Genomic DNA, 56247 nt, shown 5'->3' with positions numbered 1-56247 from the left:
TCCGGAGATGCGCTCTGCGGAAGCGTTGTATTCGGTCACGATGCCTTCTGCGTCGGTCACGATGACAGCATTCTGGGTCCGTTCCATCATGATCTGATTCAATACATCGAGCTTTTCGTTCTGCCGGCGCAGGAGAAGTTCCCGTTCAATCGAGCCGACGACGTTTGTCAGCATGTGCAGAAACAAGTAATTCTCATGGTCGATTGTCGTCATCACCGAAATGGTGCCTAACAGCGTATTGTCGTCGGTATAGCGGAAGGGCGAACTGTAGCAGGCGGTGGCGTGCAGGAACTGAAAGTAGTGATCGTCCCCGATCAGAGCAACCGGGAGCTGTTCAGTCAGCGCAAGAGAAATGACATTCGGGCCGAGATCCTCCAGCGTGAAGCGGACACCGCTTTCGATGCCGAGCTGCTGGATCATTCCGCGGATCGTGGCATCACCACGGATGTCAAGAATATAGCCGTCCTCGTCGGAAATCACAATCAGCAGCGGCGTTCCTTCAAGCGACTGAAGGACCTGCCGTGAAAAGACATGTACTACGTCCAGGATGTCCGTATAGTCACGACGCATTCTCGTTAATTCGCTGGTCGTTAATACTTCCACCGGGCGCCTGATTTCCGCAGGATCCATACCGCGGAGGCGGCAGTCTTCGTGTGCGGCTTCGAGCGTCTTTTTCAGCATGGAGCGATTCCCTCCTTTTGTCTTAGTATACGACCTGGAGAAAACGGTTGTCACGGGAAAACATGTAAAAAGACGGAAGCATCGACAAGTGCAGGTATTTCATTTGAAACAGCTGAGACTATCGGCATGGAAAAGCATATGACGGCTGAGTCGAATATTGTGAACAAAAAGTGACGAATGAATAATTCAGCAGTGCCGGTATATTTTCGAAACCTTCCGGATAGCGGCGCGTAAAAACGGGTATACGTATACGAGAGTCATTCGAAGGAGGGGAACGATCATGTTCTGGTTTTTTCTTATCATGGTGGTCAGTCTCGGTTTTGTCATTGCGATGACCGGTATGCTTCTTACAATCGGCAAGAAACCGCAGCCGGATGCACGCGGCAGGGAAGTGGCGTCCGATAAAACGGTGGAAGCGCGTTCCGGGACGTATAAAGCGTCTCTCGTGCAGATGCCGAGCCCGTATGAAAACGAGCGCTGCTTCCGCGTGGAGCTGAAGAAAAACGGTCACCTGGCGCATAAAAACATTGCGTTTTTCGATGCGGCGGAAAGCTACACCGATGTGTTGAAAGCATTCGTCAAAGAGTTCGACCGGCAGCAGGAAATCGATTCCGGCAGACGAAGCCGGGAAGAAGAGCAGCGCATCGATCTGGAAACGTGGGACGGCGATGTGTACGAAGACAATGTCACCGAACTGCCGAAGCGGAAATCAACGACATAAAGGAGCTTTTTCATGTATTCAGCGATTATTTACGATGCGTACGGGACACTCTATGATGTGACATCCACGAACAAAACGCTTCGGGAGATTTCTCCGGAAAATGCAGCGGATATCGGTGCGCTCTGGCGGAAGAAGCAGCTGGAATATGCGTTTCTCCGGCAGAAAACAGGAACGTATGAGCCGTTCTCCCGGGTGACGAGGGATGCGCTTCTTTATGCCTCCACGGTTTACGGAGAGCCGTTTTCCGAGGAGGAGCTCGCCCGGTGTATGGCAGCGTATGAAAAGCTGGATCTGTTCCCGGAGTCGGTGGACGTACTGAAGAAACAGACGCACACGAAAAATGTCATTCTCTCCAACGGATCGCCGGATATGCTGCATCCGCTTATCGACGGCTCGGACGCCGCTCCGTATCTGAACGACGTGTGGAGTATCGATGCGGTCAAGCAGTACAAGCCGGCGCCGGCCGCATACCATCTGGCGCTCAGCAGACTGCAGCTGCCACGGACGGACATTCTGTTTATTTCGTCCAATCCGTGGGATATCATCGGTTCGAAGTCGTTCGGTTTTGATACGCTCTGGATCAACCGTGGCGGCATTCCGTTTGAATCCGGCCATGTGCTGCCGGACTATACGGCAGGTTCGCTTACGGGCCTTCTCGACGTGCAGCCGCCTCAGTAAGGCGTGATAACCTAAAGAAAAGCCCTGCATCCGGCTGTTGATGCAGGGCTTCCTTTTTATTCCCGCTGCCGGTACAGGGGGAGGACCGGCACGGGAGGCGGCACATTACTGTGCATTCAGAGCGTGGGGAAGTGGAGCGGCAGTATCGGCTTCCTCATAGTCTGCGTGAAAGCGGGGGAGCTTCCACGAAGCAGCCCATGCGGTAAGCGCAAAGAAAGCAGTAACACCCCAGAAGGTGATCAGCACCGGCGCCATGTAGAACATTCCGGCGAGAAGCGCACTTCCGAAAAACACCGCGGCGATAATGCGGATGCGTGTAAAGGGGAGAAACAGCGCAAGCCGCAGCAGATCCTGCCACAAAGCGTCAGGGTAGCGCGCGAACACGGGAAAGAAAAACAGGAATACCTGTGCGCCGATCAGAAATGTCAGTGCCATGCCGCTCATCATGAAGACAAGTACCATCCCCTGCATCTGCGTCAGCAGAAGCAGATTGAAGCTGAATACACCAAGTGCCGACCAGAAAAGAAGTGCAAACGGGATCATCCGTTTGAAGGACGTTTTCCAGACGCCGGCAAACTGGGGGAGCATCCCGCGTCCGGTGCCGCCTGCGATCATCCGGCCGAGCTGGTGGAACACCGCAGCGGTGGATGGAAACAAACCGAAAACAATTCCGCCGGCGAGTGTAAAGAGAACCCACAGAAACTGAAGGTAGGCAAGTTTTACGAGCCAGTCGCAGACAGTATAAATATGGTTGTTCATCCACCGTACCTGCATGTAAATCAGCTCTCCTTTATGTCGTAATCAAAGTAATCAAAGTCGGCGGCCATACGGCGTCCGCTGTAGTCCTGGCACGCCATGCCGACGAACGTCCCGGTAAAACGGACATCCGGCGCGGAGTCATCGGACATGTGCGTCGTATCGAGCCGTTTTCCGAGCGGCTGCCAGTCGGCTGTCTCCGCGTCGCGGTAGAAAAACTGCATCGTGTCGTAGTGGATGTCGCAGGCGAGCTCGACGGGGCCGTTCTGCGCGACGCGCTGCGGCGGGAGAAGCACCTCTTCGTAGCTGCCGCCGACAGTGCGCAGAATCTGCAGCACGCGGCCCTTCTCCTCGTGGTGCGTCACGTGCAGGTAGGCGTGGTCCTCGGTGTCGTAGTAGACGACGAGGCCGGCCTTCTGCTGGAAGTCCTCCGGCGCGGAGTCGACGCTCGTCTGCACGCGGCAGGCGAAGTGCGTCTGGCGCCTCGCGACAAGCGACTGGTGGTGCACCGACGAGAGTGACTCCCGGCCGTACAGGCGCAGGTGGCCCGGACGGTCGTCGAGGCTGCACCACGACGGATCCGCCGGAATGCGGAGCGAATTCCACGCGCCTCCCAGCACATCCGTGTTGAAGTCGTCGCGGACCGGCTCTTTGTCCACCTTCACTTCCGGCAGATCCGGCGCTTCGGTTTCCGCCTGCGGGAAGTGCCCGCCGTGGGCGAGGCGGAGCCAGCCGTCGTCGGTCCAGACGACTTTCTGAATCGACGTCTCGCGCCCGAGCGTGCAGTATTTGCCGTTCAACGGACGGCCGCCGAGGTGCGCGAGGTACCATTCGCCGTTCGGCGTGTCGACGAGGCTTGCGTGCCCCGCCTTTTGAATCGTGAGATCCGGGTTGCCGCGCGACGTAAGGAGCGGGTAGTGCGGATCGGTTTCATACGGGCCGTCGATCGTTTTCGCGCGGGCGACGGTTTCCGCGTGCTCGTACTCGGTGCCGCCTTCGGCGACGAGCAGGTAGTACCAGCCGTCTTTTTTGTACAGGTGCGGCCCTTCGGTCATCTGAATATCCGAGCCTTCATAGATCATTTTGATCGGGCCGGTGAGCGTGCCGGCCTCCTCGTCGAACTCCTGGAGGACGATGCCGGCAAACGGATGATTGCCGCTGCGGTAGTCCCAGACCATGTTGACGAGGTACTTGCGGCCGTCGTCATCGTGGAAGAGCGACGGATCAAAGCCGCTGCTGTTTAAGTAGACCGGCTCGGACCACGGGCCGGTGACGGCCGGCGCGGTAACAAGGTAGTTGTGGGCGTCCTTGTAGGCGCCGTGCCACTGCTTGACGTCGGTGTAGATGAGGTAGAACGTGCCGTCATGCCAGCTCAGGTCCGGCGCCCAGACGCCGCCGGAGTTCATGTTGCCTTTCATGTCGAGCTGGGACGTGCGGGTGAGCGGACTGCCCGCAAACGACCAGTTTTTCAGGTCGCGGGAGTGGTGGATCCGCACGCCCGGAAACCATTCAAACGTGGACGTCGCGATATAGAAATCCTCGCCCACGCGGAGAATGGACGGATCGGCGTGGAAGCCGGGCAGGATCGGGTTCGTAATCATGGACATAGCTGCATACGCTCCTTCGAAAAAATCAGCCTTTCACAGAACCGGATGTCATTCCTTCGACAATCTTGTTGCTTAACAGGAAGAAGGCGATGAGGATCGGAAGCATACTGATCACAAGCGTTGCTCCGATGGCACCCCAGTCTGTAGAGTACTGACCGATGAAATTTTGAATACCGACAGTTAGTGTTTTTAAGCTGTCTGAACTGATAAATGTGTTTACAAATACGAATTCGTTCCAATTGTAAATCATGTTAATAATCGCGGTCGTTGCGACAACAGGCGCTGTAATCGGAAGAATAATCCGGAAAAACAGCCGGTGGATCGAACAGCCGTCCACGATCGCCGCCTCTTCCAGTTCTCTTGGAATCGTATAGTAGAAACCGAGCAGGATCATGATCGTAAGCGGCAGGTTGAACGCCGTATACGTCAAAATGATCGACAGGTGGTTATCCATAATTCCAATCGTCGTAAAGAAGCTGAAGAGCGGGATAAGCGCAGAGTGGACCGGGATCATAAGGCCGACCATAAAGAGGCCGAGTGCCAGTTTGCTGAGCTTCCACTGCATACGGGTCAGAGCGAATGTGACAAAGCTTGCAAGCAGAATCGTCAAAATGACAGAAATTCCGGTAACAAGAACGCTGTTAAAAAAGTACAGGCCGATGTTTCCATCCACCCATACACGGGCGTAGTTGCTCCACTGCGGATCCTGCGGCAGCGCAAACGGTGCCAGGTTGAATACTTCCTGATTGTCCTTCAAGGAAAACAGAAGCAGCCAGATCAGCGGCAGAATCTGCAGCAGTGCAACAAGTCCCAGAATCAGATAGAGAATCATCGAGGACAGCTTCAGTCGGAGGGATCCAATTTTGATTCCCTGACCGGATTTTTCCATAGCTGCGGTGTTGGACACGGTGGATTCCTCCTTCATTAATACTGCACCTCGTCATCTTTGGACGTGGTTGCTTTACGGATAAGGTACGTTACGATCAGTATCAGAATCAGCAGGAAGAAACCGACGGCACTTCCATAGCCGAATTCATTGGTTCGGAACGCAAGTTTATACATATAGGATGCCATTACTTCACTGGCACCGTTCGGTCCGCCGTCGGTCATGACGTAAATTAAGTCAAAGTACTTCAGGGAACCGATCACAGCGAGAACGATCGTTACTTTAATAATACCGGCGATCAGCGGAAGCTTGATTTTGTAGGCAATCTGAAGCGGACTTGCTCCATCGATCCGGGCAGCCTCCACGATTTCGTTCGGTACGTTTTTCAGCGCTGCGTAGTAGATAATGATGTAGAAACCGGCGTACTGCCAGATGATCGGAATGAAAATCGCAAACAAAACGATACTCGTGTCTGCCAGCCAGAGCGGCGGATTCTCAATACCGATAGATGTTAAAAAGCGGTTCATGACCCCGTTCGTTGGGTGATACACACGCAGCCACAGTTGTGCGATGGCTACGGAAGACAACAGCATCGGGATCAGGTAGATTTTCCGGAACAGGTTGGCGCCTTTTACATCACTTGCCAGGACAAGCGATACACCAAGGTACAGGACGAGGCTGCCGACAGAAAACACTGCAAGAAGCAGGGAGTGCCAGGCGCTCGACCAGAATGCCCCATCGACGATCAGCGCGGCATAATTGTCGAGCCCGATGAATGTCATTTCACCGATCCCGTCCCAGTCCATCAGTCCATAGTAGCCTGTCAGCGCGAGCGGCACGTAAATAAGTACCATAATAAGCAGCAGCGCCGGCAGCGTGTACAAAGCAATGACGCGTTTATTGGACATTATCTGATTCATGAGACAAACTCCTTTGTATCACATTGGGGAAAACACATGTCAGGGGGGAGAAGGGAGGAAACCGCATGACGCGGATATGCGTTCATGCGGTCCTCTACGCTTCCGTTGTCAATAGATCACCCCTGCAGAAAGGCGGTGAAGCCGCCCTGCTGCATGCCTGTTTTCCGTTCTGTGATTAATCTTCAGCCTGAAGGGCTTCTTCGTGTGCTTCTGTAAACTCTTCCGGCGTTACTTCACCGCCGAAGAGAGACTGGATCATGTTGAGGTGCTCTTCAGCTACGCTGGAGCTCATCTGTACGTCTGCGAAAAGTGTGATGTCCGACGCGTTGTTCAGCTCATCGAGAACATCGATGAAGAGATCCGGAAGATCCACTTCGTCTGTGTTCACCTGCGTACCAGGGATAACACCGGCATCTTCTACAGAGCGCTTGCCCCACTCTTCTGTGAAGTGCTTGACGAATGCTTTCGCTTCTTCTTTAACATCGGAATCTTCAGCTACGAACAGTCCGACACCCGGTCCGCCGACCCAGTTGTTGATTTCACCTTCGCCGCCGTCTACTTCAGGGAACTTGAAGAAATCAATGTTGTCGCGGAATTCCTGATCTACTTCTTCGTTCGTCGTGTAGTTCGGCAGATCCCAGGAACCGATCAGGTACATTGCAGCCGAGCTGTTCATAAATTCTGCTTTTGCTTCCTGGTCGGAAAGGCCGTTGAAGCCTGGGATGAATGCGTCGTGATCCACCATTTCCTGAATACGTGCTGCTGCATCAACGAGACGCTCATCTTCAAAGCTTCCGCTGCGGTCGATTGCCGAGTTCAGGGCATCCGAGCCGCCGATGCGGTCTGCAAGGTACATGTACCACATAGAGCCTGTCCAGCGGTCGCGGTTACCGAGTGCGATCGGTGTCACACCGTTGCTTGCAAGTGTATCGATGACGCTGAGAAGATCTTCATATGTTTCTGGTACTTCCACGCCGTTTTCTTCAAAGATCGCCTGGTTGTAGAACACAGGAGCGATGTTCAGCTCGAGCGGGAGAGCGTACGCCTGATCATCTACCGAGTACGCTTCAACGGTACCGGCAACGAAATCGTCGCGCATGCCGTCTTCATCCAGAATGTCGTCAAGCGGTGCGAACATTTCGCCCTCTGCATATGGCTCCAGGAATCCGGCAGGCCATGTCATACCGACGTCCGGAAGCTGGTTGGAGGAAGAGACGACCTGCAGTTTATTTTTGTACTGCTCATTTTCCAGAACTTCCATTTCCACTGTTACGTGGGAGTACTCTTCTTCAAATTCGCTGATGATGTCTTCGACAATGCGGTAGTGGTCCGGAGAACTTCCCTGCGGCCACAGGTGCATGAAATCAAGCGTTACTTCTTCCTGATCTTCGGAAGCGCCTTCATTATTGCCTTCTGCTTCATTTCCTTCTGCAGCGTTGTTTCCGCTGTCGTCATTGCCGCCGGCTGCGCCGGAAGCTTCTTCATTGTCTCCGCTGCCGCACGCGGCGAGAGACAGAACAGCTGCTGCAGAAAACATGGACAGGTACATCTTCTTTTTCATAAATGATTTCCCCCTTGAATATGTTGTACGCTTAGTATAGCAACATTGAAAGCGCTTCATAAGGTAACGGTGATTAGTGGAAATACCACTTTGTTTTGGTGATTGAACTAAGAAAAGAGGCCGGCTGCATCCGAAACCTTAGCCGGACAGTAAGCAGAGAAGCAATTGGTTTTGGAGCATCTGTGCGGACGCCGATTCCGGCAGCTCGAGTGGATCCGGCACCTGCTGCTGTGTATGTTCTTATGTAATAGTGACCGCAGTCAGAGCTGATCCGCCGTTTCCTCGTTTCTGCACTTCCTGCCTTTTAATAGAAGTATATATATAAATACTGGCAGAGTTCAGGGGGAATCAGCGAATTTTTGATGGCTGGTCTGGCAGGCAGGGTCCGGCTGCGGGATACTGAAAAGATCGCAACAGCAGCAGCTTAGACCGCCACGCCGGTGTTTCAGACCGCCATGGGAGCGGGGAAGACCGCCACACCGGAAGCAGACCGCCACAAAAGCAATGAACACCGCCACACCGGCTCTGAAGATCGCAATGATATACCGTCAGGACGCCACACGCCGAGCGGAGACCGCCATGCAGATGGACGTAAGACAGTCCGGAGCACCGCCGGATACGAAGTAGAGTCACGGATGCCGGTAGATGAATAGATTTGCACGACGCATCCTGCTTTTCCGCCGAAAAAAGGCCGCGGCCGGTACGCATTCTGTACCGCCGCAGCCTCCTTTTCCTCTGCCTGTAAACATACTATGCCCGCCCTGTATAATGCCCGGCTACTCGTCTCCACGTGCAGCTTTCCGGTATTTACTCGGCGTCGTACCTTCATACTCGCGGAAGATACGGATAAAATACTTTGCCGTCTGGTAGCCGGTTTTTTCGGCAATATCGCCGACGGGAAAATCCGTGGTCAATAGCAGCCGCTTTGCCTGCTGCAGCCGCCGGCGTGTAATGTATTCACTGAACGTCATTCCCATTTGTTCTTTAAAGAGAACACTCAAATAGCTCGGATTCAAATGAACGTCTCCGGCAATTTCCCGGAGGCTGAATTTTTCACTCAGCCGCTCTTCAATGATCGACAGCGCCTCTTCCAGCGGAGGAGGGAGGTCGGACTGAGGGGAGAGGGCCGGGTCTTCCATCGCCCGCTCCACCTGGGACAGCTTCTGCTGCTGCTCCCGGCGCGACAGCGCTTCTTCCACCGTATCGAGAAATTCCTGTTTCCGGACCGGCTTCAGAAGATAATTCACCACTCCCATATGGATCGCTTTCTGTGCGTAGTCAAATTCCGAATAAGCCGAAATAACGATACAGGCAGGGACCTCCTGAAACGTGCGTATTTTTTCGATCAGCTCCAGGCCGGTCATTTCCGGCATGCGGATATCGGTAATCAGCACATCCAGACTGATGGATGAAGCTGTCTCCAGCGCTTCCTTGGCATCGACGGCTGTATATACTTCCAGAAGCCGGCTGTCCCAGGCTTCAAGCCGCCGCTTCAGCCCTTCACGGGAGCGGGGCTCATCATCCACGATCAGTATTTTCGGCGTTTTCATCGGTATCCCTCCTCTCCAGCGGCAGCGTCAGCCGGACAATTGTCCCAATACCTGATTCACTGTCGATCGTCATGTCGGCACCGGCTTCCGGATAGGCAAGCTCCAGACGCTGATACAAATTCCGCATTGCCAGGCCGGTTCCTTTCGTCTGGTTCGGCGAGCGGCTCGTGTGAAGAGAGCGCCGCAGCTTCGCCAGAACATCCGGTGTCATGCCGCGGCCTTCATCCGCCACTTCAATGTGAAACCAGTCCGGCGACTCGGAGGCAAACGCACGGATCCGCACTGTCCCGCCGCCGCGCTGTTCGCCAATCCCGTGCAGGAGCGCATTTTCCGCAAGCGGTTGAATCATCAGCTTCGGCAGCAGGCAGTCACTTAAGCCGTCCTCCACCGTCATCTCCCAGTGCAGCCGTTCATCAAAACGGAGCTGCATAATATGAAGGTAGCGCTCAACCTGCTCGAGCTCTTCACACACTGTCACCATGTCGTCTGCCTCCGTATCACTGATCGTGTAGCGGAACAGCTGGGACAGTGAAATGATCATATCTGCCATTTCCTCATCCCGTTCATCAAGCGTCCAGTGGACGGCTTCGAGCGTATTGAATAAAAAGTGCGGATTGATCTGCGCCTGCAGCGCCTTTAACTCCGCCTTCGTTTTCACCAGCTCCTTCTCATAGACCGCAGTGATCAGATGATTCGTCGTCTCCACCATTTCATTGTATGTCTCGTTCAATTCCGTAATCTCCCTGGCCGATGTCGTGCTCTGGCTTTTTCGCAGCGCGCCGAGTGTACCAAACCGCATCGCGTGCGTCAGCTGCTGGATCGGCTTCGATAAATACGTCGAGACAATCCACGACACAATGAGGAAAATGACGAGGCCGACTACGCCGGCGGCAGCGATGGCGGCACTGATTCCGGAGATGCCCTGAAGCAGTCCGCTCACCGGAGAATAAATGACGAGCGTCCAGCCTGTCATATCGGAGGAGGCAGGAGCGCGCACGTATTCCGATCCGTTTACCGCGACGGTTTCCTGCTCGGTTTCAAGAAGCGACTCGTCTGCCCCTTCCGGCAGCTCGCCGGCAATCACATTGCCTAGAGAGTCCAAAAGAACGGCGGTTTCCTCTTCCGGTGTTCCGGTGTCGGGTCTCTCCAGTGAAAAGTACGTTTCGGCCACTTTCGTAATCAAATACCCGCCGGGCTGGAAGCTGTTTTCGATCAGGTTGATCTGTTTAATAACGATGAACGACTGCTCATCGAGCGGGTCTCTTCCTGCCCAGACGAGCCGTCCGTTTTCTCCGCGTGCGAGTGCCGGCCAGAACGGATCCAGGCGGGAGGAGAGGGGCAGTTCATTAAGGGGAAACAGCCGCCGCTCGTCCGTAAAGTACAGTTCAAAGGATGTCAGCCCGGTCGTATACGCCTGGTAGCTGTTGATGATCTCATTCATTGCCTGCCGTTCGGCAAACGACGAGGACCGCATGGACTGCTCCTGAATGAGAAGCTGCTGCACCGCCGGGTCAGTCGCGATCTGGCTTGTGATCAGGTTGATCGTTTCAAACTGCGAATCGACGCGGCCGAGTGCCTGATCAGCCGTCTGCTGCATCTGTGTTCTCGCATTCTCTTTTAAAATGTCGGTCACCAGGCTGTACGTGAGGGTGCCGACGATCGCAAGGACGAGCAGCATGACGAAGGCGAAAGCGCCGAGAATCTGATTCCGCAGCGTGTTGAACCGTCTCATCGTTATCCGCTCGTCGACAGGGCGGATTCGAACTGTTTGTCGAGAAAGGACTCAATGGTAAAAGCAGTCAGACCGAGCACCGTTGCATACTGGTCGTTCATGCTGAACGTAATCTCGCAGCCTTCTGCAAGCTGCGGCATCGTCCGTTCGTTTACGACCTGCTGCATCGGTTCTTCCAGGTACTGACGCACTCTGGCCAGGCGGCTGCCGATAATAATTTTCTGCGGATTGAATGTGTGAATCAGGTTCACGAGGCCGACGCCGAGGTAGTAGCCGACGTCATGCAGCGCTTTTTCCACGTCATTCGATTCCGCAGCGCGTGAAAGAAGGGTATCCATATCCGTATCTTTATCCATCTGGGCCCCTGCGCGGAGCGCCATTTCCGACGCGTACATTTCCCAGCAGCCATGGCTGCCGCAGCGGCACGGCAGACCATTGTCGATGATCGTCGTGTGTCCGACTTCCCCGAAAAAGCCCGACGTGCCGCGGAGCAGGGAACCATTAATGACCGCACCGGCGCCGATGCCGATGCCGGCACTGATATAGAGGAATTCCTCCTTATACTGCGCAGCGCCGAAGATTTTTTCGCCGTAAGCTCCGGCGTTGGCTTCGTTTTCCACAAGAACGGGCACCTGGAACTGGTCTTCGAAAATGGCTTTAATATTCGACTGCGTCCAGTCGAGGTTCGGCGTCGTCAGAATCTCGCCTTCCCGGCTCACAAGCCCCGGCACCCCAAAAGCAAGCCCGGTCAGGCCGAATGGACTTTCTTTCATCTGCTTCATGCATGTATCGATCATGCTGCGGATTTCCATGACGGTCCGGGTGAAATCGTTCGTATCGAACGGCTTCATCTCCTCATGAAGAATGCCGCCGCCGAGGTCGGTCATGACCGTTAAGATATAGTTCACACCGATATCGCAGCTGATCGTGTAGCCAGCCTGCTCATTGAACTGCAGCATGAGCGGGCGTCTGCCGCCGCTCGAACGGCCGGGACCGGTCTGGCAGCAGTACTGCTCCTGAATGAGTTCCTCCACGAGAGAGGAAACCGTCGCTTTCGTTAAATGAAGAATCTGGGCGAGCGTTGCGCGGGAAATCGGCTCCTGCTCCCGGATCGTTTTTAAAATAATGGATTTATTCGTTCGTTTCACTTCCTGCTGGTAGTTGGCCATGCGTGCAGCTCCTTACATAGTTTAATGATATCTGCTTTGTCTATCATAGCGCGTCACCGTCTTTCTGACTACCATAGGAATAGAAGAAACACTCGCGGATAAATAGAAAAGAAGAGCAGATCCGCGTCAGAACGCCGTTTTTGTAAGCGCTCACGCAATATAAAAATTTTAGCATAATCTTTTTAGTTAATTCAATGGACAAACTAAGTAAGCGCTGTTACAATCAACCTATCGAGCTCGACACTACTTAACGGAGGGATCCATGATGACAAAAACACAATCCGCATATTTCAAGCAGGTACCACAAATCGCCTATGAAGGTGCAGCATCGACGAATTCATATGCATTTAAATATTACAACCCGGAAGAAAAAGTCGGCGGGAAGACAATGGAAGAGCAGCTCCGCTTTTCCGTCGCGTACTGGCATACACTGACGCAGGATGCAGCCGATCCGTTCGGTGCCGGCACCGCAGAGCGCCCATGGGATCACCTGAGCGGCATGGATCTTGCGAAAGCGCGAGTAGAAGCAGCGTTTGAATTTATTGAGAAAGTCCAGGCGCCGTTTTTCTGCTTCCACGATATTGATATTGCGCCGGAGGGAAGCAGTCTCCGCGAAACGAACCAGAATCTTGATACGATCGTCAGCATGATCAAGGAATACATGAAAACGTCTAACACGAAGCTTCTCTGGAACACAGCGAACATGTTCACGCACCCGCGCTTCGTTTCCGGAGCTGCGACGTCCTCCAACGCAGATGTGTATGCGCATGCAGCAGCGAAAGTGAAAAAAGGACTCGAAGTCGGTAAAGAGCTCGGCGCAGAGAACTATGTTTTCTGGGGCGGCCGTGAAGGATACGAAACGCTTCTGAACACCGACATGAAGCTCGAATTTGATAACCTGGCGAAGTTTTATCACATGGCGATTGACTACGCGAAGGAAATCAACTTTGACCCGCAGTTCCTGATCGAGCCGAAGCCGAAGGAGCCGACGACGCATCAGTATGACTTCGACGTAGCAACGTCCACGTCGTTCCTGTATCAGTACGGTCTGCAGGACCACTTCAAATTCAATATTGAAGCAAACCACGCAACGCTTGCCGGCCACACGTTCGAGCATGAGCTGCGCACAGCGCGTACGAGCGGAATGCTCGGTTCGGTCGACGCAAACCAGGGTGATACGCTTCTCGGATGGGATACGGATGAATTCCCGACGGACCTTTATTCCACAACCCTTGCGATGTATGAGATTCTGAAAAACGACGGTCTGGGACGCGGAGGACTGAACTTCGACGCGAAGATCCGCCGCGGCTCGTTTAAGCCGGAAGATCTCTTCCACGCCCACATTGCCGGCATGGACAGCTTCGCAATCGGTCTGAAAGTCGCAAACAAAATGATTGAAGACAACTTCTTCGAAGATATTGTGGCAGAGCGGTACAAAACGTTCGACAGCGGCATCGGCGCAAAAATCAAGGAAGGCACAACTTCCTTTGCCGAGCTGGAAAAGCACGCGCTCTCGATGGACAGCATCGATCATGCTTCGGGGGAACTCGAGCGGATCAAAGCACGCATCAACCAGTACCTGCTCCGCGTCAACGAGCTGTAATAAGGAAGAAACTGAAGGCGCAGATGACTATTTTCTGCGTCTTCTTTTCATCAGGTTGAATAAACGGAAATCAGTCAGGAGGCATGTAACATGCGCTATGTAATTGGAGTGGATCTCGGCACGAGTGCAGTGAAGGTGCTGCTCGTGAATCAGGAAGGGAAAACGACGGCGGAGGCATCGCGGGAGTATCCGCTTTACCACGACCAGCCGGGATGGAGCGAACAGGATCCCGACGACTGGGTCCGCGCGGTGACCGAAGCACTGCACGAAGTGAAAGAAACGCTTCAGGATAACGACGCCGTGGATGGGCTCAGTTTCTCCGGGCAGATGCACGGACTGGTGCTTCTCGATGAAGAGCAGAAGCCGCTCCGGCGTGCGATCCTCTGGAACGATACCCGGACGACAGCCCAGTGCCGGGAAATCGAATCCAAAGTAGGGAAGAAGGAGCTGCACGAAATCACGAAAAACCCGGCGCTCGAAGGGTTTACGCTGCCGAAGCTGCTGTGGGTCAAGGAGCATGAACCGGACGTTTTCTCTCAGGCGGACGCCTTCGTTCTGCCGAAAGACTATGTGCGCCTGAAGCTGACCGGAGAGCTCGGTATGGAATATTCCGACGCTGCCGGCACGCTGCTGCTGGATGTGGCGGAACAGGAATGGAGCCGGACGATCTGCGAAAAAACCGGTATTCCGTTTACACTCTGTCCACCGCTTACAGCCTCCCACGAGCAGGTGGGAGTGTTAACAGAAGACATCCAATCGGAAACCGGCCTTTCGGCCGTACCGGTATCTGCCGGCGGAGCAGATAATGCATGCGGCGCGCTCGGAACCGGTGTGCTTCAGGAAGGAACGGTTCTCAGCAGCACAGGCACATCCGGCGTGGTACTCGCTTATGAAAAGGATGCTGCGACACAGGTCGAGCCGCCGATACACTACTTCAACCACGGTGCGCCCGGAGCCTACTATACAATGGGGGTAACGCTTGCTGCCGGGCACAGCCTGACCTGGTTCCGGGAGACGTGTGCACCGGAAAAAAGCTTCGACGAATTGATCGAACTGGCCGCCCAGTCTCCGGCCGGAGCACGCGGACTGTTGTTTACGCCGTATATTTCGGGAGAGCGTACGCCGCATCCGGATGCCGATATCCGGGCTTCGTTTATCGGACTGCATGCCTCCCATACGATCGGGGACATGGCCCGCGCGGTATTGGAAGGAATTACGTTCTCCCTGAACGAAAGTGTCGCGTCCTTCCGACGCGCTGGAAAAACCATCGACCGTGTCATCGCCACCGGCGGCGGAGCGAAAAGCAGGCTCTGGCTGCAGCTGCAGGCGGATATTTACCGGGCGCCGGTCGTCCGTCTGGAAGTCGAGCAGGGGCCGGGCCTCGGTGCAGCGATGCTCGCCGCACTCGGCGCCGGCTGGTTTGCCACCGCAGAAGAAGCAGCTGCTGTTTTCGTCAAGGAAGCAGAAGAAATCCAGCCGTCCGCTGATGCCTCGGTGTATGAATCGCTGTTCCCGCTGTACCAGAAAGTGTACGGCGTCACGAGCGAACTGAGCCGGGAGCTGAAAGCGTACCGCGGCTGATCGGTGAAAAGCAGAAAAAGCTTTCGGTGTTCCGTTGTGGAGCATCGAAAGCTTTTTGCTGTCTGCAGCGCGGGCGCTGCGGGAACATCGCCACAGCTGCTGCCAGGACCGCCACGCCGGAGGGAAAGACCGCCATGCGGGCAGAGAACACCGCCACGCGGGAAGCAGATCGCCACGCGGTGCCGGAACACCGCCACACCAGAAGCGGAGACCGCAGCGATAAGCGGGAACACCGCCATACGAAGAGCGGAGACCGCCACGAAACCCGTCAATCACCGCGGGTCGACCCCGCCCGCCATCTGCCGGAGCAGGACCGCACCAAAAAAGCTGCGGCCGGTCTCTTTCCTGGACCAGACGCAGCTATTATAGACAAAAGGCAGTTCTGCCTGCAGAAAGTACCATTTGGTTTAGAAGTTGTCGTACATGAGCCGTCCGGCGTAATGACCGGTTAAAAAGACGAGGACAGCTCCTGCGACAGCAAGTCCGACAAGGACGTAGCGCAGTACTTTGTTAGGTTTGAACAGCATAACGACCTGAAGTACGAGAATCGCTATATACGTCAGCAGCGTATACAGTGCAAACGACTGGTGCAGGCCGAGAAATCGGCCGACGGAATCGCCGTAGATCTGAAGCGCCACACCGACAGCATCCGCGCCGGTGAAGTAGGAAAATACACCGCCTGCTGTACCGATACTCGTCATCCAGAGAGCGGCTTTATCGAAAAAAGCCGGACGCCAGAGCGAGAGAATCAAAAAGAGAGAGCCCATGATCCAGAGAGCGATTGGTATGTGGACGACCGCGGGGTGGAGCGGATCGGGAATAATATAAGCCATATCTGTCACCTCTTGTATCGTTTTTGTATAATATTTGTACTTACTTTGTATATACCCTTTCCGCTTGTTTAAAAACGCACAAATTCCAGGAGACAGAATCATTCCAGTTTCACAAAGAGAGTCCATGTATGGCTGACTGATTTCCGCTGGAACACGAAAAAGCTCCCTGCTGATGATAACAGGGAGCTTACTTTATGGCACCGGCCGTTAAACGCCGGGGGGGTTCACGGCTTCAGCCGGAAGCTACGCTTTCGTCCATTCTGCGTTCATATCTACGCCGGCTACTTTCAGTGACGTAAATACCGGGCAGCGGGCGTCGGTTTTTTCCTTCAATTCCTGAATCCGCTCATCGCTTTCCGATGTGTGGACGACCGCGCGGACACTTACGGTATTAAAGTAGGGACGTACATCAGCCGTACCCATCAGGCCGCGCGGATCGAGTTCGCCGTCTACTTCGAATTCAATTTTCTGCAGGTCAAATTCCATTTCCTTTGCTGCCATGTTGGCGACGACATTCTCACAGCCGGCAAGTGCGCCGAGAAGAGTGGAAAGGGGATCTGCCCCTTCGTCTGTACCACCCATGTTCTGCGGCTCATCGATCACCAGCTTGTGGTCTTTTGATTGAATATCTGCCTTCATGCCTTCTGTCTGTGCGGTTACGTGAAATTTCATGGATTGACTCATTGTATCTGCCTCCTGTATATAATGCGTACACTGGGAGGTATACCCGTTATGAAGACTGTTAAAAGTAATCTTCCTTACACCGCTTATTTGTAAGCGTCATCACGTAAAAAGATGTCTGGAAAAGGTTGCGGGAAAGGCGGAAATATACTATGCTTAACTACATTGAACCAACTAGTCAGAATATTCGAAGCCGCATCTTATTTTTTTGGTGTTAATCCTGAGTAAATAGGGTTGAATTATAAGTTAAGGCAATTTAATCAAAAAATGGAGGGTTCCACATGACGAATCACGCCCATGGAGGCACATTGATCAACCGGGAATTAACAGGAGAAGCGAGAGAGAATGCCCTCAAGGAGGCAGTCGGACTGCCATCGATTCAGCTGTCAGCCTGGGCGCTGTCGGATCTGGAATTAATCGGCATCGGTGGATTCAGTCCGCTGACCGGGTTTCTAAAGGAGAAGGATTATATCAGCGTCGTGGAAAAAGCGCGTCTCGCCGACGGGACGATATGGAGTATCCCGATCACGCTGAGCCTTACAGAGGAAGAGCGGGAAGCGGTCACACCGGGAACGAAAGCGGCACTTGCTGCAGAAGACGGCACGATCTTCGGCACGATTGATGTAGAGGAAGTCTACGAAGTCGATCAGGAAAAGGAAGCAGCGGAAGTGTACGGAACGACAGAAGCTGAGCATGCCGGTGTAGCGAAGCTGTACGAGCGCTCCAGCTGGTATGCCGGCGGGGAGATTACGCTGCTCAACCGTCCGGACCACAGCCGGTTTGAAGATTATTATATGGATCCGGCGGAAACGCGGAACATGTTTAATTCCCTCGGCTGGAAAACGATCGTCGGCTTCCAGACGAGAAATCCGGTGCACCGGGCCCACGAATACATTCAAAAGTGTGCGCTGGAAGCGGTGGACGGACTGCTGTTAAATCCGCTCGTCGGTGAAACGAAATCAGATGATGTGTCGGCGGACGTACGGATGGAAAGCTACGAAGTCATTCTGGAAAACTATTATCCGAAAGACCGGACAAGGCTCGTCATCTACCCGGCAGCGATGCGCTATGCGGGACCGAGGGAGGCCGTTCTCCACGCGCTTGTCCGCAAAAACTACGGCTGCACCCACTTCATTGTCGGACGTGACCACGCCGGTGTCGGCGATTACTACGGCACATACGAAGCCCAGGAGTATATCGATCAGTTCGAAGCAGAGCTCGGCATTCAAATTTTCAAATTTGAACACGCATTTTTCTGCACCGAATGTGAAAACATGGCGTCTGCGAAAACATGCCCGCATGACAAGCAGTATCATGTGCACTTAAGCGGCACGAAAGTACGGGAAATGCTCCGCAATGGAGAAAAGCCGCCGAAGCAGTTCTCCCGTCCGGAAGTGGCAGAAGTACTGATCCGGGGGCTCCAGGAGCCGGTCCGGTAACTGACAGGGGAGGCAGAGCGTCATGACGGCTGAAATTGGTTTTGTACTCGCTCTCCTTCTCGTCATGCTGTTCTGTCTCATGAAAGAGGTGGCGAGACCGGATTACATCGTCGCAGCAGCCCTTCTGGTTCTGCTTCTCTCCGGAATCATTACACCGGCACAAGCTGCCCGCGGTTTTACGAACGAAGGCATGTGGACGGTCGCTCTCTTATTTATCGTCGCAGGCGCCGTGCAGAAAAGCCCGCTTCTTCATCAGTTCGTCCTCCGAGGGCTCGGCAGTGGAAAAGGACCGAAGCGTTCGATTCTCCGCATGATGTTTCCGGTGGCGGGAATGTCTGCATTTATGAACAATACACCGATCGTCGTGATATTCACACCGATCATCCGGCGCTGGTGCGAGGAGCGGAACATCTCGCCCTCCAAGTTTCTTATGCCGCTTTCCTACGCTGCCATTTTCGGCGGCACCTTGACGCTGATCGGCACGTCCACGAACCTCATTGTGCACGGATTTATGCTCGACCGCGGCATGACAGGATTTTCGATGTTTCAGCTTGCGGCAGTCGGGCTGCCGGCAACGATCCTCGGTGTGTTATACATGTCTACGATTGGCTACCGGCTGATGCCGGACCACGGCGTCTGGAAAAAGACGCTGCCGAAAGAGACCGTACCGAAAGATATGGAGATGCACTGGTATTCGTACCGTTCGATCGCCGTCATTCTTGTTCTGGCCGGAATGATTCTGCTTGCTGCCTTTCAGATTGTTTCCATGCTTCAGGCAGCGGCAGGAGCGGTGCTTGTGCTTCTCGTCACCGGTCTTATCGGCTGGAAGAGCGCGCCGCGTTTTATCCAGTTTGACGTCCTTCTGCTCATTGCCTGTGCGATCGGTATCGGCGCAGCGATGGAGCAGTCGGGAGCCGCATCACTGCTTGCAGGGGGCCTCATCAGCAGCTCGAGTATTTTCGGGATTATCGGTGCACTTGCAGCCGTGTATCTCATGACGGCACTTTTTACGGAGCTGATTACAAACAACGCAGCTGCCGTGATGATGTTTCCGATCGCGTATGCCGCAGCGGTCCAGCTCGGTCAGGATCCAATGGGCTTTTTCGTTGCCGTCGCCATCGCCGCATCCGCCAGCTTTTCAACGCCGATCGGCTACCAGACAAACTTTATTATTTACCGGCCCGGAGGCTACCGTTTTGCCGATTACGTCAAGGTCGGTCTTCCGCTGAATATGATGTATTTTATCGTTACAGTCAGCATGGTTTCCTGGCTGTGGCTCGAAACGTAAAGGAGGAGCAGCATGACAGAGTCAACGAACATTACATGGCACGATTCTGAAGTAACGAAAGAGGAACGCCAGAAGCTGAACGGTCACAAAAGCGCCGTTCTCTGGTTTACAGGACTGTCCGGGTCCGGGAAATCGACGTTGTCGGTGGAAGTGGAAAAGCAGCTTCACCACAAAGGTCTCCGGACGTACCGCCTCGATGGGGACAACATCCGCCACGGTCTCAATAAAAACCTCGGTTTCTCCCCGGAGGACCGCACGGAAAACATCCGCCGCATCGGTGAAGTAAGCCGCTTGATGGTGGACGCCGGGGTGCTGACACTGAGCGCATTTATCTCGCCGTACAAAGAAGACAGAGATCAGGTTCGGGAGCTTCTGCCCGATGGAGAGTTTCTGGAAGTGTACGTGGAGTGCAGTCTCGAAGAGTGCGAAAACCGCGATCCGAAAGGGCTGTATCAAAAAGCGCGTGCCGGCGAAATCAAAGGGTTCACGGGGATTGATGCTCCGTACGAAGCACCGGAAAAGCCGGAACTCACAGTGAATACAACGACCGCATCCATTGAAGAAAGTGCAGGGCAGATTATCGACTATCTTGCCGGAAACGGCTATATACAGGCTGCAGCAGAAAAATAACTGCGGCATCGAAGAAGGAGGACATGATCATGGGAGCAGCTGTCACATACGAGACGTTTTCCAACCCGTTCGCCGAATTTCACCCGGAGGATCCATTAAAAGGTGCGGACACCATTCTCCGCTGGGCGTTTGATACGTACGGCGATGACCTCGTCTATGCGTGCAGCTTCGGTGCGGAAGGGATCGTTCTGATCGACATGATCGCCGGTATCCGTCCGGACGCCCATATCGTATTTCTGGATACAGGGCTTCATTTCCAGGAAACGTACGATCTGATCGCCAGTGTAAAAAAACGCTACCCGGCGCTGCAGATCGAAATGAAGCAGCCGGAGCTTACCGTGGAGGAGCAGGCCGCAGAGCACGGGCCGGCTCTCTGGAAACGAAAGCCGGATATGTGCTGCTACATCCGTAAGGTGAAACCGCTGGAAGAGGCACTTTCAGGCGCACCGGCATGGATTTCAGGCCTCCGCCGGGATCAGTCGGAGTCGAGAAAAAACACGAACTTCGTCAACAAAGACGACCGTTTCTCGTCCGTCAAGGTCTGCCCGCTTATCCATTGGACATGGGACGATGTATGGGAGTACATCCAGACAAGGGAGCTGGATTACAACGATCTGCACGACCGCGGCTATCCGAGCATCGGCTGCATCCCGTGTACAACGGCAGTCGGCGATGGAGATTCCCGCGACGGACGCTGGCAGGGCTCATCGAAAACCGAGTGCGGACTGCATGCACCGAAGCCTGCAGACAACGAGTAGCAGACGTGCCTGTGGCACACAAGGTTATTTTCAAAACGAAGGGGGCGCTGCCTGATGAAGCCAGTAGCGATTGTAGGAGCCGGCCCGGGAGACCCGGAGCTGATTACAGTAAAAGGATTAAAAGCCATTCAGCGGGCAGACGTCATTTTGTATGACCGTCTTGTCAGTGAAGAACTGCTTCACGAAGCAAAGCCCGGTGCAGAACTGATTTACTGCGGGAAGAAGCCATACCACCACTCGATGAAACAGGAGGAAATTAATGAGCAGCTCTGCCTGCACGCCGAAGCCGGCCTCAGTGTCACCCGTTTAAAAGGCGGCGATCCATTTGTGTTTGGGCGTGGCGGGGAAGAAGCGCAGGCACTCCGGGCGCGGGGGATCCCGTTTGATATCTGTCCGGGTGTCACATCCGGCACGGCAGCTCCTGCATATGCCGGCATTCCGGTTACCCACCGGGACCACAGCTCCTCTGTCGCCTTCATTGCAGCGGTCAGTAAAATGGACGACGATGACTACTGGAAGCACGTCAGCAGCTGCATTGATACGCTCTGCATTTACATGGGCGTAAGTAAACTGGCTGCTGTCTGCGAGAAGCTCCGGGAGCAGGGAAAAGCTGCAGATACGCCGGCAGCGCTCATCTCCTGGGGAACGACCGGCGCACAGTCCACCGTCACCGGAACGCTTGAAACGATCGCAGAGCGGGCATCAGGTGCTGAGCAGCCGGCGATGATCGTCATCGGCGAAGTGGTCCGCCTCCGCTCTGAGCTTGCATGGATCGAAGAAAAAGCTGCCGCTGTCGTCAGCTGAGGAGGGAAATGAAATGAAAGGTGTTCTCTACATCAGTCACGGAAGCCGCGTGGATGAAACGAAAAAAGAAGTCGAAGCGCTGATCGCAGATGTGCGCGGGCTGGTGGATGCCCCGCTGCAGGAACTCTGCTATCTGGAGCTTGCGGAGCCGGATATCGCTGCTGGTTTTGAGAAACTTGTGGCGCAGGGAGCGGATGATATTGCCGTCGTGCCGATGCTGTTATTCAGCGCCGGCCACTACTTTCAGGATATTCCGGAAGAGCTTGAGCCGCTTTCGGAAAAACACCCGCACGTGCGTATCCGGTACGGCCGCCCGCTCGGCGTTCAGGAACGACTGACGAATGTTGCTGCCGGAAGAATTCATGAGACCGGTAAAGAAGTGAACAGCGATGCACAGATCGTACTGATCGGACGGGGCAGTAAAGCGCCGGAAACGAAGGCCGCAACGAAACTGATCGGCCGGCAGCTGAAGAAGAAAACCGGTATCCGCCGGGTGGAAGTATGCTATCTGGCTGCGTGCGAGCCGAAGTTTGAAGAAGGCCTTTACAAGGCACTCCAGAAAACAGAACGGCCCATTTTTCTCGTGCCCTACCTCTGGTTTACCGGTCTATTGATTCAGTCGCTGGAAAAGAAGGCCGAAGAGCTCCGGAGCCAGGGAGAGGAAGTCTACCTGTGCGGGTACCTCGGAACACATCCTTCCGTAGCAGCCGCACTGGCAGAACGTGCGGAGGAAGCGCTGTTTTCGACGCGGGAGCCGGATATACAGGTGGAAGAAAGCAAAGCCTGGTGGATTTAGTATCAATGATAAGAAAAGAAAGAGGTGGCAAGAGTGCAGCTTGAAACAACAAACAGCCCGTTTACCGAGAAGCAGACGGAGCTTTTGAATGAGGTGCTTCCAACATTAAATAATCATCAGAAAGTGTGGCTGAATGGATTCCTGGCGGCGAACCAGCCCGGCGGAGGGACAGCGGTCCAGGAAGCGCCGGAGACCCCGGCGCAGGAGCCGGCTCCCCCGGTGGAGGCAGTGAAGCGGACGTTGACGATTCTCGTCGCGTCCCAGACCGGAAACGGCCAGAGCTTCGGAGAGCAGGCTGCAGAAAAGCTGAAGGCACAGCATGATGTGAAGCTCGTATCGATGGAGGACTTCAAGCCGAAGCAGCTGAAGGACGTCGAAGATCTTCTCGTCATCGCGAGCACCCACGGCGAAGGGGATCCGCCGGATAACGCACTGAAGCTGTACGATTTTATCCACAGCAAACGGGCACCGAAGCTGACAGATACGCGTTTTTCCGTCCTTGCGCTCGGCGACAGCTCCTACGAATTTTTCTGCCAGACAGGAAAAGATTTTGATCAAAAGCTCGAAGAACTCGGCGCAGAAAGACTCCACCCGCGCGTGGACTGCGACGTTGATTATGAAGATGCCGCAGCAGAATGGCTCGCCGGGGTGGAAAAAGCAATCCAGCAGCAGAGCGGTGCACCGGAGGCCGCTTCACCGGATAGTACGCCGGCAGAAGCGCCGAAGGAAAAACCGGTGTATTCGAAGAAAAACCCATTTCATGCGGAAATTCTCGAAAATATTAATCTGAACGGACGCGGCTCGAATAAAGAAACGCGGCATCTGGAACTGGATCTGGAAGGGTCCGGTCTCGATTACAAGCCGGGGGACAGTCTCGGTATTATTCCACAGAACGATCCCGTTCTCGTAGATGAGCTTCTTCAGCTGACCGGCTGGAATCCGGAGGAACACGTTGTCGTTGATAAAGAAGGGAAAACGCTGCCGCTGAAAGAAGCACTGACGACGGTATTTGAAATCACGAAGCTTTCCAAACCGCTTCTCGAAAAACTTGCTCCGCTTCTGGAAAAAGACGGGCTCGCGGCAGTGACAGCGGATAAGGAAAAAGTAAAGGCATTTATTGAAGGACGCGATCTCGTTGATATTGTAGAGGAATTCGGTCCGTTTACAGCAGATGCAGCGGAAGTGACCGGTGTTCTCCGGAAAATTCCGCCGCGGCTTTATTCCATCGCAAGCAGCTCTGCAGCGAATCCGGATGAAGTGCATCTGACGGTCGGAGCCGTCCGCTACGAAGCGCACGGCAGAGAGAGAAAAGGTGTCTGCTCGGTGCAGTGCGCCGAACGATCGGAGTCCGGAGCGAAACTGCCGGTCTTTATTCAGCCGAACCCGAATTTTAAGCTGCCTGAAAAGGAAGATACGCCGATTATTATGATCGGCGCCGGAACCGGCGTCGCGCCGTACCGCTCGTTTCTCGAAGAGCGGGAGGAACGGGATGCTTCCGGCAAGTCGTGGATGTTTTTCGGCGATCAGCATTTCGTCACCGACTTCCTGTATCAAACAGAGTTCCAGTCATGGGTTAAGGACGGGGTTCTGACGAAGATGGACGTGGCGTTTTCACGGGATGGCCAGGAGAAAGTGTACGTGCAGCACCGGATTCTGGAGCAGGCGGAGGAAGTGTACCGCTGGCTTGAGGAAGGTGCGTATGTCTATATCTGCGGCGACAAGCAGCACATGGCAAAAGATGTACACGAAGCGCTCGTTACGGTGGCGCAGGAGCAGGGAGGATTCGGCCGGGAAGAAGCGGAAGCCTACTTGAAGCAGCTCCGGGACGATAAGCGCTACCAGCGGGATGTGTATTAAACTGAACGGTTAGGAGGAAGGCTGATGGATCACCCAAAATACCTGCCCGGAGAACCAGACGGGACAGAAGCAATTAAAGAAGAAAGCCGGTTTTTACGGGGGCGCCTGGAGGAAGTCTTCCAGGAACGCCTCACTGCCGGTATCCCGGAGGATCAGACGAAGCTGTTAAAGTTCCACGGAAGCTATATGCAGGATGACCGGGATATACGGCTGGAACGCCAGCAGCAGAAGCTCGAGCCGGCCTATCAATTCATGATCCGCGTCCGTCTTGCAGGCGGCGTGGCGACACCGGACCAGTGGCTGACGATGGACCGGCTGTCGCGGAAGTACGGCAACGATACGATGAAGCTGACGACGCGGCAGACATTTCAGCTTCACGGCATTTTAAAGTGGGACATGAAAGCGACGATGCAGGCGATGAACGAATCCCTGATGGATACGATCGCGGCCTGCGGCGACGTGAATCGGAATGTCATGTGCAACGCCAATCCATACGAATCCAGTGTCCATCAGAAAGTGCATCAGACAGCAGTGCGTCTCAGTGACCACCTGCTTCCGAAAACGCGTGCCTATCATGAGATCTGGCTGGATGAAGAAAAGGTGCTCGACAGCCGGGAAGCGGTTGAAGAGCCGATATACGGACCGGTGTATCTGCCGCGGAAGTTTAAAATCGGTGTCGCGGTGCCGCCATCCAATGACGTGGATATCTTCTCTCAGGATCTCGGTTTTATCGCGATTGTAAAAGGCGGCCGGCTGCAGGGCTTCAACGTAACTGTCGGCGGAGGCATGGGCATGACGCACGGCGATACAGAAACATATCCGCAGGTGGCCCGTGTGATCGGCTTCACGCCGGCAAAGCATGTCGAAGACGTTGCGGAGAAAATTTTGACGATCCAGCGCGATTACGGCAACCGGTCAAACCGGAAAAATGCGCGGTTTAAATACACCGTCGACCGTCTCGGCGTCGATTTCATCCGGGATGAATTGAACAGCCGTCTCGGGTGGGAGCTGAAGCCGGCGCGGGAATTCCGCTTTGACCATAACGGCGACCGCTATGGCTGGATCGAAAATGACGGCAGATGGCACCTGACCTTGTTTATCGAAAACGGCCGCGTTACGGATACAGAGGACTATCCGATGATGACCGGCCTTAGAGAAATTGCCAAAGTGCATCAGGGCGATTTCCGGCTGACGCCGAACCAGAACCTGATTATCGCCAATGTGCCGGAAGAAGAGAAGGACCGGATCGATGAGATGGTGGCGCAGTATGGCCTGACAGACGGGCGCCATAATTCCGCCCTCCGCCAGAATGCGATGGCGTGCGTCGCGTTTCCGACGTGCGGCCTGGCCATGGCGGAATCCGAGCGGTACCTGCCGACGCTTGTGGACAAGCTGGAAGGAATTCTGGATGAAGCAGGAATCCGGGAGCAGGAAATTCTCATCCGCATGACCGGCTGTCCGAACGGCTGCGCCCGTCCGGGACTGGGAGAGATTGCTTTCATCGGGAAAGCCCCGGGCAAATACAATCTGTATCTCGGTGCGAGCTTCAACGGAGACCGCTTGAACAAAATGTACCGCGAAAACATCGGCGAAGAGGAAATTCTCGCAGAGCTCACGCCGATGATCCGCCACTATGCGAAAGAACGGGAGGTCGGAGAGCATTTCGGTGACTTCGTCATCCGCGCCGGCTACATTCAGGCGACGACCGACGGCAGAAATTTTCACGAATAAAATAGGAATAAAAGAAAGCGGGTGCTCCGGTTATGGGGCGCCCGCTTTCGTGTGATGGGGGGTCACAGCTTATCTCCGCCGGCATCGGTTAACATCCGGTTGACGTAAACAGTAAACGAAGCGCGTGCCCCTTCGGTTTCCGGAAGAAGCGCGGCTTCCCGGAGGATCTCCCGGCGGAGGTCCTCGGGAAGCGGTGACTGTTTCATGTGCTGCCGCAGCTCGTACAGGTAATCGATATGCGCTTCAATGCCGGAGGGCAGCAGCTGCTCGATCTGCTCCTTCAGTTTTTTCGTGTAGGCCGGACCGGCGCCGCCGGTGCTGATCGTAATCTGCAGCCGGCCATGTGTCAGCTGCTGCGGAATGTGAAGATCCCCTCTGGAGGCATCGACGGCATCGTTTACGAGCGCGCTGGAGCCGTAGGCAATCACCGCCGCTTCCTCGTCCGGTGCCGCCAGGATGAGTAGAAACGCGTTTTCCACATCTTCTGCCTGCAGCCGTCGGTGGATCAGCGTGCAGTCTGATGCAGCTTCTTCCAGTTCCGGAAGAAAGGACGGGCTCACGATCGTCACGTCCGCGCCGCAGTTCTTGACGAGATGGAAGCGTCGGAGCGCAACAGCGCCGCCTCCGATAATAATCACTCGGCGGCCCTCCAGCTGGAGCTGGACAGGGAAAAGAGTCATGGTCATTCCTCCAGTACAGGTTCTTCTGTTAAGCGTAGCACAGGTGCAGACGGTCCGTAGAGGGATTTACAGATTTTTCTGCTGGGCGTACAATCACCATACATACTTTTTAGGAGGCGGTAGACAATGGGTTTATTTAAAAGTGGCGATAACAAAGCAAAGCACCGTGAACATGCAGAGGAATTTTTGTTTGAAGGAGAGGAGTTGAAAGGCACGTATGGCCTCATGGTTGATTTCGTGGCGTTCACGAGCCACCGCATCCTGTTTGTCGACCGTTCGCTCATGTCCAAGTCACGCTCTGTCGTCGTGAGTATCCCGTACAGCAAAATCGAGGAATGTGCCATTGAAAAAACAGGTATGTTCTCGTTTTCCAACAATATTGAAATCGCGACAAAATCCAAAACACACGAGCTTCAGTTTTTAAAAGACAGCGACGTCATGGAATTCTACCGGGAGCTGACCGAGCGGATGTGCAGAGGGTGACACCGCGCCGCGTGGAGGTCACTCCGTACCAGGCGGAATGGCCGCATCGGTTCGAGGAGGAAAAACAACGCCTGGAAAACGTGTTTCAGGGAAAGCTGATCAGCCTGCATCATATCGGAAGCACGTCGGTAACGGGCCTGCCTGCGAAACCGACGATCGATATCATGGGCGCGTTGAAGCGGCTGGAAGATGCCGATCAGATGGAAGAGAAGCTTGAGGAGCTCGGCTACACCGCCTACGGAGAGCACCATATGACCGGACGTCGTTTTTTCACCAGGGAGGCTCCTGACGGAAGACGTCTTGTCCACCTTCATTTGTTCGAAGAAAACAGCCCCCACCTGGAGCGTCACCTTGCGTTCCGGGACTACCTGCGCTGCCATCCGGAAGCCCGGCGGCGGTATGGAGGTTTAAAGCAGTCCCTCGCATGGGAATACCCTTTTAATATGAAGGCCTACATCGAAGGGAAAGAAGATGTAGTGAAAGAGCTGGAAGCCGGAGCCCTTAAGTGGTACCGGAAAAAGACATAGAAAGGGTGTTTGTTTTGAAAGTACTCGTTATTGGAGCAAATGGACAGATCGGAAGCCAGCTTGTGACTAAGCTGCACGATGGCGGAGAACATGACGTCCGGGCGATGGTCCGGAAAGAGGAGCAGAAAAAAGCGTTTGAAGACAAAGGCGTAGAAGCAGTCCTTGCCGACCTCGAAGGAAGCGTGGACGAGATTGCAGAAGCGATGAAAGGCTGCGATGCGGCGGTATTTGCTGCAGGATCCGGCGGAAGCACCGGACCGGATAAAACGCTGCTTATCGATCTCGATGGAGCCGGCAAATCGGTGGAGGCTGCAGAGAAAGCAGGCGTCGACCGCTTCCTCATGGTCAGTGCCATTCAGGCGCATAACCGGAAAAACTGGAGCGAGAAGATCCGCCACTACTTTGCGGCGAAGCACTACGCCGACCGTATGCTGATGAACAGCTCTTTAAACTACACGATCGTCCGTCCGGGCGGGCTGGAAAACGAGCCGGGAACCGGAAAAGTCAGCGCCGGCGAAAATCTGGACCGTGCAAACATTCCGCGTGAAGACGTTGCCTCTGTTCTGGCAGCAGCCATCAGCAACGAAAACACGTACCGGAAAGGGTTTGACCTCGTCAGCGGAGAGCATTCGATCGAAGACGCTTTGAATCAGCTTTCGTAAGTAGAGGAAAATAAGGTAGAGGCTGCAGCGGTGCACATTTGTGTACGCGCTGCAGTTTTTTTGTAGGGTAAGAATGTATAAAATTCAAAGCCTCTTTCAAGCAGTTATGCCAAGGACGGCAGCATTTCAAGCCGTTGTTCTATTCATTGTCCCTTTCTATTGAGCCGCATGGGTGGAGCCGGCCTATGGTCTGCGCCGCAGGGCAGCGCTCTTCTGCCATGCGGCGCGGCCGAGCGGAGCCATGCTTCTTCTAGCGGAGAACAAATTCCACCGCCGTCCCTGGCGAACGCTTCGGAGCGGCAGTTTGCTGTCATTTGAAAAACACCGGACCAGAAACAGCCGCCCGCGGACCAGCCTGGCTCGTTATCGGAACACCGCAGCCCCCCTGGCGGACCAGGAGCGGCCTTCTTCGGACCAAGCGCATTGTATCGGACCATCTTCCGCCCAAATCGGAACACGTGCCGTACCAAATCGGACCAACTTTCCAGGCCATCGGACCACCGGCCGCCGAAACTTAAGGCGGCCACTCTGCTCCAAGCCGTCTCCTGCTCTCGTCCTGCAGTCTTCGTTCCCTCCAGAACGCGTACGGCTGCAGATGCAGGCAGAAAGCGGTAAACCATTCAATAGATTTCACTCTTTTAAAATCAGGCAGGTTCTGCCGGGCTTTTTTTACTGCAGCGGGATAAATGCACAGATTCGTTCAGGATACACTGTCCGTGGAAATACTGCTCCCTGCCTTTCTCCGGAAGCTCCACAGGATGGTGACGGCCGGGCTGATCCAGAGAAAGACGGCTGCCGGCACGTACTGAATCGGCGGCACACCGACGATCGTGCCGCAGAGAATGGCAAGCAGACTCCATGGAACCATGCCGGCAAACACGACGGTGGAGTCGGCAAGAATGCGCGCAAGTCCTTCACTGGAATAGTGCGTCCGCCAGTGCGGAAGCAGCGTCCGTCCGGTCAGTAGAATAGGGAAGGACTGATTCGGCGAGACGAGGGAGACGGCCGCCGCGCAGAGAACGGTAACGACAGTCGCCGCCCGGAAGCTGTGCACCCGCTCAAATAATCGTTCCAGATGAGGGGTGAGCATGCCGGCGTCTTCGATCATCTGGCAGAAGGCGCCGACAGCGAGGATAAACAGCACAAACGGCAGCATCCCCGCCAGTCCATTAATCGTATTCAGCCCGAAGAAAGCGGCCTCCAGCAGCCCGGCGGCATCTCCGCCGCGCAGAAAGTATAACAGCACTCCAGCTGCGATCGCACTGGTAAAGCATGTGTACATGGACCGCCCCGCTGTAATCAGTATGAACAGAAGCAGCGGCGGAATCAGCGATACGAGGAGACTTCCTGCCGGCGGAAGCGACCCGGTTGTCTCTCCTGATACAGCGTACACGCTGTCGAGGAGGGCGAATACGGCAGCACTGACAGCCGTGCTGACCAAAAGGGTCGGCAGGATGGACCGGAAATGGTTCCGCGGCGAAAGTTCCACAGCGAACGCAAGCAGTTGAAACGAACTGGACAGCGGGGACGTACGGTCGCCGATAAAGGCGCCGGATACGAGGGCGCCGGCCAGTAGAACTTCCGCGTGGCCAAGGGACATGCCGGCACTCATAAGCGGAATGCCGACGATACTTAGCGAGCCGATCGCACTGCCGACCGTAAGCGACATCGCACCTGCGATCAAAAAAGAAGCTGTCAGGAAAAAGGAAACCGGAACGGATGCGAGAAACAGGTCATTTAAATCACTGACGATGCCGGCGGACGCCCAGGATGGAAGCAGCAGACCGATAAATACGAGCAGCCATGCGATCGGCCGGTTCCGCAGAACGCCGCGTCGTATCGAGCGAAGCACGTCCTGCGGGGAGGCGCCTTTTTTCTGAAGCATGATAAAAAGAACGACAGCTCCCGGCAGAACCGCTGCCCAGAGGGGAAACGAACCGGACACCGCTGCACCGAGCGGAACGAGCAGCGCAGCGAAAACAAAAATGATCTGCTTTATAGAAAAAGGTTGATGTATTGTCATTATCATCACTCCGACACTGATTGTAGCATGAAATCAGGAAGAACTTGACAACTCCGGGTGAATTTCATTATGATAACGGTATCAAAACACGAAAGGGTGACTCCGGCCGACATGAAGTAACTTCCGTACTGCCCCATTACTTGCACAGAAAAAGGAAACGAATGTTTCTTTGTCATGCCCGAAAAGAGAACGAGGGGCTGGCTGCAGGTAAAGGTACGGAAAGAACGCTTCACGTCCGGATCACTCCAGAAACAGCGTACGCGCATGGGGAGTGGCTCCTCATGCTTTTTTGTGTTTTTTCCTGCAGCAGCCTCCTTTAAGGAGGAAGTCATATGTACGCCTTACTACATGAAGTGGCTGCCGGTATTCCCGGCCGGACACTCATCACGTGCCGCCACGAAACGATCCATGCCGGAGACCGGATCGGTCTGATCGGGCCGAACGGGTGCGGCAAAACGACACTTATGGAAAAGATCGCATCAGAACAGGAAGGGGTGACGCTTTATACGGACCCGGTCTATGTCCCCCAGCTGCATGATGAATCCAAACCGGAAAGCGGCGGGGAAACGACGAAACGTCTGCTCCGGAAAGCTTTCCGCCGGGAGGGCGGCCTGCTGCTTCTCGATGAGCCGACCACGTATCTGGATACCGACGGGCTGGAGTGGCTGGAGGAACAGCTCCGCAGCTTCAACGGAGCTGTTCTCGTCATTTCCCACGACCGCGCTTTTCTGGATGCCGTCTGTACGAAGATATGGAGTGTGGAAGACGGAGAGATCCACGCTATGGCCGGAACGTACAGCACGTACAAACAGGAGAAGGAAAAAAAGAATCTCGCCCACAGACGAAGTTACGAAACCCAGCAGCAGGAAAAGGCAAAGCTGGAGCGGGCGGTCCGTATGAAAGAACAGCGGGCGGAGGCGGTAACGAGCACGAAAAATGTCAGCCGGTCCGAAGCGAAAATTACGGGAGCGAAGCCTTACTTTGCCAAGAAACAGAAAAAAATGCAGCAGTCCGGAAGAGCAATGAAGCAGCGGCTGGAGAAATTGGATACGGTGGAAAAGCCGTTTGAGGAGCGTCCGCTGCAGATGACGCTCCCCGGGTCGGAAAAGCGGAGGAGCGGTCCGGCCGTCCGCCTTGAAAAAAGTACGGCCGAAGCCGGAGGCCGAACGCTCTGGACGAGTGAGGCGATGTCGTTTTCCTACGGGGAGCATGTGGCAGTAACAGGCCCTAATGGGAGCGGCAAAACGACGTTTCTGCAGCGGCTGTATGAAGGAATCGATATAGACGTCCCGGCCTGGCTCCGCTTCGGCAGGTCCGTTCAGGATGTACGGGCATTGGAAACCGGCGGTACAATGCTCGAGTATGTCATGGCAGAGAGCATACAGCCGGAAGAAACAGTGCGTACCGTGCTCGCCCGGCTCGGCTTCCGCGGGGAGCGGGTGTACGTGCCGGCCGCAGAACTGAGCGGCGGTGAGAAGCGGAAAGTATCTTTTGCAGCACTGTTTGTCAGCGGCTGCAATGCCCTTCTTCTCGATGAACCCACTACGTTTCTGGATTTAGAGGCGGTAGAAGCGCTGGAGGGATTGATTCAGGAATATCCCGGACTGATTTTTCTCGTTTCCCACGACCGGCGCTTTGTGGAGCGTACGGCAGATGTCGTATTGGACATACGAAACGGAAGCCTGTCTGTGGTGGAAGAGGCCGATGCACCAGAGGATGAGAGGCTGCTCCTTGAGACCAGGCTGAGCGATGTAGTAAGCCGGCTGAGCACCGAGCCTTCCCCGGAGCTCGAGGAAGAGTTCCAGAAACTGCTGAAAAAAAAGAAACAGCTTGAAACGTAAAGAAAGCGGCATTCGTACTCTGGTAAGAAGCAATTATTTCCCAGGAAATAACCGTGAAAGGTGGGGAGCACAGTATGAATAGAAAACAGCGCTTTTACCTGTTGTTCAGCATGTCGCTGAGTATTTTCGCCGTCCTCTGGCTTCTTGTGTTCGGTGCCGGCCTGCATCCGTATCATACGGAGCTGGACCGGGTGGATGAACATACACTGACCGCCGAGGGACTGGTGATTGACGGCGAGATTTCCGCCGGGGAGAATGATCAGGGGACAATATATCTGATGTCTCATATAGAGCATCTGTACGAGAAGCTGGAACTGCAGCTTCTATATGTACTGATCTTTCTCGCTTTCACGGCTTCGTTATCCATTCTTTATCGAAAGCTGCGGAAGGAAGGCTGGAAGCACGAAGAGGCGCGCGGGTTCTGGAAGGCTGCCCTTGCAGCCGGCATCAGTCTTGCCGGCGCGCTGCTGCTTTACTGGCAGCAGGGAAACAGTATAGTACAGCTGTTTCAGCTCGCACAATAAAAGGAACACCATTACCCGTAGCGGCGCTGGTGTTCCTTTTTCTTCTCTAAATACTCTTTATCCTCCCGGACCTGAATCCACGTTTCTTCAAAAATGCGGGCGGACTCTGCCTTCTCTTCATTGATCTGCCGCTCTTTGATGCTGCCGTCTTTATTGTATTTTTTTCCGCCTTTGTAATTGGCATAGCGCCGCGAACGGGTGTAGCCCATCTGAATAAACTTCCTCGCCATATCCATGCCGACAAAATCATCCTTCTCTTTATACGATTCAAACATCTGATATAATGTATCCGCAGATTCCCTTGCGATATCCGGCGTTTTAAAACGCCAGTGGGGGAGAAGCTCACTCTTGTAAGGCTCCACCATCAACACACCCTGTTCCCCGCGGCCGACACGGTATTTATGCGGCTCTTCGCGGAAATCGGTGTTCTCAAAATCTGCATTGTAGTCAAAAGCCATTTCCGTACACCTCCTGCCCTTCTATACCCAGATAAAAGGCAGGAGAAAACGGTGTTTATTTCCAATATACTGAAGGAGCGACCGATCATGATGAGTAAACGAGAAAAACGACGCCTGCGTATCGATGAATTGTTTCCGTTGTTCCGCTGTCCGCACTGCCGGCAGGAACTTTACGTGTCAGACAATGACCTGCGCTGCCGGACGGGCCACACCTTTCCGATCGCAAAGCAGGGGCACGTTCATCTGCTTAACGGAAAAGGAGCCGATGACTATTCGAAAGAACTGTTTCAGGCGAGAAAAGACGTACTTCAGGAAGGAATTTACGATCCGCTCTACGAAAACCTGACGCCGCTTCTGCCGGAGGGCGGCACGGTGCTCGATGCAGGCTGCGGGGAAGGTTCGCACCTGACCGCACTTGGTAAAAAGAAAACATTCGACGGCATCGGAATCGACAATGCCAAAGCGGCTGTCCAGATGGCCGCCGCACAGTCGGATGACATGGTGTTCGCCGCCGGTGATCTGGCAGACGCTCCGATGGTATCCGGGAGGCTCGATGGTATTCTTAATGTCCTTTCGCCGGCGAATTACACGGAATTTAAGCGGATGCTTAAGCCGGAAGGACGTGTTATCAAAGTCATTCCGAACACTTCGTACTTAACAGAGCTCCGAACCGCCGCAGGAAAAGCGCCCTACTCCAATGAAGAGGTCCGCCGCGGCTTTTTCGACGCGTTTCCACATGCAGAGGAAATACACACTTCCTGGAATGCTCCGCTTACCCCTGCATCTGCTGCCCTTCTCTGGAAAATGACGCCGCTCACGTGGAATACAGCTATGCCGGAGACGTTTCAGCCGGAAACCGTAACGATAGATATTACGATTCTGCACGCCTTCACGAACTAACGAAAAACTGCCGCCTCCCACATAAGGGAAGCAGCAGTTTTTTTAATTTGATTCCGGCAGATCGGATAAAATTTTCCCGGGAGACGTTTTCGGTGCATAGCGGCGGATAACGCGGCCGTCGGCATCGATGAGAAATTTGGTGAAATTCCATTTGATTTCCCGCCCGAACGAGCCCGGCTGCTGTTCTTTTAAAAATTGAAACAGCGGCATCGTCCGGCGCCCGTTGACGTAGTCTTTCTGTGTTAAAGGGAAGGTGACACCGAAGTTTTTCTCGCACGTTTCGGTCATTTCCTCATTTGTCGTCGGTTCCTGATTTAAAAACTGGTTGCATGGAACACCGAGCACGTCCAGACCATTTTCGTGCATCGACTGGAGCTCTTTAAACTGCGGCGCAAGTCCGCAGTTCATAGCCGTGTTGACGATGACGAATGGTTTTCCGCGGTAGTTTTCAAGCGGCAGATCGGTGCCGTCGGCGAGTTTTACGGTGAAATCATAAATACTGGTCATGGGCCGTCCCTCCACGAGCTTCGTTTTCTACATTATAGCGGATGGGACCTTTTGAGTAAAACGATCAGTTTGTTACAGGAAGCGCCATACCCGGACCGAAGTATTCGTAATGAATCTGTTCTGCGTTATATCCGAGTGACTGGAGCTGGGTGTAAACGGCTGTCATAAATGCTTCCGGCCCGCACAAGTAGATCTCTGTTGTGTCTTCCGGGAGGAACTCCTGAAGCATTGCAGGAGTAATCCGGCCCTGAGCATCGCCGGCGTCTGGCTGTTCCGGATGCTCGTATACGACGAAATGACGACGGATACCTGCTGAAGCTGCTTTGGCTGCATCTTCCTGCAGGCCGGCAGCAGCTTCGTTGCGTACGGCATGAATCAGCGTCAGCGGACGTTCCGGACGTCTGGTGGTCTCCTGCTTGAACATGCTGAGAAGCGGGGTGATCCCGACTCCGCCTGCGATAAACGCTGCGCCGCCGCTTCCTTCTTTCATCGTGAAGTCACCGGCCGGTGCGCTCGCATAAATCGTGTCGCCTGCTTCTACGTGCTGATGAAGCCAGCTGGAAACACGTCCGTCAGGGCCGGCTTCCCGTTTCACGCTGATCCGGTAGTAAGGAAGTTCCGGCTCATCGGAAAGAGAGTACTGGCGGATATGAAGATAGTTTTCGCCGGGAATCTCCGCGCGGATGCTGAGATACTGACCCGGTTCAAATGAAGGCAGCGGCTCGTCGTTTTCACGCTTCAGATAAAACGAGGTGATTTCACTGCTCTCGTTCACTTTGTCGACAACGATCATCGGCTGAAAGCCTTCCCATCCTGCTGCGTCGTACATTCCTTTTTCCACCTGAATAAAAATGTCTGCAATAATACCGTATGCAGCACCCCATGCTTCAATGACAGGGTCATCTGCATCCAGACCGAGTTTTTCCTGCATCGACCTCAGCAGGTATTCTCCGACGACGGGGTAGTGCTCCGCCTGCACACCGATACTTCGGTGTTTATGTGCCACCTGACGGACGAGCGGAAGAATGGATTCGAGCTGGTCGATATTCACCGCTGCCTGATACAGCGAGTAGGCAAGTGCGCGGGGCTGTTCGCCGGTTTCCTGATGAACGTGGTTGAAAATGTTCAGCAGCTCCGGATGATCCTCAAACAACCTGCTGTAAAAATGGGTCGTGACATCGGTGCCGTGTTGTTCCAGTACGGGAATGGTTGCTTTAATCGTCTCTTTCTGTGTTTCTGTAAGCATGTAAATCCCTCCTTGGTTTCTCTCCTTTCATTGAACCATGCAGCAGGGTTAAAAGCAATATATTAAATACATCTATTGTGTGAACACCTTTCTGTTCCTGTTCGTTGTATAAACTATGCTACACTTATGAATAACGAAAGAAGGAGGAGGAGACCGATGCATTTAACGCATTATACCGACTATTCACTCCGCGTACTCATGTACGTTACGGTAAAGCCGGAAGGTGAACTGTCGCAGATTAAAGAAATTTCGGAAGCGTACCATATATCAAAAAATCACTTAATGAAAGTGGTGTATCAGCTCGGGAAGCTCGGTTACATAGAAACGCTCCGCGGTAGAAACGGCGGCATCCGCCTGAACCAGGCACCGGAGGATATTAATATCGGTACGCTTGTGCGTCATACGGAAGACAATTTTCACATTGTCGAGTGCTTTGATCAGGAAAACAATCAGTGTCCGATCACCCCGGCGTGTCAGCTGCAGTTCGTATTAGGAGACGCCCTGAAGGCTTATATGAACGTGCTGGATCAGTACACGCTTGCCGACATAACGAAAAACAAACAGGCCCTTGCCGGACTGCTGCAGCTGCAGCCGGAATAGCAGAAAGCACCCCCGGAGGAATTCATCCTTCCGGGGGTGCTGTTGTTTAGTCTCTCCTGCTAAGCGGTCCGGAAGCGGGTCAGTTCTTCTTTCACTTCTTCGGACAGGCGGTTCAATTCGTCGGATGCGGCAGCAACTTCCTGCATGGAGGCGCTGGACTGCTGGGCTGCAGCGGCGACCGTCTGGGTATGGGCAGTCGTTTTCTCTGCGGAGGCGGTCGTTTCCTGCACTGCATTTTGTAGGGATGTCGTGCGGGAGGTGCTCTCCTCAACGGCCTGTTTCAGTGTTGTCATTGCACGGGATGTTTCCGCTGCCGTCCGGCTGATCGCGGCAAAGGCGGATTCTGCTTCGTTGACGAGAGAGACGCCTTCCTGCACGGCCGTTTTTCCTTCTTCCATGGAGGCAGCTGCTTCTTCAATATCTTCCTGGATGGAATGGATCACGCCGCTGATATCCTGTGCAGCGGTCCCGGACTGTTCGGCGAGCTTTCGCACCTCGTCCGCTACAACGGCAAAGCCGCGGCCGCTTTCGCCGGCCCGTGCTGCTTCGATGGCAGCGTTGAGAGCGAGAAGATTCGTCTGGTCGGATAGATTCGTAATAACGGTGACAATATCATCGATGCGGCGGGATTTTTCCGTCAGTGCCTGGACTTTTTCGTTGGATGATTCCGTATGGGTGCGGATCGTGTCCATCTGCCCGGCCGCACGTGCAGTTGTTTTCCGGCCATCTGCTGCTGCCCGGTCGGTTTCCACTGCCTGCACTGCAGCGGCTCCTGCCTCCCTGCTTGATGAGGTGAGGCGGGCTACTGTGGAGTGGGAGGCTTTCTCTGCGGTACTCATCGCAGCCAGCTGCGTATCCGTGCTTGACGCTACCTCCTGGATCGCTTCCGCAATCTGGCCGGCAGTGGACGTGGTTTCGCCGGCGCTCGTCTGCAGCTGGGAAGCCTGTGCGGAGAGCGAGGAAGAAACGCCCTGTACATTATCGATCAGCTGCCGGAGGCCATCGGTCATCGTTTCCATTGAACGCTCCAGGCTGCCGATTTCATCTCCGCGGTATGTTCCTTGCGGCTCCGCCCGGAGGTCGCCGCGGCTGATCCGTTCTGCCCGCGCGGAAACGCGGTTCAGTGCTCTGCTGACGCGGCGGCTGAACCAGATAAACAAGAGCAGTCCCAGAACTGCGGATGCGGCGAAGGTCAGAACAAACAATGTTGTCACCGACTGTATGGAAGTAATAGCCGCACCCCGCGCTTCTTCCTGCGCTGCGGCAAACTGTTCCTCCAGCTGGGAGATCCGTTCATACACCTGCTGCTGCAGATCACGGATCGTTTCAATTTCTCCTGCAGACTGGACGCTGCTCCCGGTAAAGCGGAGCGCCATTTCATTAAACGTGTCTTTCTGGCTCTGAATTGTCTGGAAAAGCTGGTGCTGCGCTTCATCGGTCAGGTGTTCCTGAACGAGCGCCAGCTGTTCATCCAGTACATTGTCCTGCTGCTCATATAATTCTTCATCAAACGTTCCGCTTAAGAGCGAGTCGCTGACGAGAATATACTGCGAACGAAAAAGTGCGCCGGCATCTGTAATGGCAACGGCCTGTTCTGCACGTGTATTCTGTTCATTAACGTCAGATGACGCGCCCTGCAGTTCCATAAATACAAACGCCAGCCCGACGGCAAATAAGGCGAGCACTGCACCGAATACGAGCAGCATCCGGCCTTGAAGCCGAAGCTTTAACCTTTTCATCTACTCCACTCCCTGCCATTCTATGTATGTAGTTCTTTCGTCTTTCGAACAAACTAAGTTTACCTTAGATTTCGTTTGTAGGCAATAAGAAACAGGAACTTAGAATCGATAAGATGGAGAGGGTTTCCACACGCTGAAGACGTCGGCGGGACAAAAAAACTGCCTGACCGGACCGGCCGGCAGGCAGTTTGTTGACCCTGGGCAGCGATTACTCGAATGAAGCAGGTGCCACCAGTTTTTTCAGTTCACACAGCGGCTGCGGGCGTGCGAGAAGGTATCCCTGCAGTTCATCGCAGCCCCACGCTGTTAATAAAAGCCGCTCTCTTTCCAGCTCGATTCCTTCTGCCGTCACGTGCATCCCGAGATCGTGGGCGAGGGTGATCGTACTGCGGACGATGGTCGCATCCGGTGTCCGTTCAAGCAGCCGCTGGATAAAGGAACGGTCGATTTTCAGTCCATCAAATGCCATCGTACTTAAGTAGCTTAACGAGGAATAACCGGTGCCGAAATCATCGATCCAGAAATGGACGCCCATCTGCTGCAGGCGGCGTATTTTTTCCATGCTCGAGCTTTCTAAATCCGCAGCCATCGATTCAGTTATTTCCAGTTTCAGTTTTTCCGGAGGAAGACCGGTTTCCCGGAGTACAGCGCAGACCGTTTCCACGAGGTTCTGCTGATACAGCTGGCGGACGGACAAGTTGACGGAAACCGTGGCTTCCGGAAAACCGGCTTCATGCAGTTCCTGAATATCCTGGCACGCCTGCTTCAGTACCCATTCGCCTATCGGAACAATCAGACCGGTCATTTCAGCAATTGGAATGAAATCAGCCGGTGAAACAAGGCCGAAGTCGGGATGGTTCCAGCGGAGAAGAGCTTCCGTACCGGAAAGCGCACCGGTACTGCTGTTGTAAAGCGGCTGATAATACAGCTCAAGTTCATTCCGCTGAAGGGCTGTCTGCAGTCCGTTTTCCAGAAGCAGCGTGTCGTAGCTGTGCTGGTCCATAAACGATTCATAGGTAGTAATCTGCTCGGAGCTGCCTTTCCCGTAAGCCATCGCCTGATCCGCCCGGGAAATGAGATCTTCGAGCGTCATGCCGTGGATGGGGGAGTGGCTGATGCCGATCGTAAACGAGACGATCAGTTCAATCCCGGAAACGAAAAAAGGCTTACGCAGTGTTTCCAGAAGTGTTAATGCTTCTTCTCTGCCGCTCTTTCCTGGCAGAAGCACCACAAATTCTGCTCCGCTCCAGCGGACAGCCATCCCACCCGAGCTGGAATGATGTTTCAGCTTTTCAGCAATCTGACGGAGAAGTGCATCACCGGTCTGCTGGCCAAACCCGGCGTTGATTCTTTTAAAGCGGTTAATATCAATGAATAAAAGGGAGGCATTGTCGCTGCTGTGTAAAACCGACTCGGCGTGAGCCTCCAGAAACCGGCGGTTGGGGATGCCGGTAACTGTATCATGAAACGCCATGTATTCGATGGAATCCGCCGTTTCTTTCCGGTACGTTTCGTCCCGGATGATCAGCTGCATTCCGGCTGTGGAACCGGAAGAGTAAGGAAGGACGGAAATTTCGAGATAAAACATCCGGCCGTCGCCGCGGTGGGCTTTCGTTGAAAAAATGGAGGAGGCAAGGCCTGTTTTTTCGACATCAAGTAACGTATCTTCGAAAAAAGATTCATTTTCCAATTCCAGCAGTGTGCCGAGCTCACGGCCTTCAACGTTTTCCGGACGATCCAGAAGAAAGAGGGACAGCGCCGACTGATTGCAGTACGTGATCATCCTGTTCTCCATCAGGACGAGTGCATCCGGCAGCCTTTCCACGAGCTCACGGTAGGCGCTCTCTCTATGCTGAAGTTCTGCTGTCTGTTCCAGCTGTTCGAGACGGGAGGCTGCCTGTCTGGAAAAAATGCCGAGAACTGCTTCCACCAGTGCCGGATCATCAATGGGTTTTTTATCCATGACGACGAGGATACCGATGACTTCTTCATCGGAATTAAGCAGTGGACTGCCCGCGTAGGATTCCACATTCCAGTCAACCAGATCCTCATCTTTTGGAAAGAGAGAAGCCGCCCTGCTGGGATACGTGCACATCGCTTTATCTGCAGTGACTCGTTCGCAGGGCGTGTGCCGGAGCTGATACGAGAAATTGTCGATACGTACACCATCGGCGATGCAGGCGACCGTTTCCATCTGTCCGTTTCCCTGAAAGCGGCCGATAAAGGCATAGGACCGCTGCAGCACATCGGCAATGCTCCGCGCGAGTTCTTCGAAAAAAGCATCCCCCTGCTTCAGCGTAACGGCATCGTGAATTTTCTGCAGCAGACGGTAAAGCTCAAGCTCCGAGCGGTTTTGTCCCACATGTTTCATCTGACGGCTCCCTCCCTGTGAAATATAGTACAAAAGAATGTTCATTCTATTCATAATAATAGCACAGGTCATACTCTCATCCTATCTCTTTCTGCACACAAGCAGAGGTATGCTGCAAAAAATCAGAAGCGTCAGGCAGGAAAAGAGAAAACGCTTCTCAATATGACAGAAAGAACGCATTAAGATATACTTAAAGTTATCTACTAAAAAGAAGGAGGAGGTTTTTTGCTCGACTCACTGCAGATGGACACCTTCCTGCTGTTAAGTGCGCTCATTCTCATCAGCGGCGTCATGGCAGCCAAATTCTCCAACCGTTTCGGTCTGCCGTCTCTGGTCATGTTTATTCTCGTCGGGATGATGCTCGGAAGCGATGGTCTCGGCTTTATTAATTTCGATAATCCCTACACAGCCCAGCTGATCGGTATTTTCGCACTGATTATCATCCTCTTCGAAGGGGGACTCCAGACAAAGTTTTCCACGGTCCGGTCGGTGGCGCTGCCGTCTTTATCCCTTGCAACGGCAGGTGTCCTCATTACGTCCGGTATCGTCGGTGTTGGTACATATCTTCTTTTTGATATTACGTGGCTTCAGGCGCTTTTACTCGGTGCGATCGTCGGCTCCACGGATGCGGCGGCTGTCTTCGCTGCTCTGAAAGAGCGTAATATCAAAGCGAAAATGGGTGCGACACTGGAGGCGGAATCCGGAACAAACGATCCGATGGCCGTATTTTTAACAATCAGTTTCATCGAGTTAATTCTTACACCGGATGCCTCCATCATCGGCCTCATTCCGTCCTTTTTCTGGCAGATGGGTGCGGGACTGGTTATCGGCCTCGTACTTGGGAAAGTCGCCTCCTTTGCAATTAACCGGATTAAGCTGGAATCAAGTGGTCTGTACCCGATTTTCTCTGTGGCATTTGCCCTGTTAACCTATGGCACAGCCTCCATTATTGATTCAAGCGGTTTTCTCGCCGTCTATGTGGCGGCGCTTGTCATCGGAAATTCGGAGCTTGTCTACCGTTATTCTATCTTCCAGTTCAACGAAGGTTTTGCCTGGATGGCGCAGATTCTCATGTTTATCATTCTCGGGCTGCTCGTTTTTCCGGCAGACCTGTTTACAGCGGATGTCATGATCGGCGGATTGATTTTATCTGCGATTCTCATTTTTGTAGCAAGGCCGGCTGCTGTCTGGCTTTCCACCATCGGCATGGGATACAAAATGAATGAGAAACTGTTCGTCTCCTGGGCCGGACTGCGGGGAGCCGTTCCGATCGTCCTGGCAACGTTCCCGATCGTAGCCGGGGTAGAGGACTCCGAATTTTTCTTTAACGTCGTTTTCTTCATCGTATTAACGTCTGCACTTGTTCAGGGGACGACCATCAACCTGCTTGCGGAAAAGCTGAAGCTGATGGGTCCGAAGAAAGATACGCCGCACCATTCCATTGAACTGATCAGCATGGGGAAAGCCAATGCGGAGATGATGCAGTTTAAAGTCGACAGCGATGCCGCGATTGTCGGCACGAAGCTGAAGGACTTAAATTTCCCGAACAAGGCGAATATCAGCGCGATCGTGCGGGATGAAAACTTGATTACACCTTACGGGGAAACGGAAATTAAGTCCGGAGACTTCTTGTACATCCTCGTTGCGACGAAATACGAAAAAGAACTGAAGAAAGTATTGGAGCAGAAGCAGAAGCGGACAAAGGAGGAAGCATAATGACTAAACAGGAAGGCCTCGTCTATGTGTACACTGGTAACGGCAAAGGGAAAACAACGGCAGCGATTGGGACAGCCGTCCGGAGCGCGGGCCGGGGCATGTCAGTAAAAATGCTGCAGTTCATCAAGTCGCCGGAAAGAACATATGGTGAAGCGCTGACGTTTGAGAAAATTGGAATCGAGATTGAACAGCTCGGTATCGGCTTTACGTGGACGAAGACACCAGAGGAGCATAGAGAGGCACTCCGCACAGCGTGGCCGAAAGCGAAAGAGGCGCTGCTGAGCGGAGCATACGATGTCGTGATCTGGGATGAGCTGAACAACGCTCTCGCCATCGACACCTTTCCCACAGCCGATGTGCTTCCTCTGGAGGATGTACTGGAGACGATCCGCCGGAAACCGTCCCACGTACATCTGCTGATCACCGGAAGAAATGCAGCGCAGGAAATAAGGGAAGCAGCCGATCTCGTCACGGTTATGGAACCGGAAAAGCACTATTACGAGCGGGGCATCCCGGCAGTCAAAGGCATGGAATTTTAGTATGCGGGCCCGGCCACTAATGATACAGGGGACGCAGTCGAATGCAGGAAAAAGTCTGCTTGCGGCTGCGTTCTGTCGTATATTTACCGAAGACGGCAGACGTACTGCACCGTTCAAGTCGCAGAATATGGCGCTGAATGCAGCAGTAACAAAGGAAGGCGGAGAGATCGGCCGTGCGCAGAAAATGCAGGCAGAAGCCTGCGGAATAGATGCACATACGGATATGAATCCGGTGCTGATCAAGCCGGAAGGGGACATGCGTGCACAGGTGATAGTCAACGGCCGTGCAGCCGGCGGTTTCGGCGCCTCCGCCTACCGCTCGGAATTTTACGCAGAAGCGCTTGAAGCGATCAGCTCCGCCTACGGACGTCTGGAGCAGACGGTGGACCGGATCGTGATTGAAGGCGCAGGCAGCCCGGCAGAAATTAACTTAAAAGACCGCGAGCTCGTCAATATGAGAATTGCTGAAATGGCGGATGCGCCGGTAATCCTTACAGCAGATATCGACCGCGGCGGCGTCTTTGCGATGATTGTCGGAACACTTGAGCTGCTTGAGCCGCATGAAAGAGACCGTATTGCCGGGTTTATCATTAATAAATTCCGCGGGGATGTGTCGCTTCTTCAGCCGGGGCTGGACTGGCTCGAAGCCTACACCGGAAAACCGGTGCTCGGCGTCGTTCCTTATATCGAAGACCTCGTCGTCGAAGAGGAAGATTCGCTCGGGCTGGAATCCTATGGCCGTAACGTGGAAGGCGGGCTGGACATCGTCGTTCCGGCTTTTCCGCGTATGGCTAACTACAGCGATTTGGATCCGCTCCGATGGGAGGAGGACGTCAGCCTCCGTCTCGTTGAACGCCCCGGTCAGCTGGGGACTCCGGATTTGATTGTTCTTCCGGGAAGCAAAGCAACGCTTCAGGATCTTAGTTATTTGAAGCAGCGGGGGCTGGACCGTTGTATTCAGGATGCCGCAGAGAAGGGTATCCCGGTTATCGGCATCTGCGGCGGATTTCAGATGCTTGGAGAGCGTATTGAAGATCCGGACGGCATCGAACCCGAAGCTCTGGATCATGATGGACTCGGTCTGTTCCCTTCGCTGAAAACGACGATGACTAACGAGAAAGTTGTCACGGAAACAACCGATTCGGTTTCGTGGGACGGAGAAGTGTATCCGGTGTCCGGCTACGAAATCCATGCCGGGCGCAGCGTACATACAGAAGCTTCCTGGGGAAACGGAGCAGCGCTTGGAACCGTCTACGGCACGTACATGCACGACATTTTCCACGAGGATCGGTTCCGCCATGCGCTGCTGGATTCCCTCCGGAAAAAGAGAGAACTGCCGCCTGTGACAAGGGGAAAGTTCCGTGAGAAAAAGGAAGCATCGTTTCAGAAGCTGGCAGATACCGTGCGTGCCTCTGTAGATATGGAAAAAATCGAGGAACTAATCGAGAACGGAAAGAAAGGAAGAGACGAATGAGCAGATGGGAAGAAGCAGTACAGGCGGTGCAGCTGCCGGATGAGACAGCTGCAGAGCAGATGAGAGAACGGATCGGACAGCTGACAAAGCCGCCGGGAAGCCTTGGGCGTCTGGAAACACTTGCAGTGGACATGGCAGCAGTTCAGGGAACCATTGACCTGCACGTACGCCCGCCGGCTGTACTGGTCTTTGCAGGGGACCACGGTGTGACAGCGGAGAACGTTTCCGCCTACGATGCTTCACTGACGAGGCTGATGCTGGAAAATTTCACGCGCGGCGGGGCAGCAGTAAATGTGCTCGCTTCGGAAATCGGTGCGTCCGTGACAGTGTATGATATCGGCTGCGCGGGGGCGCCCGTCGCAGGAACAGAGCAGATCCGCATCCGCCGCGGCACAGGAAATATCCGTGTGGAAGCGGCGATGACAAAAGAAGAGTGCTCCGAAGCACTGGATGCCGGATGTGATGCCGTGAAGCGGGCGGTGGAGGGCGGCGCTGCCGTTATTATTCCCGGGGAAATGGGCATCGGCAATACGACAGCGGCGGCCGCGGTTTCCGCAAAGCTTCTCGATCTTTCAGCGCGTGATGTAACGGGCGTAGGCACCGGATTGAGCGGGGAGGATCTCCGTCATAAGGAAGCCGTCGTGGAGGATGCGGTGAAACGCTCGGATAAAACGGATCCGTCTGCTGTGATTCAGGATCTCGGCGGCCTGGAGATTGCGGCGATGACAGGAGCGGTTCTCGAAGCGGCGGCATCCAGAAAAGTCATTCTGGTCGATGGATTTATCGCGACGACAGCAGCACTTGCAGCGGTACATATGGCCCCGTGGGTCCGTCCGTTTTTATTTTTCGGCCATCAGTCGGAGGAAGCCGGGCATCGGGCGCTGCTCGATGCACTGGATGCTGACCCGATTCTTTCTCTCGGCATGCGGCTCGGTGAAGGAAGCGGAGCCGTCTGCGCTTTTCCGGTGCTTCGCATGGCGGCGCGGATCCCCCGTGAAATGGCGGTATTTTCGGATCTCGGGCTGTAGCGGAGGAAAGAAGCCCTCTTCCTTTTTCCGGAATCGTATATTATACTAAGAGCAGCAGAAAAGCGTACCACTCGTCAGCAGCCTGGTGCTTCCGCTCACCCGGAAGTGAAAAGGGAAGCCGGTGTAAATCCGGCACGGACCCGCCACTGTAAGCACGGAGTCTGTTTCAGGAGCCACTGTGAATCATCACGGGAAGGCGGAGCAGACAGCGATGTGCAAGTCAGGAGACCTGCCAGGATGTGATTCACCGCCTTCGGGAGTAAAAGGATGGTTGAATGCGGACGGGCAGCCATCCGGCCTGCCTTTTGATGCATTTTACTAGAAGCGCATTCCTTTTTACGAGAAGGGAGCGCTTTTTTGTTATGAAAAATCAATCAAAAGAATGGCAGGGGGAGTTATCATGAAACGAGCAGCACTATGTGCAGCGGCAGGAGCCTTTTTCACACTGGCAGCCTGCGGAGGAAACGAAGGAGATACGAATACTACAGGGAACAATAACAGCGGGGAAAACAATGAAATGGAAGAAACCGCTGAGGAAAATGCGGAAGAATCAGACAATGAAGAAGAAAATATCAATGCCGCAGAAAACAACGAACCAGATGAAGAAGCCGACAATGAGGAAGAAGCAGCTTCAGACGAAGAAGGCAGTTTTCCCATAACGATCACCGATGACGCCGGCAATGAAGTAACGATTGAAGAAGAGCCGGAATCATTTGTAACTCTCCAGCCGAGCGAAACGGAAATTCTATTTGAACTCGGTGCGGGTGATCGTCTCGTCGGCGTCGATGAGTTCAGTAACTATCCGGAGGAGGCTGCGGAAATTGAAACGGTCGGTGCCCAGGATATGGACGCGGAGCGGATTCTGCAGCTGGAGCCGGACGTCATTTTCGTCAGCGACTATCATCAGAACAGCTTCCCGGAGGTGCTCGATCAGTACCGGGATAACGGGTCCCATGTTGTTGTGACCGCCAATCCTACGACGTTTGACGGGACATTCGAGGCGATCGAAGAAATCGGCACGATCTCCGGCCGGACAGAGGAGGCAGAGGAGCTGGTAACATCCATGCAGGAAGAACTGGATGAGCTGCGGAGCATCGGCGAGTCCATTCCGGAGGAGGAACGTAAAACGGTCTGGGTGGAAGTAGCACCGTCTCCGGAAATATTTACGACCGGCCAGGGAACGTTTATGCACGACATGCTGGAAGTAGTCGGGGCAGAAAATGCTGCCGCGGAGTACGAAGGATGGGTGGAAGTAACGGAAGAGGAGATTCTCGTTCTGGAACCGGACACGATTCTGACAACCTACGGCTACTATGTGGACGATCCGCAGGCGGAAGTAACCGGGCGTGACGGCTGGGGGGATGTTCCGGCTGTAGCGGATGAAGATATCCATGATGTCGACGCCGATATGGTGACGCGTGCCGGACCGCGCCTCGTAGACGGGACGAGGCTCGTAGGCGAAGCGGTCTACCCGGATGCGTTCGAGTAAAACCTGGATCTATTACGGCGGCAGCCTGCTGCTGCTTTTCGGAGCTGTTCTTCTCGGTCTGATGTCGTCGAGTGTCACCATCTCTCCGGGTACGATCGCAGGCATTGTCCAGTCCCGGCTTCTCGGACAACCGCTGCCGGAGGGCATTCCGCAGAGTGAGGCGTCGATTATTTGGGAGATCCGGCTGCCGCGGGTGATTCTCGCCATGCTCGTCGGTGCCTGTCTCGCACTTGCTGGTGCGGCGTTTCAGGGGCTTTTACGGAACCCGCTTGCCGATCCGTATACGATCGGCGTCTCCTCCGGTGCCTCTCTCGGCGCCGTCTGTGTCATCTTTTTTCAATGGACGTTTCTCGGTGCCTTCACGCTGCCGCTGACCGCTGTGGCCGGCGGGTTTGTATCACTGCTTCTCGTCTTCAGCCTCGTGCGCCTTAGCAGCAGAAGCATGGCGATCGAAACGATTATTTTAGCCGGCATCATTTTAAGTGCCTTTATCGGCTCGATTATTTCGTTGATCATTTCGCTCGGAAGCCAGGATGAAATGACGCAGATTATTTACTGGCTGTACGGCAGTGTTGCCATGCGCGGATGGAGCTACGTCACGCTGTCTCTTCCGTTTGCTGTACTCGGAGCGGTGCTGCTTCTGAGCCGGACGCGTGATTTAAATGCGATGGCACTCGGGGAGGAGGCAGCGGGCCACGTCGGCGTCTCCGTCCAGCGCGGCAAGGTACTCATCCTCACGGGTGCATCCCTCCTGACAGGGGCCGCCGTCGCCGTTTCCGGTACTATAGGGTTTGTCGGTCTCGTCATCCCGCACCTTGTCCGGCTCGTAACCGGGCCGGATCACCGGCATGTACTGCCGGTTTCGATGGTCATCGGCGGCGCCTTTTTAATCACCGCAGATGTTGCCGCACGGACACTCATTGCACCACAGGAACTGCCGATCGGCGTCATTACCGCATTAATCGGTGCCCCGCTGTTTGCCTTTCTACTCGTACAGCGGCGCATCGGAAAGGGGAGAGAAGGATGATGGAACTGCAAGGACTCAGCGGCGGCTACGGCAGCCGCCAGGTCATTTCCGATGTCACGCTGCACGTACCTGACGGCAGCTTTTTCGGCCTTCTCGGCCCAAACGGAAGCGGGAAAACGACGCTGTTTAAACTGATCAGCGGCTCACTGGTTCCGACAGCCGGTTCGGCAAGTCTTCATGGAAAACCGCTCTCTACCATGAAGCCGGTTGAACGTGCCCGGCACTTGGCGGTGCTTTCGCAGGAAACATCGGTTTCGTTTGACTTTACCGCAGAAGAGATCATCCAGCTCGGCCGGTATGCTTTTCAGACGGGCCTTTTTAAGCAGCTGCGCGCCGAAGACCGGCAGGTGATGGAAGACGTGATGGTCCTCACCCGGACGACCGAGTTCCGGAACCGTCCCTTCTATCAGCTGAGCGGCGGCGAAAAGCAGCGCGTGCTGCTTGCAAAGGCACTCGTCCAGGAGCCGGAGGTGCTTCTTTTGGATGAGCCGACGAACCATCTCGATATCCGCCATACATTCGATATGCTCGACATGCTGAAGCAGTGGCAGAAAGAGCGGAAACTGACGATTATCGCTATTCTGCATGATATTAACACCGCCGCCCTTTACTGCGACCGGATGGCGCTTTTATCGGAGGGGAAAATTGTCGAAGAAGGATCGGTGGATCTTCTGCGGAATCCGGAGCGGCTGGCGGAGGTGTACGAAGTGGAAACGTGGCCGCAGGCCCATCCGGTCGTACCGAGACCCCAGCTTGTCATGACACCGAAGAACCGGGGCGCAGAACGCGGACCGCTTCTTGATTCCTACAGTCTGGAACAGAGCAGCGGTGCCATCGTCCTTTCGTTTGACCGTCCGCTCCGGAGTATCTCAAATGGTGTTGCCGGAGAAGGGATACAGTGGATGACCCACTTCGCCAATTTCCATGTCGACAAACAGTATCAGAGCCGGACCCCGGAGGAGGATGTCCGCCGCTGGATCGAATCGCGGAACCTGCCTGCTGCGCAGTCCATCGGGATGATGACTGCAGTTTTTCTCGAACGGGCCATTGTCCGTGAAACGAATGTCCACGGCATTCCGATGCTCGCCGTTGTGACAGCCGGAACCGGCAATGCGGTGGATATCACGTCGAAGGAAGCGGCAGCTCCTGCAGCAGGTGCCGGGACGATCAATATGTTTCTTTTTGCCGATGTCCACCTTTCAGACGGCGGACTCGTTAATGCATCGATGTCTGCAGTGGAGGCGAAAGTGAAGGCACTTGCCGATCACGGAATTACCGATGCGGCAAGTGGCACAGCGGCAACCGGTACCTCGACGGACAGTATCGTTTTTGCTGCTTCCCAGCGCGGCCGCCGCAGCGCCTACGCAGGGTCCGGAACGCCTCTGGGCCGGGCTATCGGACAGAGTGTGTACGAGGCAGTAACCGCGGCGCTTCAGCTGGAGAAAGAGGCCGGGCGATGATCCAGCCCGCACTTCTTCTTCCGGCAGCGCTGATGCTGGATCTGCTTATCGGAGATCCCGGAGGCCGGTTTCATCCGACGGTCCTTCTCGGAAAGGTCATCCAGATGTATACAGCCAAGTGGAACCACGGCAGCAGAAAGCGGCGGCGTTTATTCGGTATCATCCTCGCTCTGGGCCTGCCGGCGCTGGTGTTTGCAGCAGGGTGGGGCATCCTGCTCCTGGCAGGTCTTATCCATCCAGTGGCAGCGGGCGCTGCAGCCATCGTAATGACGTCCTTTACCATTGCGTGCCGCGGGCTGATGGAGGCTGTGGAACGTGTGGCGGCACCGCTCCTTCAAGGGAACCTTCCTGAAGCGCGGAAGGCGCTCTCGCTTATCGTCGGCCGCGATACAGAAAATCTCAACGAGGCGGATACGGCAAGAGGGGCGGTGGAAACCGCAGCAGAAAACATCAGCGACGGCATTACCGCTCCGCTTTTCTGGGCACTCCTGGGCGGGGCTCCGCTTGCTCTGGCTTATCGTGCCGTGAACACACTCGATTCCATGGCCGGTTACAAAAACGAAGCATATGAAGACTTCGGCTGGGCATCCGCCAGGCTGGATGACGTCGTCAATTGGATCCCGGCAAGACTGACGGCAGGGTGTATGATTTTCGTATCGCTTTTTTTCAGAAAAATGCACACGGCCCGCGGGATACGGACGATGCGGCGGGACCGGAAAAAGCACCCAAGTCCGAACAGCGGGCTGAGTGAAGCGCTCACGTCCGGACTGTTCGGCATCCGCCTCGGGGGCGTCAACAGGTATCAGGGAATGGCATCGGTGCGCCCGGTGCTCGGAGAGGAATTCCGTCCGGCAGAAGCAGGTGACATTATGCCGGCTTCCTCCCTCATTCTATGGAGCGCATGGGCATTCGTTTTCTTTATGAGTGTGGCCGCTTCGGCGGTAGCCGTATTTATTCTATCCTAAGGAGGGGATCGCGTGATGAACTGGCCGGTCCACGGAGGACATCCGGAACTGCTTGAAGGTGCACCGGACACCGTCATGATTGACTTCAGTGCCAATTTAAATCCACTCGGTCCGCCGTCCTGGCTGATGGATCGTGCAGAGGCGGCCCTGCCGCAGATGCTGCGCTATCCGGATCCGGACTATGCTTCTTCCCGGAAAGGGTACGCGGAGTCGGAACATGTTGCTGCCTCCCAGGTGCTGCTGACGAACGGCGGTGCAGAAGCGATCCAGCTTGCCGCGCTTCTTCACCGCGGCGGACAGGCAGCTGTAGCTGTGCCGGCATTTGCAGAATACGAAACGGCGTGCACTGCTGCAGGCATTACGGTAACCAGACTTCCATACGAAGGCGGAACGTTTCCGCTCGATGAAGCCTGCGCGCGTATGGCGGAGTGGGATCTATTTTTCTTATGCCGTCCGCACAACCCATCCGGCACGGTGCTGGAAGCCGGAGCGGTACGGCAGCTTGCCGATGCCTGTGAAACCGCTGGGACCATGCTCATCATCGATGAAGCCTTCGTCGATTTTCTGCCATCGGAGGAGAAACTGACTCCGCTTCTTAACACTCATTCCAGCGTCGTTCTGCTCCGATCCTTTACGAAAATGTTCGTCATTCCGGGGCTCCGGCTCGGCTGCGTGCTGGCATCCGAGCATGTCACCGCTCAGCTGAAGGCGCTCCAGCCTGCATGGAGTGTCAACGCTGTAGCGGCTGCTCTTCTGCCGGACATGGCCGCAGATACATCGTTCGTCCGCGAGTCTGTGGCGCTCGTTGAAAAAGAGCGGGAGCGGGTGTTTCAGTCCCTTCCGGACCGCTTTTCCGTTTCCGCCTCGCGCGTCAATTTCTACCTGATCCGTGATACGAATCTCGACGACCAGAAGCCGCTGTTTCAGTTTCTGCTTCAGGAAGGAGCGGCCCTCCGGCATACTTACAATTTTGAAGGCATCAACGGAAGTATGCTCCGGGCAGCGGTACGGACACCCGAAGAAAACGACGTTCTCATCCAGGCACTTCAGAAGTGGGATGCCCGATGCTGACATTCATCTGCGGCGGTGCGCGGTCCGGTAAAAGTGCGTTTGCAGAACAAGAGGCGCTCCGTGAAAGTTCTTCTCCGGTATACGCAGCGACGAGCCCGCATACGGACGAAGAAATGAGTGCCAGAATAAACAAGCACCAGCGGGAAAGAGATGACCGGTTTCAGACCGTGGAATGCGGAACGGATGTGGAAGCGGTGCTTCAGTCCGCACCGCCGGACACGGTAATCCTGATCGACTGCTTAACGGTCTGGCTGAGCGGACGGATGTTTTCGGACGGGGTGGGTGCGGCAGTCATTCACGAGGAGATGGACAGGTGGATCGAAGCGTCCCGGACGCGCCGGGTTCTCATCGTTTCCAACGATATCAATGAAGGGGTGCTTCCGGACGTTCCGGAAGTGTATGACTACGTGGAGCTGCTCTGCGGACTCCACCGGAAGCTCGTTCAGGCGGCGGAAACAGTGGTACAGATGACGGCAGGTCAGCCTTATTACTGGAAGGGAGAGGACGCTCTATGATCGGCGGTCTGATTACGGCGCTGCAGTTTTTAACGAGGCTGCCTCTTCCGGTGCAGGTACCGTGGAATGCGGAAACGAGGCGGTGGGCCATCCGGTTTTATCCGTTCGCCGGACTTTTGATCGGAACGTCCGCGTTCGTGTTTCTGCTCCCTGTCCCGCCTGCCGCCCAGGCACTGCTCTATGTTACGCTGCTCGTCGTCTGGAGCGGCGGGCTGCACCTTGACGGATGGATGGATACAGCGGATGCGGCAGGTTCCAACGCGCCGCTTGAGAAAAAGTGGGAGATCATGAAGGACCCGCGTGTGGGAAGTTTTGCTGTCATCGCGCTCGTATTTCTGCTCGCCTGGAAAACAGCCGCCGCTGCAGGTATTGCCGCTGCGGACGCTTCGTTCTGGCTGCTGCTGCTGTTCGTTCCGGCGCTGGCGCGGGCCGGAGCGGCCGCTCTTCTCGTTATCGTTCCGCCCGCAAAGCCGGATGGACTGGCTGCCTCGTGGCAGGAGAATGCAGGTAACATAGATGCGTTTTGGGGCATGCTGTTTCTTCTACCGCTCTTCTGGATACCGGGCGGTCTGCTGCTGGCAGGCGCCGCGGTCATTTTTTATAGTATCTGGGGCTGGTGGATCCGCCGCGCGTTCGGCGGCATCAGCGGGGATCTCGCAGGCGCTTCGGTGGAAGGAGGGGAAGCATGGCTTCTTATTGTTCTATGGTGTTTTATGTCTGCCGGCATGGTATAACAAGAGCGAATCAGGAAAAGCGCTACCTCGGGTGGACCGATGTCTCGATTACAGATGAAGCCCGGAGGCAGATGGAAGGGAAAGCACTTCCCGAAGCGAGGTGGTACGTCAGTGATTTCACTCGTTGCATCCAAACCGCAGAAGTACTGCTCAACCGGCCGTTCTGCATCACAGAGGCCCTGCGCGAATACTGCTTCGGGGAGTGGGAGATGAAAACATACGATACACTGAAGACCAATCCCCGCTACCGGAAATGGATTGACGATCCGGAACGTATTCAGCCGCCCGGAGGAGAAGCGATGGAGGCTTTTCAACACCGGCTTTTATCTTTCTGGAGAGAGGTGGAAGGGACAGCCCCTGCTGTCGGTATTGTTGCTCACGGCGGCAGTATCCGTGAGCTTCTTTTCCTTCTCGGTTTCACAGCTTCGAGGTGGGAGGCTTCTGTTCCGCACGGAGGTCTGCTCCGCCTGGATCTTCAGCAGTCAGAGGAGGGATGGACATGCACGTCTTTATCGGCGGCGCCTTTGCTGGAACACTCGAAGCAGCACAGGACCGCTATCCGGAAGCGCCTGTAATCAGGCCCGGCGAATCCTTTCCGCCGGAAAACGGAGCGGTTATCATCCACGATTTCCGTCAGTATCTGCACCAGAATGGGGAAAAAGCGTTCCACCATCTCCTCGACCGTCTGCCAGCAGAGCGGATAGTGCTTGTTATGGAGGAAATGGGAAATGGTGTCGTCCCGCTGGAAAAGGAACTGCGTAAGCTCCGGGATGCCAACGGGCGTGCCGCTGCCCGTGCCGTCCGTAAAGCGGACGATGCAGACTACGTCTGGTACGGTCTCTCCCGGCCGATGAAGCGGCGGAGAAGAGAGGCATAAAAGCCTGAAGCTGTCCACCCCGCGCTTTCCGCCACGTTAAATCTGCATACAAAAAAAGGCTGCGGCGGTACATTTCTGTACCGCCGCAGCCTTTTTCAAAGTACAAGAAAGTATAAAATTCGAAGCTTCTTCCGAGCTGGGATGCCAAGGGTTATAGTATTTCAACGTTCTGTTCTATGTGCCGTTTGTTTTTGTTAATGGAGCTTCTTCACTTTTCGGCAGAAGCTTGCCGTGGGCTTGTCTTCCAGCCGGGCGCTATTTGCACGGCTGCAGAGCATGAGCGGAGCCGGCCTTTGGTTTGAGCCGCAGGGCAGCGCACTTCTGCCATGCGGCGCGGCCGCACGGAGCCATGCTTCTTCAATCGAAGCATTGTCCAGCTGCAGCGCCCACTCGCTCGAGGTTCCTTCACCCCTGCCGAAGAAAGCAAAGAGCAGCTTTCGTCGGCAGGGCCTCCAGGACTGGTCGCTCGTGACCAGGGCGCTTCCGCTTTTCGGGCGACTGCGCTTGATCCCACCGGCGTCTCTGCCGAACGCTTCGAAGCGCAGTAAAATAGAGATGAAATACGAAGGATTTATAGCAGAAATGATGTTTATAAGGTAATGATGGTCTCTTCCAATTCGATTGAATGACAGCATTTTCTGCGCAAAAGGGATCGCTTCTAACAAGTGTTTTCTTTCTCCCTGCCGAAACCGGAGGCCGTCGACTCCGGGAGGATCCGAACGAGGCGAAAATCCATTCCTTCGGACGGAAGGAAGAAGGAATTAGTTGAGCCCGTTCCCTCCGGAACGCGTACGGTTGCAGGTGCAGGCAGAAAGCGGGAACCTATTCAACAGACCTCCCTTTTCTTTTAAGACCAGGCGGTTTCTGCCTGGTTTATTTTATGCCATTACCAGTTAAAGAAAAGCTTTAATAGAGTCGTCAAAGCGGTATAGATTCCTGCTGAGAGAACAAAGGTCGGCAGGTGGGCATCGCCTTCAGAGGGAATCTCGTTTTTAATAACGTTAAACGTCATGCTTCCGGCAAGGAAGGCAAACGCGATGGAAAGTGCGAACGGGGACGGCGGTGTCAAAACAGCGGTCAGCCACCCGGTCAATATTCCGGCAGCAAGCATCCAGCGGCCATACAGCCGGTGTTTTTCCGCATTCTCCCGGTACATGTCGTGGGCAACAGCCATAAAATGAAGGCCGGCAGCCATGCCGTAAAATAACAGCTGGGCAAGATTTTGATCCCCGGCAAAAAGAATGTAGGAGAGGAGCGCGTTGTATGAGAAAAATAACAGCGACTGTACAAAAAAGAACCGGTCTTCGATTGTATTTCCTTTTGCATGACGGTGACGCTCCGCTAAGCGGTTGATGACAAAAAACAGAATGATTCCGACGAGGCCGAGCACATACAGCTCGGATTCCATCGCCAGTTCCATCGCCGAGTCGCCGAACTCCTGCTGCTCGTGATGAAGGGACGGCAGAATGTAGACGAATATATAGGAAACAGCGATGCCGCCTGCAAAGGACATCCACTTGACTTTACCAATCGACGAACTTGATATCACGCGGCTTGCAAAAACTTGGATGATTAAAAATAAAACAACGACAAAAAAAGGACCCACTTCGACCTTCACCTCCAGTACAATAGAAAAAGAACCATTCCAAGCTTCGCACAGCGGAGCGGTGAAATCAATCGGAGGGACGCTATGCTGCTGAACTATGTACTGCTCGTACTCATATTCTGGATCATCTTGTTCGCCCTTCTGCGCGCGATGGTCTTTGTCACAAAGCGGCCGTGGGAAAAAGATCTCGTTCTCACACTTCTGCAGGCAGTTATATTAACGGTTTTGTGGGTATTTCTTCAGGCAAACGTGTAACGGAGCCGGTGGAATCATGTTAAACTGGACTCAGCATACAACAAGGAGGCAGACACAATGGCAGAAAAAATGAACGTGGAAAGCTTTAACCTGGATCATACGAAAGTAGATGCACCGTATATCCGCCTGGCCGGAAAAGTCGAAGGAACGCAGGATACGATTTATAAATACGATATCCGGTTCTGTCAGCCGAACAAAGCACACATGGATATGCCGGGTCTTCACTCTCTGGAGCACATGATGGCGGAATTCAGCCGCAATCACCATGACCGGGTCGTCGACGTATCGCCGATGGGCTGTCAGACAGGTTTTTACCTGAGCCTGATCAACGATGACGATTATGAAGGCGTTCTCCGCCTCGTTGAAAAGACACTCGAAGATGTTCTACAAGCAGAGGAAGTGCCGGCGTGCAATGAACTTCAGTGCGGATGGGCCGCCTCCCACTCCCTCGAAGGCGCGCAGGAAATCGCCCGCGGTATGCTGGAGAAACGAAACGAATGGAGTACGATTTTTCAAACAGCGTAGTAACCTGTTGGGAAGCAGAGAGAAGCCGCACCGGAGCAAGTGACTTCGGGCGGTTTTTTCTTTATTGTCTCATTCCCGGCATTTAAACCAGAATTGCCGGTCTGCTGCCCGTCACCTGAGATTGTCCTTTCTTTTCATATTTA

Annotated in this window: 56 protein-coding genes and 1 riboswitch (1 of these 57 cut by a window edge); of the genes, 36 read left to right on the top strand and 20 right to left on the bottom strand. The window is 54.5% G+C overall.

Going from position 1 to position 56247, the window contains the following annotated elements:
• Window positions 1–681, bottom strand: partial view of a putative bifunctional diguanylate cyclase/phosphodiesterase gene (locus C6I21_RS06985; RefSeq protein WP_105958728.1) — the beginning only. The gene continues 1572 nt to the left of window position 1, outside the view; only the first 681 of its 2253 coding nucleotides appear in the window; its start codon is at window positions 679–681; the stop codon falls past the left edge of the window.
• Between the two features lie 280 nt (window positions 682–961).
• On the opposite strand from C6I21_RS06985, the gene C6I21_RS06980 reads away from it, so the two are divergent.
• Together C6I21_RS06980 and C6I21_RS06975 are read left to right on the top strand one after the other, a co-directional pair.
• Entirely contained in the window at window positions 962–1402 is a 441-nt protein-coding gene (locus C6I21_RS06980) for a hypothetical protein (RefSeq protein WP_105958727.1), read from the top strand.
• Window positions 1403–1414: 12 nt separating this feature from the next.
• On the top strand, window positions 1415–2080 hold the full coding sequence (locus C6I21_RS06975; protein ID WP_105958726.1) for a haloacid dehalogenase type II: 666 nt from the start codon (window positions 1415–1417) through the stop codon (window positions 2078–2080).
• A gap of 105 nt (window positions 2081–2185) precedes the next feature.
• On the opposite strand, the gene C6I21_RS06970 is transcribed toward C6I21_RS06975, so the two are convergent.
• The 5 genes from C6I21_RS06970 to C6I21_RS06950 form a co-directional block, all read right to left on the bottom strand.
• On the bottom strand, window positions 2186–2854 hold the full coding sequence (locus tag C6I21_RS06970) for a YesL family protein (RefSeq protein ID WP_105958725.1): 669 nt from the start codon (window positions 2852–2854) through the stop codon (window positions 2186–2188).
• Window positions 2855–2859: 5 nt separating this feature from the next.
• A complete protein-coding gene (locus C6I21_RS06965) occupies window positions 2860–4443 on the bottom strand; it encodes a glycoside hydrolase family 43 protein (RefSeq protein WP_105958724.1) in 1584 nt (527 codons plus the stop codon).
• 25 nt (window positions 4444–4468) lie between these two features.
• A complete protein-coding gene (locus C6I21_RS06960; protein WP_425352480.1) occupies window positions 4469–5275 on the bottom strand; it encodes a carbohydrate ABC transporter permease in 807 nt (268 codons plus the stop codon).
• Window positions 5276–5367: 92 nt separating this feature from the next.
• Entirely contained in the window at window positions 5368–6249 is an 882-nt protein-coding gene (locus tag C6I21_RS06955) for a carbohydrate ABC transporter permease (RefSeq protein WP_105958722.1), read from the bottom strand.
• A gap of 175 nt (window positions 6250–6424) precedes the next feature.
• A complete protein-coding gene (locus tag C6I21_RS06950) occupies window positions 6425–7810 on the bottom strand; it encodes an extracellular solute-binding protein (RefSeq protein WP_105958721.1) in 1386 nt (461 codons plus the stop codon).
• Between the two features lie 455 nt (window positions 7811–8265).
• On the opposite strand from C6I21_RS06950, the gene C6I21_RS16165 reads away from it, so the two are divergent.
• On the top strand, window positions 8266–8463 hold the full coding sequence (locus C6I21_RS16165; RefSeq protein ID WP_142393226.1) for a hypothetical protein: 198 nt from the start codon (window positions 8266–8268) through the stop codon (window positions 8461–8463).
• A gap of 123 nt (window positions 8464–8586) precedes the next feature.
• On the opposite strand, the gene C6I21_RS06945 is transcribed toward C6I21_RS16165, so the two are convergent.
• Genes C6I21_RS06945 through C6I21_RS06935 form a run of 3 tightly spaced genes read right to left on the bottom strand, consistent with a single transcriptional unit; the run spans window position 8587 to window position 12261 of the window.
• Window positions 8587–9360 carry a response regulator transcription factor gene (locus tag C6I21_RS06945; RefSeq protein WP_105958720.1) on the bottom strand — a complete coding sequence of 258 codons (774 nt, stop codon included), beginning with the start codon at window positions 9358–9360 and terminating at the stop codon, window positions 8587–8589.
• Entirely contained in the window at window positions 9329–11092 is a 1764-nt protein-coding gene (locus tag C6I21_RS06940) for a cache domain-containing sensor histidine kinase (RefSeq protein ID WP_105958719.1), read from the bottom strand. Before C6I21_RS06940 ends, C6I21_RS06945 begins: the two co-directional genes overlap by 32 nt.
• Before the next feature lie 2 nt (window positions 11093–11094).
• Entirely contained in the window at window positions 11095–12261 is a 1167-nt protein-coding gene (locus C6I21_RS06935) for an ROK family transcriptional regulator (protein WP_105958718.1), read from the bottom strand.
• Window positions 12262–12526: 265 nt separating this feature from the next.
• Here C6I21_RS06935 and xylA point away from each other — a divergent pair, with 265 nt between their 5' ends.
• The 3 genes from xylA to C6I21_RS06920 all read left to right on the top strand — a co-directional run bounded on the left by xylA (window position 12527) and on the right by C6I21_RS06920 (window position 15897).
• Window positions 12527–13864: a xylose isomerase gene (gene xylA, locus C6I21_RS06930; protein WP_105958717.1), complete on the top strand. Its 1338-nt coding sequence runs from the start codon at window positions 12527–12529 to the stop codon at window positions 13862–13864.
• Between the two features lie 90 nt (window positions 13865–13954).
• The gene (gene xylB / locus C6I21_RS06925; protein ID WP_105958716.1) at window positions 13955–15445 is read left to right on the top strand and encodes a xylulokinase; all 1491 of its coding nucleotides are present in this window, start codon (window positions 13955–13957) and stop codon (window positions 15443–15445) included.
• A gap of 134 nt (window positions 15446–15579) precedes the next feature.
• The gene (locus C6I21_RS06920; protein ID WP_105958715.1) at window positions 15580–15897 is read left to right on the top strand and encodes a hypothetical protein; all 318 of its coding nucleotides are present in this window, start codon (window positions 15580–15582) and stop codon (window positions 15895–15897) included.
• Here C6I21_RS06920 and C6I21_RS06915 read toward each other — a convergent pair.
• Both C6I21_RS06915 and C6I21_RS06910 read right to left on the bottom strand, forming a co-directional pair.
• The gene (locus C6I21_RS06915) at window positions 15853–16278 is read right to left on the bottom strand and encodes a DUF2231 domain-containing protein (RefSeq protein WP_105958714.1); all 426 of its coding nucleotides are present in this window, start codon (window positions 16276–16278) and stop codon (window positions 15853–15855) included. The two genes, C6I21_RS06920 and C6I21_RS06915, sit on opposite strands and share 45 nt — an antisense overlap.
• A 243-nt stretch (window positions 16279–16521) precedes the next feature.
• Window positions 16522–16962 (bottom strand): OsmC family protein, encoded by a 441-nt coding sequence (locus C6I21_RS06910; RefSeq protein ID WP_105958713.1) that lies wholly within the window; start codon window positions 16960–16962, stop codon window positions 16522–16524.
• Window positions 16963–17240: 278 nt separating this feature from the next.
• Here C6I21_RS06910 and sat point away from each other — a divergent pair, with 278 nt between their 5' ends.
• From sat to cysI, 8 genes are read left to right on the top strand one after another with little or no spacing between them, the layout of a single operon-like run.
• Window positions 17241–18398, top strand: a complete 1158-nt coding sequence (sat, locus tag C6I21_RS06905; RefSeq protein ID WP_105958712.1) for a sulfate adenylyltransferase — start codon at window positions 17241–17243, stop codon at window positions 18396–18398.
• A gap of 22 nt (window positions 18399–18420) precedes the next feature.
• Entirely contained in the window at window positions 18421–19686 is a 1266-nt protein-coding gene (locus C6I21_RS06900) for an SLC13 family permease (RefSeq protein WP_105958711.1), read from the top strand.
• A 12-nt stretch (window positions 19687–19698) separates the two neighbouring features.
• Window positions 19699–20316: an adenylyl-sulfate kinase gene (gene cysC / locus C6I21_RS06895; protein ID WP_105958710.1), complete on the top strand. Its 618-nt coding sequence runs from the start codon at window positions 19699–19701 to the stop codon at window positions 20314–20316.
• 29 nt (window positions 20317–20345) lie between these two features.
• Complete coding sequence (locus tag C6I21_RS06890) at window positions 20346–21074, top strand: phosphoadenylyl-sulfate reductase (RefSeq protein WP_105958709.1); 729 nt, start codon at window positions 20346–20348, stop codon at window positions 21072–21074.
• 54 nt (window positions 21075–21128) lie between these two features.
• Window positions 21129–21878 (top strand): uroporphyrinogen-III C-methyltransferase, encoded by a 750-nt coding sequence (cobA, locus tag C6I21_RS06885; RefSeq protein ID WP_105958708.1) that lies wholly within the window; start codon window positions 21129–21131, stop codon window positions 21876–21878.
• Window positions 21879–21891: 13 nt separating this feature from the next.
• Window positions 21892–22674 carry a sirohydrochlorin chelatase gene (locus C6I21_RS06880; RefSeq protein WP_105958707.1) on the top strand — a complete coding sequence of 261 codons (783 nt, stop codon included), beginning with the start codon at window positions 21892–21894 and terminating at the stop codon, window positions 22672–22674.
• A gap of 33 nt (window positions 22675–22707) precedes the next feature.
• Window positions 22708–24531, top strand: coding sequence for an assimilatory sulfite reductase (NADPH) flavoprotein subunit (locus C6I21_RS06875; protein WP_105958706.1), 1824 nt, complete (start codon window positions 22708–22710; stop codon window positions 24529–24531).
• Window positions 24532–24555: 24 nt separating this feature from the next.
• Complete coding sequence (cysI, locus tag C6I21_RS06870) at window positions 24556–26262, top strand: assimilatory sulfite reductase (NADPH) hemoprotein subunit (protein ID WP_105958705.1); 1707 nt, start codon at window positions 24556–24558, stop codon at window positions 26260–26262.
• Window positions 26263–26324: 62 nt separating this feature from the next.
• Here the strand turns inward: cysI and C6I21_RS06865 are convergent, their stop codons facing one another.
• On the bottom strand, window positions 26325–26942 hold the full coding sequence (locus C6I21_RS06865; RefSeq protein WP_181186145.1) for a precorrin-2 dehydrogenase/sirohydrochlorin ferrochelatase family protein: 618 nt from the start codon (window positions 26940–26942) through the stop codon (window positions 26325–26327).
• Window positions 26943–27068: 126 nt separating this feature from the next.
• On the opposite strand from C6I21_RS06865, the gene C6I21_RS06860 reads away from it, so the two are divergent.
• From C6I21_RS06860 to C6I21_RS06850, 3 genes are read left to right on the top strand one after another with little or no spacing between them, the layout of a single operon-like run.
• Window positions 27069–27425, top strand: a complete 357-nt coding sequence (locus C6I21_RS06860) for a PH domain-containing protein (RefSeq protein WP_105958703.1) — start codon at window positions 27069–27071, stop codon at window positions 27423–27425.
• A complete protein-coding gene (locus C6I21_RS06855) occupies window positions 27422–27952 on the top strand; it encodes a GrpB family protein (protein WP_181186144.1) in 531 nt (176 codons plus the stop codon). Before C6I21_RS06860 ends, C6I21_RS06855 begins: the two co-directional genes overlap by 4 nt.
• 14 nt (window positions 27953–27966) lie before the next feature.
• On the top strand, window positions 27967–28614 hold the full coding sequence (locus C6I21_RS06850; protein ID WP_105958792.1) for an SDR family oxidoreductase: 648 nt from the start codon (window positions 27967–27969) through the stop codon (window positions 28612–28614).
• A 700-nt stretch (window positions 28615–29314) separates the two neighbouring features.
• On the opposite strand, the gene C6I21_RS06845 is transcribed toward C6I21_RS06850, so the two are convergent.
• On the bottom strand, window positions 29315–30637 hold the full coding sequence (locus C6I21_RS06845) for a Na+/H+ antiporter NhaC family protein (RefSeq protein ID WP_181186143.1): 1323 nt from the start codon (window positions 30635–30637) through the stop codon (window positions 29315–29317).
• 332 nt (window positions 30638–30969) lie between these two features.
• On the opposite strand from C6I21_RS06845, the gene abc-f reads away from it, so the two are divergent.
• Both abc-f and C6I21_RS06830 read left to right on the top strand, forming a co-directional pair.
• On the top strand, window positions 30970–32478 hold the full coding sequence (gene abc-f / locus C6I21_RS06835) for a ribosomal protection-like ABC-F family protein (protein ID WP_105958699.1): 1509 nt from the start codon (window positions 30970–30972) through the stop codon (window positions 32476–32478).
• Between the two features lie 74 nt (window positions 32479–32552).
• On the top strand, window positions 32553–33002 hold the full coding sequence (locus C6I21_RS06830) for a hypothetical protein (RefSeq protein ID WP_105958698.1): 450 nt from the start codon (window positions 32553–32555) through the stop codon (window positions 33000–33002).
• 11 nt (window positions 33003–33013) lie between these two features.
• Here C6I21_RS06830 and C6I21_RS06825 read toward each other — a convergent pair whose 3' ends face one another.
• Window positions 33014–33460 (bottom strand): DUF4385 domain-containing protein, encoded by a 447-nt coding sequence (locus C6I21_RS06825; protein ID WP_105958697.1) that lies wholly within the window; start codon window positions 33458–33460, stop codon window positions 33014–33016.
• 87 nt (window positions 33461–33547) lie between these two features.
• Between C6I21_RS06825 and C6I21_RS06820 the strand changes: the two genes are divergently transcribed.
• The gene (locus C6I21_RS06820; protein ID WP_105958696.1) at window positions 33548–34360 is read left to right on the top strand and encodes a putative RNA methyltransferase; all 813 of its coding nucleotides are present in this window, start codon (window positions 33548–33550) and stop codon (window positions 34358–34360) included.
• A 42-nt stretch (window positions 34361–34402) separates the two neighbouring features.
• On the opposite strand, the gene C6I21_RS06815 is transcribed toward C6I21_RS06820, so the two are convergent.
• Both C6I21_RS06815 and hmpA read right to left on the bottom strand, forming a co-directional pair.
• On the bottom strand, window positions 34403–34867 hold the full coding sequence (locus C6I21_RS06815; protein ID WP_105958695.1) for a glutathione peroxidase: 465 nt from the start codon (window positions 34865–34867) through the stop codon (window positions 34403–34405).
• Window positions 34868–34931: 64 nt separating this feature from the next.
• Window positions 34932–36113: an NO-inducible flavohemoprotein gene (gene hmpA, locus C6I21_RS06810; RefSeq protein ID WP_105958694.1), complete on the bottom strand. Its 1182-nt coding sequence runs from the start codon at window positions 36111–36113 to the stop codon at window positions 34932–34934.
• A 156-nt stretch (window positions 36114–36269) separates the two neighbouring features.
• Here hmpA and C6I21_RS06805 point away from each other — a divergent pair, with 156 nt between their 5' ends.
• Window positions 36270–36713: an Rrf2 family transcriptional regulator gene (locus C6I21_RS06805; protein WP_105958693.1), complete on the top strand. Its 444-nt coding sequence runs from the start codon at window positions 36270–36272 to the stop codon at window positions 36711–36713.
• A 59-nt stretch (window positions 36714–36772) separates the two neighbouring features.
• Here C6I21_RS06805 and C6I21_RS06800 read toward each other — a convergent pair whose 3' ends face one another.
• Window positions 36773–38452, bottom strand: a complete 1680-nt coding sequence (locus C6I21_RS06800) for a methyl-accepting chemotaxis protein (protein WP_105958692.1) — start codon at window positions 38450–38452, stop codon at window positions 36773–36775.
• Between the two features lie 208 nt (window positions 38453–38660).
• On the bottom strand, window positions 38661–40823 hold the full coding sequence (locus tag C6I21_RS06795) for a sensor domain-containing phosphodiesterase (RefSeq protein WP_181186142.1): 2163 nt from the start codon (window positions 40821–40823) through the stop codon (window positions 38661–38663).
• Between the two features lie 243 nt (window positions 40824–41066).
• Between C6I21_RS06795 and C6I21_RS06790 the strand changes: the two genes are divergently transcribed.
• From C6I21_RS06790 to C6I21_RS06730, 13 genes are all read left to right on the top strand, one after another.
• On the top strand, window positions 41067–42539 hold the full coding sequence (locus C6I21_RS06790; protein ID WP_105958791.1) for a potassium/proton antiporter: 1473 nt from the start codon (window positions 41067–41069) through the stop codon (window positions 42537–42539).
• The gene (locus C6I21_RS06785; protein WP_105958690.1) at window positions 42539–43078 is read left to right on the top strand and encodes a cob(I)yrinic acid a,c-diamide adenosyltransferase; all 540 of its coding nucleotides are present in this window, start codon (window positions 42539–42541) and stop codon (window positions 43076–43078) included. The genes C6I21_RS06790 and C6I21_RS06785 overlap by 1 nt, the downstream gene beginning before the upstream one ends.
• Before the next feature lie 19 nt (window positions 43079–43097).
• The gene (locus C6I21_RS06780) at window positions 43098–44552 is read left to right on the top strand and encodes a cobyric acid synthase (RefSeq protein ID WP_105958790.1); all 1455 of its coding nucleotides are present in this window, start codon (window positions 43098–43100) and stop codon (window positions 44550–44552) included.
• Window positions 44549–45580, top strand: coding sequence for a nicotinate-nucleotide--dimethylbenzimidazole phosphoribosyltransferase (gene cobT / locus C6I21_RS06775; RefSeq protein WP_105958689.1), 1032 nt, complete (start codon window positions 44549–44551; stop codon window positions 45578–45580). Before C6I21_RS06780 ends, cobT begins: the two co-directional genes overlap by 4 nt.
• A 66-nt stretch (window positions 45581–45646) precedes the next feature.
• Window positions 45647–45831, top strand: a riboswitch (cobalamin riboswitch).
• A 149-nt stretch (window positions 45832–45980) separates the two neighbouring features.
• On the top strand, window positions 45981–47069 hold the full coding sequence (locus C6I21_RS06770) for an ABC transporter substrate-binding protein (protein ID WP_181186141.1): 1089 nt from the start codon (window positions 45981–45983) through the stop codon (window positions 47067–47069).
• Window positions 47056–48096 carry a FecCD family ABC transporter permease gene (locus C6I21_RS06765; protein ID WP_105958687.1) on the top strand — a complete coding sequence of 347 codons (1041 nt, stop codon included), beginning with the start codon at window positions 47056–47058 and terminating at the stop codon, window positions 48094–48096. The genes C6I21_RS06770 and C6I21_RS06765 overlap by 14 nt, the downstream gene beginning before the upstream one ends.
• A complete protein-coding gene (locus C6I21_RS06760; protein WP_105958686.1) occupies window positions 48093–49556 on the top strand; it encodes an adenosylcobinamide amidohydrolase in 1464 nt (487 codons plus the stop codon). Before C6I21_RS06765 ends, C6I21_RS06760 begins: the two co-directional genes overlap by 4 nt.
• On the top strand, window positions 49553–50521 hold the full coding sequence (cbiB, locus tag C6I21_RS06755; protein WP_105958685.1) for an adenosylcobinamide-phosphate synthase CbiB: 969 nt from the start codon (window positions 49553–49555) through the stop codon (window positions 50519–50521). Before C6I21_RS06760 ends, cbiB begins: the two co-directional genes overlap by 4 nt.
• A gap of 15 nt (window positions 50522–50536) precedes the next feature.
• On the top strand, window positions 50537–51592 hold the full coding sequence (locus C6I21_RS06750; protein ID WP_105958684.1) for a threonine-phosphate decarboxylase: 1056 nt from the start codon (window positions 50537–50539) through the stop codon (window positions 51590–51592).
• Window positions 51586–52107 carry a bifunctional adenosylcobinamide kinase/adenosylcobinamide-phosphate guanylyltransferase gene (locus tag C6I21_RS06745; protein ID WP_105958683.1) on the top strand — a complete coding sequence of 174 codons (522 nt, stop codon included), beginning with the start codon at window positions 51586–51588 and terminating at the stop codon, window positions 52105–52107. Before C6I21_RS06750 ends, C6I21_RS06745 begins: the two co-directional genes overlap by 7 nt.
• A complete protein-coding gene (cobS, locus tag C6I21_RS06740) occupies window positions 52104–52841 on the top strand; it encodes an adenosylcobinamide-GDP ribazoletransferase (RefSeq protein WP_105958682.1) in 738 nt (245 codons plus the stop codon). Before C6I21_RS06745 ends, cobS begins: the two co-directional genes overlap by 4 nt.
• Complete coding sequence (locus C6I21_RS06735) at window positions 52793–53416, top strand: histidine phosphatase family protein (RefSeq protein ID WP_105958681.1); 624 nt, start codon at window positions 52793–52795, stop codon at window positions 53414–53416. The genes cobS and C6I21_RS06735 overlap by 49 nt, the downstream gene beginning before the upstream one ends.
• Window positions 53341–53718 (top strand): bifunctional adenosylcobinamide kinase/adenosylcobinamide-phosphate guanylyltransferase, encoded by a 378-nt coding sequence (locus C6I21_RS06730; RefSeq protein ID WP_181186140.1) that lies wholly within the window; start codon window positions 53341–53343, stop codon window positions 53716–53718. The genes C6I21_RS06735 and C6I21_RS06730 overlap by 76 nt, the downstream gene beginning before the upstream one ends.
• Before the next feature lie 194 nt (window positions 53719–53912).
• On the opposite strand, the gene C6I21_RS06725 is transcribed toward C6I21_RS06730, so the two are convergent.
• A complete protein-coding gene (locus C6I21_RS06725; protein WP_181186139.1) occupies window positions 53913–54353 on the bottom strand; it encodes a hypothetical protein in 441 nt (146 codons plus the stop codon).
• A gap of 251 nt (window positions 54354–54604) precedes the next feature.
• On the bottom strand, window positions 54605–55336 hold the full coding sequence (locus tag C6I21_RS06720; RefSeq protein ID WP_181186138.1) for a hypothetical protein: 732 nt from the start codon (window positions 55334–55336) through the stop codon (window positions 54605–54607).
• A gap of 72 nt (window positions 55337–55408) precedes the next feature.
• Between C6I21_RS06720 and C6I21_RS16430 the strand changes: the two genes are divergently transcribed.
• On the top strand, window positions 55409–55579 hold the full coding sequence (locus tag C6I21_RS16430; RefSeq protein WP_181186137.1) for a hypothetical protein: 171 nt from the start codon (window positions 55409–55411) through the stop codon (window positions 55577–55579).
• A gap of 57 nt (window positions 55580–55636) precedes the next feature.
• Window positions 55637–56104, top strand: coding sequence for an S-ribosylhomocysteine lyase (locus C6I21_RS06715; protein WP_105958677.1), 468 nt, complete (start codon window positions 55637–55639; stop codon window positions 56102–56104).
• Window positions 56105–56247: the final 143 nt, after the last annotated feature.

Source organism: Alkalicoccus urumqiensis (genome assembly GCF_002993335.1).
In the GTDB taxonomy this organism is placed as follows: domain Bacteria; phylum Bacillota; class Bacilli; order Bacillales; family Salisediminibacteriaceae; genus Alkalicoccus; species Alkalicoccus urumqiensis.
Note: the sequence above shows the minus strand (reverse complement) of the source record. Positions and strands in the feature narration are given on the sequence as shown.

Excerpts from the sequence above, each read along its gene's own strand:
- cysI (WP_105958705.1), top strand. The coding sequence starts at position 24,556 with ATGGATCACCCAAAATACCTGCCCGGAGAACCAGACGGGACAGAAGCA.
- C6I21_RS06890 (WP_105958709.1), top strand. The coding sequence starts at position 20,346 with ATGGGAGCAGCTGTCACATACGAGACGTTTTCCAACCCGTTCGCCGAA.
- C6I21_RS06815 (WP_105958695.1), bottom strand. The coding sequence starts at position 34,867 with ATGACCAGTATTTATGATTTCACCGTAAAACTCGCCGACGGCACCGAT.
- C6I21_RS06960 (WP_425352480.1), bottom strand. The coding sequence starts at position 5,275 with ATGATTCTCTATCTGATTCTGGGACTTGTTGCACTGCTGCAGATTCTG.
- C6I21_RS16165 (WP_142393226.1), top strand. The coding sequence starts at position 8,266 with ATGGGAGCGGGGAAGACCGCCACACCGGAAGCAGACCGCCACAAAAGC.
- hmpA (WP_105958694.1), bottom strand. The coding sequence starts at position 36,113 with ATGCTTACAGAAACACAGAAAGAGACGATTAAAGCAACCATTCCCGTA.
- abc-f (WP_105958699.1), top strand. The coding sequence starts at position 30,970 with ATGTACGCCTTACTACATGAAGTGGCTGCCGGTATTCCCGGCCGGACA.
- C6I21_RS06945 (WP_105958720.1), bottom strand. The coding sequence starts at position 9,360 with ATGAAAACGCCGAAAATACTGATCGTGGATGATGAGCCCCGCTCCCGT.
- C6I21_RS06970 (WP_105958725.1), bottom strand. The coding sequence starts at position 2,854 with ATGCAGGTACGGTGGATGAACAACCATATTTATACTGTCTGCGACTGG.
- cobS (WP_105958682.1), top strand. The coding sequence starts at position 52,104 with ATGATCGGCGGTCTGATTACGGCGCTGCAGTTTTTAACGAGGCTGCCT.
- C6I21_RS06730 (WP_181186140.1), top strand. The coding sequence starts at position 53,341 with ATGCACGTCTTTATCGGCGGCGCCTTTGCTGGAACACTCGAAGCAGCA.
- C6I21_RS06820 (WP_105958696.1), top strand. The coding sequence starts at position 33,548 with ATGATGAGTAAACGAGAAAAACGACGCCTGCGTATCGATGAATTGTTT.
- C6I21_RS06860 (WP_105958703.1), top strand. The coding sequence starts at position 27,069 with ATGGGTTTATTTAAAAGTGGCGATAACAAAGCAAAGCACCGTGAACAT.
- C6I21_RS06950 (WP_105958721.1), bottom strand. The coding sequence starts at position 7,810 with ATGAAAAAGAAGATGTACCTGTCCATGTTTTCTGCAGCAGCTGTTCTG.
- cobA (WP_105958708.1), top strand. The coding sequence starts at position 21,129 with ATGAAGCCAGTAGCGATTGTAGGAGCCGGCCCGGGAGACCCGGAGCTG.
- C6I21_RS06935 (WP_105958718.1), bottom strand. The coding sequence starts at position 12,261 with ATGGCCAACTACCAGCAGGAAGTGAAACGAACGAATAAATCCATTATT.
- C6I21_RS06735 (WP_105958681.1), top strand. The coding sequence starts at position 52,793 with ATGGCTTCTTATTGTTCTATGGTGTTTTATGTCTGCCGGCATGGTATA.
- cbiB (WP_105958685.1), top strand. The coding sequence starts at position 49,553 with ATGATCCAGCCCGCACTTCTTCTTCCGGCAGCGCTGATGCTGGATCTG.
- C6I21_RS06915 (WP_105958714.1), bottom strand. The coding sequence starts at position 16,278 with ATGGCTTATATTATTCCCGATCCGCTCCACCCCGCGGTCGTCCACATA.
- C6I21_RS06805 (WP_105958693.1), top strand. The coding sequence starts at position 36,270 with ATGCATTTAACGCATTATACCGACTATTCACTCCGCGTACTCATGTAC.
- C6I21_RS06725 (WP_181186139.1), bottom strand. The coding sequence starts at position 54,353 with ATGCTGTCATTCAATCGAATTGGAAGAGACCATCATTACCTTATAAAC.
- C6I21_RS06785 (WP_105958690.1), top strand. The coding sequence starts at position 42,539 with ATGACTAAACAGGAAGGCCTCGTCTATGTGTACACTGGTAACGGCAAA.
- xylA (WP_105958717.1), top strand. The coding sequence starts at position 12,527 with ATGACAAAAACACAATCCGCATATTTCAAGCAGGTACCACAAATCGCC.
- C6I21_RS06940 (WP_105958719.1), bottom strand. The coding sequence starts at position 11,092 with ATGAGACGGTTCAACACGCTGCGGAATCAGATTCTCGGCGCTTTCGCC.
- C6I21_RS06920 (WP_105958715.1), top strand. The coding sequence starts at position 15,580 with ATGCGGGCAGAGAACACCGCCACGCGGGAAGCAGATCGCCACGCGGTG.
- C6I21_RS06830 (WP_105958698.1), top strand. The coding sequence starts at position 32,553 with ATGAATAGAAAACAGCGCTTTTACCTGTTGTTCAGCATGTCGCTGAGT.
- C6I21_RS06770 (WP_181186141.1), top strand. The coding sequence starts at position 45,981 with ATGAAACGAGCAGCACTATGTGCAGCGGCAGGAGCCTTTTTCACACTG.
- cysC (WP_105958710.1), top strand. The coding sequence starts at position 19,699 with ATGACAGAGTCAACGAACATTACATGGCACGATTCTGAAGTAACGAAA.
- C6I21_RS06715 (WP_105958677.1), top strand. The coding sequence starts at position 55,637 with ATGGCAGAAAAAATGAACGTGGAAAGCTTTAACCTGGATCATACGAAA.
- C6I21_RS06750 (WP_105958684.1), top strand. The coding sequence starts at position 50,537 with ATGAACTGGCCGGTCCACGGAGGACATCCGGAACTGCTTGAAGGTGCA.
- C6I21_RS06780 (WP_105958790.1), top strand. The coding sequence starts at position 43,098 with ATGATACAGGGGACGCAGTCGAATGCAGGAAAAAGTCTGCTTGCGGCT.
- C6I21_RS06975 (WP_105958726.1), top strand. The coding sequence starts at position 1,415 with ATGTATTCAGCGATTATTTACGATGCGTACGGGACACTCTATGATGTG.
- C6I21_RS06845 (WP_181186143.1), bottom strand. The coding sequence starts at position 30,637 with ATGACAATACATCAACCTTTTTCTATAAAGCAGATCATTTTTGTTTTC.
- C6I21_RS06765 (WP_105958687.1), top strand. The coding sequence starts at position 47,056 with ATGCGTTCGAGTAAAACCTGGATCTATTACGGCGGCAGCCTGCTGCTG.
- C6I21_RS06880 (WP_105958707.1), top strand. The coding sequence starts at position 21,892 with ATGAAAGGTGTTCTCTACATCAGTCACGGAAGCCGCGTGGATGAAACG.
- cobT (WP_105958689.1), top strand. The coding sequence starts at position 44,549 with ATGAGCAGATGGGAAGAAGCAGTACAGGCGGTGCAGCTGCCGGATGAG.
- sat (WP_105958712.1), top strand. The coding sequence starts at position 17,241 with ATGACGAATCACGCCCATGGAGGCACATTGATCAACCGGGAATTAACA.
- C6I21_RS06865 (WP_181186145.1), bottom strand. The coding sequence starts at position 26,942 with ATGACTCTTTTCCCTGTCCAGCTCCAGCTGGAGGGCCGCCGAGTGATT.
- C6I21_RS06790 (WP_105958791.1), top strand. The coding sequence starts at position 41,067 with ATGGACACCTTCCTGCTGTTAAGTGCGCTCATTCTCATCAGCGGCGTC.
- C6I21_RS06955 (WP_105958722.1), bottom strand. The coding sequence starts at position 6,249 with ATGAATCAGATAATGTCCAATAAACGCGTCATTGCTTTGTACACGCTG.
- C6I21_RS06980 (WP_105958727.1), top strand. The coding sequence starts at position 962 with ATGTTCTGGTTTTTTCTTATCATGGTGGTCAGTCTCGGTTTTGTCATT.
- C6I21_RS06910 (WP_105958713.1), bottom strand. The coding sequence starts at position 16,962 with ATGAGTCAATCCATGAAATTTCACGTAACCGCACAGACAGAAGGCATG.
- C6I21_RS06745 (WP_105958683.1), top strand. The coding sequence starts at position 51,586 with ATGCTGACATTCATCTGCGGCGGTGCGCGGTCCGGTAAAAGTGCGTTT.
- C6I21_RS06825 (WP_105958697.1), bottom strand. The coding sequence starts at position 33,460 with ATGGCTTTTGACTACAATGCAGATTTTGAGAACACCGATTTCCGCGAA.
- C6I21_RS06760 (WP_105958686.1), top strand. The coding sequence starts at position 48,093 with ATGATGGAACTGCAAGGACTCAGCGGCGGCTACGGCAGCCGCCAGGTC.
- C6I21_RS06795 (WP_181186142.1), bottom strand. The coding sequence starts at position 40,823 with ATGAAACATGTGGGACAAAACCGCTCGGAGCTTGAGCTTTACCGTCTG.
- C6I21_RS06900 (WP_105958711.1), top strand. The coding sequence starts at position 18,421 with ATGACGGCTGAAATTGGTTTTGTACTCGCTCTCCTTCTCGTCATGCTG.
- xylB (WP_105958716.1), top strand. The coding sequence starts at position 13,955 with ATGCGCTATGTAATTGGAGTGGATCTCGGCACGAGTGCAGTGAAGGTG.
- C6I21_RS16430 (WP_181186137.1), top strand. The coding sequence starts at position 55,409 with ATGCTGCTGAACTATGTACTGCTCGTACTCATATTCTGGATCATCTTG.
- C6I21_RS06800 (WP_105958692.1), bottom strand. The coding sequence starts at position 38,452 with ATGAAAAGGTTAAAGCTTCGGCTTCAAGGCCGGATGCTGCTCGTATTC.
- C6I21_RS06965 (WP_105958724.1), bottom strand. The coding sequence starts at position 4,443 with ATGTCCATGATTACGAACCCGATCCTGCCCGGCTTCCACGCCGATCCG.